This window comes from Ensifer sp. NM-2 (assembly GCF_003024455.1).
Lineage (GTDB): Bacteria > Pseudomonadota > Alphaproteobacteria > Rhizobiales > Rhizobiaceae > Ensifer > Ensifer canadensis.
Window position 1 is genome coordinate 1 of the sequence record NZ_PVZR01000034.1, and the last position, 54,155, is coordinate 54,155.

A 54,155-nucleotide genomic window follows, 5' to 3' on the forward strand; every position below is an offset into this window, starting at 1 on the left:
TCGCCCAGCGGGTGTGGGCGATGCCGATCATGCCGGCCAGCGGCTCCTCGCGCAGCCGGGCCTCCAGATTGACCAGCTTGCCTTCCGCCCGGCGGCGCTCAAGCGTACCGGCATTGATGGTCGCAACGCCGGCCGAATCGTAGCCACGGTACTCCAGGCGCTTCAACGCATCGACAAGTCGCTCCGAGACCGGCTGGTTTCCAACGATGCCAACAATTCCGCACATAGTCGTCTCCAAATTCGTCCCGCGCCGTTTCGACGCCCCAATCGACAGCGCGGAAGTCCCGCCCGGCGCGTTGCCTTGGTAACGCATTTGCCGGACGAGGCAATCCGCCCCCGATTTCACTTTCGGTTTCAGTATTTAACGCGAACCTACTCGGCTGCCTTGGCCGCCTTTTTCGCGGCCTTCTGTGCCTCGTAGCGTTCGCGCAGGATACGCGCCCTGCCCGGCTTGATCTCCTGTCGTGCGCGGCCGAAGGCCACGGCATCGGCCGGCACATCCTCGGTGATGACACTGCCGGAAGCAACCAGCGCTCCGTCACCGATCGTCACCGGTGCAACCAGCGAGGAATTCGAGCCGACGAAGGCATTCTCGCCGATGCGGGTCTCGTGCTTGTTCACGCCATCATAATTGCAGGTGATCGTGCCTGCACCGATGTTGGACCCGGCCCCGACGAAGGCATCGCCGATATAGGTCAGATGGTTGACCTTGGCGCCGGCGCCGATTTCCGCCTTCTTGACCTCGCAGAAATTGCCGACCTTCGACTTTTCGCCGAGATCAGCCCCGGGGCGCAGACGTGCATAGGGTCCGACCGTTGCGCCGGCGCGCACCGTCGCTCCCTCGATATGCGAGAACGCATGGATGATGGCGCCGCTCTCGACGCGAACGCCCGGGCCAAACACGACATTCGGCTCGATCAGCACGTCCTGCTGCAGTTCCGTGTCCCAGGCGAGGAAAACGGTCTCCGGCGCGATCATCGACACACCGGACAGCATCAGCTCATGCCGGCGGCGCTGCTGCCAGAGCCGCTCGATATAGGCGAGTTCCGCCCGGGTGTTGCAGCCGGTCAGCTCTTCCTCTGGCGCCTCGACGGCGATGGCGCGGCCGCCGATCGCCCGCACGATCTCGACGAGGTCGGTCAGGTAGTACTCGCCCTTGACGTTGGCATTGCCAATACGATCGAGCAGATCGAGCGCCTTGTGCCCATCGATCGCCATCAGGCCGCCATTGCAATAGGTGATGCGGCGTTCTTCTTCGGTTGCGTCCTTGTGCTCGCGGATCGCGATCAGCGCGCCGTCCTCGACGATCAGCCGGCCATAGCCCGAAGGATCGGCGGCCTCAAAGCCGATGACCACCACATCGTTGCCGGCGGCCAGGCCGTCGCGCGCCGCCTTGAGAGGCTCAGGCGTGATCAGCGGCGTATCGCCAAAAACCACCAGGATGTCATCAAACCCCTTTGATATCGCCTCGCGCGCCGCCAAAACCGCATGTCCCGTTCCGAGCCGCTCCTTTTGCAGGAACGAAGCGATCGATACGCCGTCGATGCCGGCAGCACCTGAAACAGTTTCGGCGTCGCGCCCGACGACGAGAGCGACGTCGGAGATCGATGCACTCGACAGGGCGGCAACCACATGGGCGATCATCGGCCGGCCGGCCACCGGATGCAGCACCTTCGACATCGACGATTTCATCCGCGTGCTTTCACCCGCAGCCAGAACAATCGCCAGGCAACTCCGTTCCATCCAATGATCTCCTTGGTCTTTTTCTTGAGAACCAGATCCGGTCGCCCGATTCGGCCCCTTCCTATCAGCAACATATTGCGGGAAGCATAATTCACACAATCACGTCACGTTAACCCGCTTAAAACCCGATGATGGCATAAGGAGAAGCGGAGCCTGCCTCGGCAACCCATGCGCGTGCCTCGCTCCCCCGGGGAGAGAAGCAGTAATGCATGCCAGCACCGATCTCGACGCAGCGGCAAAGCCGTTCAACATTGCTCGGGCTGCAATCCGGTCGCCGCTTGCAGCGCTCGTTCTGGCGCTCATCCTCCTGTCGCTGCTTCTCACGGTCACGATCCCGCAGCCGATCGGCCCGATGTTCTGGGATCATTATCTTTATCTCGACGCCGCCAATCGCCTTGCTGACGCGCAGATCCCCTCGGTCGACTTCTTCGCACCGGTCGGGGCGCTCGGCTACTATCTCTTTGCAATCTTGCTGTCGGTTTTCCCGAACGGCCATCCCTTGCTGCTGGCCAGCTGGTGCCTTCTCATCGTCACCGGGCCATTGATCGGCCTGGTGGTGCTCGACATCCAAAAGCGTTCGCGCGCGCTGGCCTACACCATCCTGTTGCCGTTCCTTCTCTTTTCCATTCTCCCGTTCAACACCGGCGACTTCTACCCCTATCCGGGATCCGACGGCTTCGGCATCTACAACCGTCAGGTCTGCCAACTGCTTTACGTGCTCGCAGCGGCGCTGATCTATGTCCGCAATCCACGTACCCTCGCTGTTGTTGCCGCGGGAGCGATGATCGCACTTTTTTTCGTGAAGATCACCGGCGCAATCGCCGGTGTCATCCTGTGCTTGATGGCATTCGCGGCCGGACGGCTCGGCCTGCGCTCGGCGGTCACCGCGGCCCTGATCTTCTTCGGCATTCTTGCCGCTATCGAACTGTCGCTCGGCGCGGTATCGGCCTATGTCGCCGACATTCTGGCTTTGGTCGACGTCAATGACGGGATCCTGTTGGCGCGCCTGCTTCAGGCTGCATCGCTCAACGCCGGACTGCTTCTGCCCGCAGGCATTCTCTGCCTCGCCCTCTTCTTTTCCGCGTTGCCGGCCTATTCCATGTCAATGCGGGACGCTTGCCGACGGCCTTCGATCGCTGCCATTCGCAAAGTCTTCGATCAGAATTTCTTGTGGCTCGGTGCCTTTGTCGTTGCCGGCATCCTGTTTGAGAGCCAGAACACCGGCAGCCAGGCCTTCATCTTCCTCTACCCGCTGCTTCTCAAGATCACACTCGATTGTGTCGCGAATGGCTCATCCAGGCGGCAGACCATTGCGGTTTTTATCCTCGCCATCGCGGCGGCGCTGCCACCTATGACAACTGTCGTCCAGAAGAGCGCGCGCGCGTGGATCGGCGCCGTCAACAATATCCGGATCGAGAGCCGCAATCTGAAAACCATGGGGGCTGTCAATGTCCGCCCGATCCTCTCGCTGCGGGCCGAACGGATGCGAGACACCTATCTTGCCGAGCCAGGCGCCTTTGAGGCACTGGCCGACATGGGCGAATTGCCGTCATTCCTGCTTTACAGCGATTTCGACTTCCAGACCGGCTGGCTGACGAATGTCGATGATGCCATCGATGCATTGCGTACCTATGAGCACGCCAATGGCGTTCGCTTCGACACGATCCTCAATATCGATTTCGCCAATCCGTTTCCGTGGCTGATGGATCGCCACGCGCCGAAACGCGTCGCCATCGGCGCAGATCCGTTCCGCGCAATCCCGCCACCGGACTTGGAGGTGCGCGCGGCAGTCGCTGCCGTGGACATCGCACTCGTGCCGACCTGCCCGAGCACAAACGTCAACAGGACGCTGCTGTCGCTCTACCTGCCGAGCCTCGAGGCTGGCCACACGCGCATCACGCTGACGCCATGCTACGACGCATTCGTCCGCAACGGCCTGCGCCCCGGCGAAACGGCCGCCGGTTCATAACGATCACGCCTGCGGCCTCAGTCTGCTCTCGGTCAGAAGCCCGCTTTCCTCCAGGATGGGATAGGCGACCGAGGCTATATGGGCGTTGATGCGCTTCAAATCACGCAGCATGTCGAGATGCAGCGAGCTGGTCTGAAGACTTTCCAGCAGTCCGTCCCGCAGCCGCTCGATATGCCGTTCGGCCGACCGCTTCTCCATGTGGCGGACATTGACCTTTACCTCGATCAATTGCCGGGCGAGATCGGCGTTGCGGGTGACGAAAATGGTCTGAGCAACCCTGAGATTGTCGATCGTCAGGTTGAAGAGGCTCTTCAGCTCCTGATAGCCGTCCTCGGAGAATTTCAGGCCGTTGTTGACCTTCTTGCCGATTTGCTCACAGAGCCCCTTCTCGATGATATCGCCCATATGCTCGAGGTTGATGGCGTAGTCGATGATAACGATCGAGCGGCGGCCATCTTCCGGGCTCAGGCCATCGCGCCCCAGGCGCGATAGGAAAATCTTCACTTCCTGCTGCAGCAGATCGACCTGCTTTTCGAACTTGCCGACATCGCGGATCTCGGACAGATCGTTGTTGTTGAAGGCGGTCTGGGCGCGGATCAGCATCATCTCGATCAGGTCGCCGACCCGCAGCACTTCACGCGTCGCGCCTGAAAGCGCCATGACCGGCGTATGGAGCACGTTCTCGTCGAGGTAGCGCGGCCCGGTTTCGTCCGTTTCGTTATCGGGGATGAAGCGGATCATCAGCCGCGACAGCAGGCCGGCAAACGGCCAGGCAAGGATCGCCACGGCTAGATTGAATGCCAGGTGGATGTCCACCGGCAGGTTCTGCTTCGGCAAAGGCAGGCTTTGCAAGAGCTCGACGCTGACACCGGTCAGAGGCAGCGCGATCAGACATCCGATGGCGCGGACCACGAGATTGCCGAGCGTGACCCGTCGTGCTGACGGCGCCGAAGACAGCGTCGCCATGACAGGCGGGATCGCCCCGCCAAGATTGGCGCCGAGCACCAGCGCAACCGTCAAGCCGACGGAGAGAATGCCGGCCGTAGAAAGGGAAAGCACCAGCATCACCACGGCAAGGCTGGAGGACGAGGCGAAGGCAAGGCCCGCGGAGATGATCAATGCCACAGGCCAGGCGCTATCGAGCATGCCGAGAAACGCGGCCAGCGCCTCGGATTCGCGCATCGGCTCGGTCGCCAGGCCAAGCAGATGCAGCGACAGCAACATCAGGCCAATCCCGACAAAGGCCGCACCAAGACCCTGCCGGGCGTTCGAGCGGCTGACGCGATGCAGCACGACGCCCACCAGAATGATCATCGGCGACAGCCATTCGATGCCGGTGGCGACGATCCAGGCGGTGATCGCCGTGCCGACATTGGCGCCAAGCAACACGATCTGCGCCATGCGCGAGCGAATGAGCCCCTTTTCCACGAAGGATGAGGTCATCAATGCCGTCGCAGTCGAGCTTTGCAGAGCAATCGTGGCGACGAGACCGGTCAGGAACGATCGGGTCGGGCCGCTCGTTCCCTGTGCGAGGCCAGCCCGCAGCTTCGCCCCGAAGGCGCGCGTGACCCCTTCCTTGACCAGGGAAAGGCCGAACAGCAGCAGTGCTACCGCTCCGAACAGGTTGACCATCACGATTGTCGATTGCATGGCATGTCTTTCCGCAGGGCCGCATGAATCGCCTCGCCCCGATACGCGCAACCATAGTTCCTAAGTGTTTTCGATCTCAATCCAACACCGGCAAATTCGTCGTTTTTTCGGTCAAATTTCTGTTGCCGGCTAATAAATCCGACATCCGTTTTGTCAGCAACGTCTTCCCGTCGATGGCCATCGACGTCGCAGACAGCGATCTCGGCTCTCAAATTCGTCAGCGGCCCGAAGTCCCTGCGAATCACATGATTGCCCGCGATCTTCGGCTGGCGCGCAATTTGCGGCATTGCGCCCTTCATTTCCTGTTTCGTTTGTTTTAAGGAACGAACTCGTTTGGCTCACAGCCACCGCACTGCAACGAGGTTTCTGCCCCATGCTCGAATTCCTGAGAAAAGCCGCCCAGACCTGGGTCGTCAAAGGCCTGCTCGTCATTCTCGTGCTGTCTTTCATGGTGTGGGGCGCATCGACATCGATGATCGCGAACCAGTCGGATGCCGTGGTCGTCGTCGGTGACGTCAAGGTCAAGGCTCCGGACTTCCGGCTCGCCTACGAGCGCCAACTTGCGCTCGTTTCCCGCCAGCTCGGCACGCGCCTGACGCCGCAGCAGGCCAAGGCATTCGGCATCGAGCAGCAGGTTTATTCCCAGCTCGTCGCGGGTGCTGCCCTCGATCAGCTAGCCGGCGATATGAACCTTGGCCTTTCGGAAGACCGGCTGGCCAAGCTCATCGCCGAAGACCCGGCTTTCCACAGCGTCAACGGTCAGTTCGACCGCCTGACGTTCTCGAGCGTGCTGCGCAATGCCGGCCTTCGCGAACAGGATTACATCAACAACCGCAGCCAGGTCGCCGTGCGCTCGCAGATCGTCGATGCCCTGTCTGACGGTTATATCGCGCCAAAGGTGCTGAGCGACGCGATCGGCTCCTATCGCCACGAAAAGCGCTCGATCGACTACGTCCTGCTGTCGAACGCCAACATCGATCCGGTAAAGGCACCGGGCGACGACGTTCTCGCCCCCTGGTACGACAGCCGCAAGGCAAACTACCGCGCGCCGGAATACCGCAAGATCACCTACCTGAAGCTTGCACCCGAGGATCTTGCCGATGCGACGGCGGTGGTCGATGCGGACGTTCGTGCCGACTACGACAAGCGCAAGGACAGCTTCCGCACCGAGGCGACGCGCACGATCGAACAGCTCGCCTTCTCCTCGCGTGAGGCGGCAGACGCCGCGGCAGCCAAGCTCGCAGCCGGCACGTCCTACGACGACATCGTGAAAGCCGAAGGCAAGACGTCTGCCGACGTTCTGCTGGGTGACTTCACCACCGCAAGCGCTCCGGACGCAAAGATCGGCGAAGCCGCGTTTGCGATTGCTGCCGATGGCGGCACGTCGCCCGTTATCGATGGTGCCTTCGGACCGGTGATCCTGCGCGTGACGAACATCCGCCCGGAGACGGTTCGCAGCTTCGACGAGGTCAAGGAAGAACTCCGCAAGGAGATTGCCCTCTCCAACGCGCAGAACGAGATCATCGGCCTTCATGACAAGATCGAGGACGAGCGCGCGACCGGTGCTTCGCTCAAGGACATCGCCGAACTGCTCAAGCTGAAGGTCGCGACCGTCGACGGCATCGATGCGACCGGCAAGGACATGAATGGCGATGAAGTCGCCGGCCTGCCGGAGCCGAAGGCTCTGCTGCCGGACGCCTTCAAGGCTGAAGTAGGCGGAGAAACCCTGCCTGTTAACATCGGCCGCGACGGCTACGTCTGGTTCGACCTCGACGAAGTGGTTCCGGCTCGCGACCGCACGCTCGACGAAGCACGTGACGAAGTCGCCGCAGACTGGACTGCAGAACAGCAGCGCACGGCTCTCGCCACCAAGGCGACCGAACTGAAGCAGCGGATCGAAAAAGGCGCGACGCTCGCCGATATCGCAACCGAGCTTGGCCTTGCCGTCGAAACAAAGACGGGATTGACCCGGTCGACGTCTGATGCGGCGCTGAGCCCGGCCGCCGTCGCTGCTGCCTTCAGCGGCCCGGACGGCCACGTCGCCAATGCCGCCGGTATCGGTGGCGATGGTCAGATCCTGCTGCGGGTCACCTCGATCGAGAACAACGGCCCGACCGATGCCCTGGAAGACGACAGCCGTCAGATCCAGGCCATGGCCCGTGCCAGCGGCGACGACATTCTCGACCAAATGGTATCGACCCTGCAGTCGGCCTACGGTGTTTCGATCAATCAGACGCTTGCCGAAACGGCTTTGGCACAGAGATAAGCGGCAAGGAAAGCAACCGATGAGTGATCTGAAACCGTTCGTCGCCAAAGTCGCCGCCGGCGAGGCTCTCAACCGCGAAGACGCACGAGCGGCTTTCGAGATCATCATGTCGGGTGCGGCCACGCCATCGCAGATCGGCGGCTTCCTGATGGCCCTGCGCGTCCGTGGCGAAACTGTCGACGAGATCGTCGGCGCCGTTGCCGCCATGCGCGGCCGCATGCTCCCCGTCGACGCGCCGGCCGATGCTGTCGACATCGTCGGGACCGGCGGTGATGGCGCCGGTACCTACAATATCTCGACACTCGCCTCGCTGATCGTTGCGGGCGCGGGTGTCCCGGTCGCCAAGCATGGCAACCGTGCGCTGAGCTCCAAGTCCGGCACGGCCGATGCCCTGTCCTGCCTCGGCGTCAAGCTCGATATCGGCCCCGAGGCGATTTCACGCTGCATCAGGGAAGCCGGTGTCGGCTTCATGTTCGCCCAGCAGCACCATTCCGCCATGCGCCACGTCGGCCCGACGCGTGTCGAGCTCGGCACACGCACGATCTTCAACCTGCTCGGCCCGCTATCCAATCCTGCCGGCGTCAAGCGGCAACTTGTCGGCGTCTACGCACCGCAGTGGGTCCAGCCGCTGGCGGAAGTATTGCGCGACCTCGGCTCCGAGAATGTCTGGGTCGTGCATGGCGAAGGCCTCGACGAGATCACGACGACCGGCACGACGCAGGTCGCCGCTCTCGATAACGGCAAGATCACCGCTTTCACCTTGACGCCTGAAGATTTCGGCCTGCCAACGGTCACCCTCGACGCCCTGAAGGGCGGCGATGGCGCACACAATGCCGTTGCGCTCTTGGCCGTCCTCGACGGTGCAGAAAACGCCTACCGGGACATTTCGCTTGCCAATGCGGCTGCATCGCTGATGATTGCCGGCAAGGCCGCAGATCTTGGTCAGGGCATGACGCTCGCCCGCCAGTCGCTTTCCAGCGGTGGCGCCAAGGCGGCACTGCAGCGCCTGATCAGCGTTTCGAACGCTGCCTGAGACAACGCTGCTTGAGACAAGGAACCGCGCCATGACCGATATCCTGCGCAAGATCGAAGCCTACAAGCGCGACGAGATCGCTGCGGCCAAATCGCAAACGTCAATCGATGAGCTGAAGGCTCGCATCGCCGATCAATCCGCTCCGCGCGGTTTCCATGCGGCGTTGGCAGCGCGCCAACAGCAAGGCCGCTTCGGCCTGATCGCCGAGATCAAGAAGGCGAGCCCGTCGAAAGGCCTGATTCGACCCGACTTCGATCCACCGGCGCTGGCCAAGGCCTACGAGGCCGGCGGTGCGGCCTGTCTTTCCGTGCTGACGGATGGACCGAGCTTCCAGGGCGCGCCGGCGTTTCTTGAGGCGGCCCGCGCAGCCTGCGTGCTTCCGGCTTTGCGCAAGGACTTCATGTTCGACACCTACCAGGTGTTCGAGGCCCGCGCCTGGGGTGCAGACTGCATCCTGCTGATCATGGCATCGCTCAGCGACGACGATGCCCGGCGTCTGGAAGATTCTGCCTTTTCTCTCGGAATGGATGTACTGATCGAAGTGCATGACGCTGAAGAGATGGAGCGGGCGCTCAAGCTTGCCTCGCCACTTGTTGGCATCAACAATCGCAACCTGAGAACATTCGACGTCGATCTCGCCGTATCCGAGCAACTGGCGTCGATGGTTCCGTCTGATCGGCTGCTCGTCGGCGAGAGCGGTATCTTTACCCATGACGATTGCCAGCGTCTGGAAAGGAGCGGCATCACCACTTTCCTGGTCGGCGAGAGCCTGATGCGCAAGAGCGATGTCGAGACGGCAACACGTGTGCTCCTCACCGGCTCCGAAAGCGTGCTGGCGGCCGAGTGATGGGCAAGACCACACTCACGCATCTCGACAACAGCGGCGAAGCGAACATGGTCGACGTCGGCGCCAAGACCGAAACCGTCCGCATCGCCACTGCGGAGGGTCATGTCCGCATGCGTCCGGAGACACTTGCGCTGATCCTGGAGGGCGATGCCAAGAAGGGCGACGTTATCGGTACGGCGCGGCTGGCCGGCATCATGGCCGCCAAGCAGACGTCGAATCTGATCCCCCTTTGTCATCCGTTGATGCTGACCAAGGTGTCGGTCGACATCACACCCGATCCAGCATTGCCGGGCTTGCGGGTCGAAGCGCTTGCCAAACTGACCGGCAAGACCGGCGTCGAGATGGAAGCGCTGACGGCCGTCAGCATCGCCTGCCTGACGATCTACGACATGGCGAAGGCTGCGGATCGAGAAATGGAAATCGGCGGCATCCAGCTCGTCAGCAAATCCGGTGGACGCTCCGGCGATTATCGGCGCCAGGGAGACTGACCGACGATGTCGTTGCTTTCCGTTGAAGACGCGCTCAACAGGATCCTCGGCAGCGCCAGACCCCGCCACGCAATCGAACATGTGAGCCTGCATGAAGGCCTCGACCGTGTGCTGGCGCAAGATGTAACTGCACGCGTCACCCATCCCGCCTTCGACAATTCAGCGATGGATGGCTATGCGGTTCGCCATGAGGATGTCCACGCCATCGGTGCCGAACTTACGGTCATCGGCCAGTCCGCGGCCGGGCATGGCTTCGATGGCGAGGTAAAGTCCGGGCAGGCTGTCCGCATCTTTACCGGAGCCCCGCTTCCCGCGGGCGCCGATACCGTCATCATCCAAGAAGACACCGAACGGCTTGCCGACAACAAGATCCGCACCTCGTTCGCGCCGGGCAAAGGGCGGCATATCAGACTTTCCGGCCAGGATTTTGCAGCCGGCGAAACGGTGCTGCGCGCGGGAGACGTTCTGGATGCCGGTCGCCTGACGGTCGCCGCCGGCATGAACCATGCGGTGCTGCCAGTGTTCAAGAAACCGACGGTCGCGATCCTTGCAACCGGCGATGAACTGCTGACACCCGGAAGCATACCCGGTGCTGACCAGATCATTGCCTCCAACACATTCGGTGTTGCTGCCATTGCGCGTGACAACGGTGCCGACATCCTCGACCTCGGCATCGTCCCGGACAACCGCCAGGCGATCTCGGCGGCCGTCGAGCGTGCAAGGGCAGCGAGAGCCGATGTGCTCGTGACGCTCGGTGGCGCCTCGGTCGGCGATCATGACCTTGTGCAGTCGACATTGCTTGCGAGCGGGATGACGCTCGATTTCTGGCGGATCGCCATGCGGCCCGGAAAACCACTCATGGTCGGACAGCTCGGCGACATGGCGGTGCTCGGCCTGCCTGGCAATCCTGTATCGAGCCTCGTCTGTGCACTCTTGTTCCTTGAGCCGCTGGTCCGCAAACTGGCGAGACTACCTGATAGAGATCGGCTGACGACGGCCTGCCTCGCCTCGCCGCTGCCTGCCAACGACAAGCGCCAGGATTATGTGCGTGCACGGCTTTCGAGCGATGCGGACGGTTCGCTCGTCGCCCACCCCTTCCCGCGGCAGGACTCGTCGATGATGAAGGTGTTCGCGCAGTCCGATTGTCTGATCGTTCGCGCGCCGAACGCTGAAGAGGCGCCCGCCGGTACACCCTGCGAAATCGTCCGGCTCAGATAGCTTCCGGCGAAATCATCGGGATAAAACAGGCACCCCTTTTGGTCGACCGGACCCGGCGTCAGCAGAAACAAAGAATATTTGCTGTTCCATTGTCATATGCCCGACATGGAGACCCATTAATAACAGGATCATTCAATCATCGCTCAAGGCGGATGACTACGGATGTACTAGCAGGCGCCGTGATGATTTGAGGGAAAGGTCGGGTATTGCCCGACCTTTTGCTTTTCTACGGTTATTTGCTTTCCGGAACGATCATCGTTGCTGCTGCGACGGTGGCAGAGGGGGCGATCAGCGACGCCTACTGCATGTTTCCTAAATCGTATTCGATTTAAGGATAAAACATGACGCAATTCAAAGTGCTACAGCGACCTTTGCGCGCCTAGTAAGACGCGCGGCCCTGTAGGCAGCGTCGCGTCCCCAGCAAGGTTTCAGGCGGCAGTGTTCTCGCAACGGCTGACGAGGATCTTGTCGATGCGGCGGGAATCCATATCGATGACCTCGAAACGGTAACCGTGGGCGATCGCGATGTCGCCCTCTTCCGGCGTCTTGCGCAACTGCTGAACGAGAAAGCCCGCGATCGTTTCAAAATTTCCGTCGGCATCGATGCCTTCGATACCGATGGTCAGGTGGATCTCATCGATCGGCGTGCGTCCGTCGACCAGGTAGGTTCCATCCTCGCGCTGGCGGATCAGTGCGTGCTCGAGATCGTCATAGTTCGACGGCAGCACGCCGACGATCGCCTCTAGAATATCGGCGATGGTGATGATGCCTTCGGTGCTGCCGTATTCGTCGACGATCATCGCCATGTTGATACTCGACGACTTGAAAGCATCGAGCGCCTTCAGGCAGGACGCGGTTTCCGGCAAGGTATGGATCTCGCGCACATACTTGCGAACGTCGAGCGGAACGGACGTCGGGGCATTGAGGATTTCCTTCGCCAGAACCGCGCCAAGCACATCGCCGCTCGGCCCGTCGACCACGGGATAACGGGAGTGGCCGTATTGGCGGATCTTCTCGCCGATGGTCTCCAGGCTGTCGTTGATATCGATGAAGCTCATTTCGGTACGATGCGTCATGATCGATTTCACGTTGCGGTCACCGAGGCGGATGATGCGACGAAGCATCTCGTGCTCCGACTTTTCGATCGCGCCGCTCTCGACGCCTTCCGCCATGATCGCGTGCACTTCCTCTTCGGTAACATGGTCCGGATCATCCGGACGTATGCCCAGCAGCCGCATCATCAACGCGGCCGAGGTCTCGAAGAGATAGACGACCGGCGCCACGATGCGCGAAAGAAGCGTCATCGGCCGCGCCACGAACATCGCGAAGCCCTCGGAGTTCTTCAACGCCAGCTGCTTGGGGATCAACTCGCCGATAACGACGGAGAGGAAGGTGATGAACGTTACCACGATCGCCACCGCCACCGGATGACCGTAGGGGCTGATCCAGGCGATGCTGTCGAAGAAGGGGGCGAACTTGGCCGCGATCGTCGCGCCACCATAGGCGCCGGCGAGCGTGCCGACCAGCGTGATGCCAACCTGAACGGTGGAAAGAAACTTGCCGGGGTCTTCCGCCAGCTTCAGTGCCGCTTCGGCGCGGAGATTTCCCTGTCTTGCCATCTGGCGAAGCAATGGCTTGCTTGCCGAGACGATTGCCATTTCCGAAAGAGCAAAAAATGCGTTGATCAAAAGCAGGACGAAAATGACAAAAAATTCGGACATGGTCTCCAAGTCACCGTTGACGAAAAGTCGCCCAATCGAGAGCGACCGTTCACCAGATAAGGCCAGCAGGCGATCCGAGCAAGCGCAGTTCTCGAAATCCGTGTCACCAAATGCGCTTCGCCCGTATTTCGCGAGGCGAGAGCGGACCGAAACTCGGACACGTCCGACGAAGGTGGCTCAGTTTTCGCCCGACCTGAGGGCGCCGCGCACGCGCTCGCGCCCGATCTTGATGACATTTTCCATCGCTGCGCGCGCGCCCGCTTCGTCGCGCCTGCCGATTTCCTCGACGATGCGGATGTGATTGCGGGCGACCTCGTCGACGCCGCCCTTTTCTTCGACGGGTGAACTCAGTTTGAAAATGCCGACCAGCGCCGCCTCGATCAGCCCACCGACCGTCCGCATGAACGGGTTGCCCGAAGCTTCCGCAATCGACAGATGGAATTTCAGATCGGCAAAGGCGAGGCTCTCGGCAGTATGGCCGGCCTCACCCATGGCGACCGCGAGGCGCATCATGCGGCTGATCTCGGCCTCAGAAGCGTTGCGCGCAGCAAGAGCCGCAGCGTGCGGCTCGAAGGCGAGACGCACTTCGGAGAGGTGGTAGAGGAACTCCTCGTCCACACCACATTCAAAATGCCAGGTCAGGATGTCGTTGTCGAAGAGGTTCCAATCATTTCTGGGCGTGACGCGCGTGCCAATGCGAGCCCGTGGCACGACCAGACCCTTTGCGGCAAGCGTCTTCATCGCTTCGCGAAGAACCGTGCGCGACACCTTAAAGCGCGCTGCAAGCTCCGGATCGCCGGGCAGGATCGACCCGATCGGGAACTCGCCTGAAACGATCGCCTTGCCAAGCTGGTCGACCACATGCGCATGACTGGTGCGCTTCCGCGTCCCGGAAAGGACAGTCTCCAGCAAGCTCCTGTTCAACCCACCTCCTCCAGGCACTCCCTTGCCTGACAGCGCCAAATGCAGCGCCTCAAAATGCCATATCTCGCCGGTCCACCCATCCCCACGAACAGGATGAGCAGGCCCAGGAATGGCCAACCGATTCCTCAAGCATTACACGAAATGCAGCCAAGCTGCACTATGGCTGAAACCGGCCCGCACGACCGTTGATTGCATCAATCTCGGCTGATTGGGTCATGCCGCAATAATGCGCCACCAAGCCTCGGCCCAATATATCGATAACGACAAACCCCGCCGTAACGGCGGGGTTTGAACATTTTCTGCGTTCTTCCGTTGTGCTTACTTCGGCAGCTGGTCGTCGACGCCTTCGACGTAGAAGTTCATGCCGAGCAGTGTGCCGTCATCCGACGATGCGCCTGCGGCCAGCCACTCGCTGCCATCCTGCTTCTTCAGCGGACCGGTGAACGGCTTCAGCTCGCCCGACTTGATCTTGGCTTCCGCTTCTTCGGCCAGCTTCTTCACGTCGTCAGGCATGTTGGTGTAGGGCGCCATAGTCAGGATGCCGTCCTTCAGGCCGTCCCAGCTCGACGTTGTTTCCCATTTGCCGTCGAGGAAAGCCTCGGTGCGCTTGATGTAGTAGGCGCCCCAGGTGTCGACGATCGCGGTCAGCTGGGTCTTCGGGCCGGCAGCGATCATGTCGGATGCCTGGCCAAAGGCCTTGATGCCGCGTTCTGCGGCCACCTGCATCGGCGCCGTCGTATCGGTGTGCTGGGTCAGGATATCGACGCCCTGGTCGACGAGCGCCTTGGCGGCATCGGCTTCCTTGCCCGGGTCAAACCAGGTGTTGGCCCATACGACCTTGATCTTGAAGTCCGGGTTGACCGAGCGCGCGCCGACGACGAAAGCGTTGATGCCCATCACCACTTCGGGGATCGGGAACGAGGCGATGTAACCGGCAACCCCCTTCTCGGACATCTTGGCAGCGATCACGCCCTGGATGTAGCGGCCCTCGTAGAAGCGGCTGTTATAGGTCGCCACATTCGGGGCGGTCTTGTAGCCGGTGGCGTGCTCGAACTTCACGTCCGGGAACTTCTGGGCGATCTTGATCGTCGCATCCATAAAGCCGAAGGACGTCGTGAAAATCAGGCCGCAGCCGGAACGTGCCATGCGCTCGATCGCGCGCTCGGCATCCGGGCCTTCCGGCACACTTTCGAGGAATTGCGTCTCGATCTTGTCACCGAGCTTCTTTTCCAGTTCCAGGCGACCGATATCGTGTGCCTGGGTCCAGCCGCCGTCGGTCTTGGAACCGACATAGACGAAGCAGACCTTCGCCTTGTCCTGAGCGGCAGCGGCGCTGGCAAAGCCGATGACGGCAGCGGTACTTGCGAGAGCGAGCAGTAGTTTTTTCATTTTCTTGACCTCTGTCGGTTTGAGAAACGTCCGTCTGGGTTGTTATTGTCACCGATCTGGCACAAACGGCTTACCGAGCGATGCCGGCGTATTGATCAGGGTCGTGCGCCGGTTATGTGAAATGAGGATGAGCACGACGATCGTCGCGAGATAGGGAAGCGACGACAGGAATTGCGACGGAATGCCGATGCCGAAGGCCTGCGCATGAAGCTGGCTGATGGAAACGGCACCGAACAGATAGCCGCCGGCAACGAGACGCCACGGACGCCAGGACGAAAACACCACCAGCGCAAGCGCGATCCAGCCACGGCCGGCAGACATGTTTTCCACCCATTGCGGAGTGTAGACCAGCGACAACTGCGCGCCGGCAAGGCCCGCGCAGGCACCGCCGAACATCACCGCGAGATAGCGCGTCCTGATGACGTTGACGCCAAGGGCATGGGCGGAGGCATGGCTGTCGCCGACCGCGCGCAGCTTCAAACCCGCGCGGCTCCTGAACAGGAACCAGTGAACGCCCGCGACCAGGGCAATCGACAGATAGAAGATGATGTCCTGCCGGAACAACAGCGGCCCGAGGACCGGAATATCAGCCAGCACCGGGATGACGATGGGTTGCAGCTTGATGCCCTGCATGCCGAGAAAGCTCTCTCCGAGCATACCGGAAACGCCAAGACCAAGCAGCGTCAACGCCAGGCCGGTCGCCACCTGGTTGGCAACCAGCGTCAACGTCAGGAATGCGAAGAGCTGTGAGAACACAGCGCCGCAGACGACCCCGGCCAGAATCCCGAGGTAGGGCGACCCGGTGATCCGGGTTGCGGCAAAGGCGCAGACGGCGCCCATGACCAGCATGCCCTCAACACCGAGATTGAGCACGCCAGAGCGCTCCGTCACCAGTTCGCCGAGGGCGGCAATGACAAGCGGTGTTGCGGCGGTGATGACGCTCAACAGTATGGCTTCGACGATCCCCATCAACGGCTCCCGTCCGTGTTTGTCTCGGCAAACCGATACCAGACCAGCCGGATGCGATAATGAATGAGCGTGTCGCAGGAGAGCACGAAGAACAGCAGCAGGCCCTGGAAGACGCGCGTGACCTTGTCCGACACGCCAATCGAGAGCTGCGCCGCTTCGCCGCCGAGATAGGTCAGCGCCAGAACGAGGCCGGCGGCGATGATGCCGAGCGGATTGAGCCGCCCGAGAAACGCGACGATGATCGCGGTGAAGCCATAGCCGGGCGAAATCACCGGGCGCAGCTGCTGGATCGCGCCGCTGACCTCGGAGATCCCGGCCAGACCGGCAAGCGCACCCGAGAGCAGCATCGAAAACCAGATCATCCGCCGCGACGAGAAACCGGCAAAGCGTCCTGCCCGCTCCGACTGACCGAGAACCGCGATCTCGAAGCCCTTCAGCGTATAACGCATCATGAACCAGACGAGGATCGCCGCGATGATGGCGAAGGCAAAACCCCAGTGGGTGCGCCCCGACGCGATCAGTTCCGGCAGGATGGCGTCAGCCGCAAAGCTGCGCGTCTCCGGGAAGTTCATGCCCTGCGGATTGCGCCAGGGGCCGCGCACGATCCAGTCGAGAAAGAGCTGGGCGACGTAGACCAGCATCAAGCTCGTCAGGATCTCGTTGGTGTTCATGTGCGCCTTGAGGAAGGCGGGAATGGCGGCAAACAGCGCGCCACCGAGCATGCCCATCAGCATCATCAGCGGCAGCACGAGCGGCGACTGCCACTCGTAAAACACCACCGGCAGGATCGAGCCGGCGATCGCTCCCATGATGAACTGCCCCTCGGCGCCGATGTTCCAGTTGTTCGAGCGGAAACAGACCGAAAGGCCGACGGCGATCAGGATCAGCGGCGCGGCCTTGATCGCCAGTTCGTGCAGCGACCAGACCTCGCTCAGCGGCTCGACGAAGAAGCTGTAGAGCGCCATGACCGGGTTCTTGCCCAGTAGTGCAAACATGATGCCGCCGAAGATGATCGTCAGTAGAAAGGCGATGAATGGGGACAGGATCGAGAACAGCGCCGATATCTTGGCGCGCTTTTCCAGTTCAATGCGCATGCACAGCCCCCGTGTCTTCCGTCTTGCCGTACATGCCACCCATCAGCAGGCCGATCTTCTCGCGCGAAAGCTCGCGCGCCGGATATGGATCGGAAAGCCGTCCTTCACTGATCACCGCGATCTCGGTCGCCACCTCGAAGATCTCGTCAAGGTCCTGGCTGATCACCAGCACCGCGGAGCCCGCCTTGGCGAGATCGACAAGCGCTTGACGGATCCGGCTCGCAGCGCCCGCGTCGACGCCCCAGGTCGGCTGGTTGACGACCAGGACGGCGGGCTGGCGGTCGAGCTCGCGACCGACGATGAATTTCTGCAAATTTCCGCCGGAAAGCGATCCGGCCGGAGGATCTTCCCCGCTCTTGCGCACGTCCATCGCTTCGGAGATGCGCTTGGTCGCCGTGGTCACCGCGTCCCGGCGGATGATCTTGAGAAAGCCGCCGCCGAGGAAGGCCCTGGCGTCGGACCGGCTTCTGGCCAGCACGAGATTGTCCGAGAGCGGCATCGCCGAAACCGCAGCGTGGCCATGGCGCTCTTCCGGAACGAAGCCGGCGCCCATCAGCCGTCGCGCGTTGATGTTCCTGTTGCCGACCGGCCTTTGCCTGATCTGCACCGCAGCATCGTCTGCAACCGGATACTCGCCGGACAGCGCGTCGAAGAGTTCGCCCTGGCCGTTGCCGGCCACACCGGCGATCGCCAGCACTTCGCCGGCACGCACCTTGAGACAGATGTTCTTCAGCGAAACGGCAAACGGCGTGCGTGCGGAAACGGAAAGGTGGCGCGCTTCCAGCTGCACCTCGCCCTTGGTGCTGGTGCCCTCGGCGGTCACCGCCGCAACGTCGCTTCCGACCATCATACGCGCCAGCGACGCCGGCGTTTCCACCTTGGGGTCACAGGCGCCCGTGACCTTGCCGTGGCGCAGCACGGTGGCGCGGTCGCAGATGCGCTGCACTTCCTCCAGCCGGTGGCTGATATAGAGAACCGAACGTCCCTCCGCCTTGAGCTTGTTGAGCGTCTCGAACAGTCGATCGGCCTCCTGCGGCGTCAGCACCGATGTCGGTTCGTCAAGAATGATCAGACGCGGGTTCTGCAAGAGGGCGCGGACGATCTCGATGCGCTGGCGTTCGCCGACGGAAAGGTCGGCCACATGCGCCTTCGGATCGAGCGGCAGGCCATAGGCGTGCGACAGGCGTGAAGCTTCCTCCGCGACCTCGGCCAGCGAAATGTTGCCGTCCATCGACAGCGCTATGTTTTCCGCTACCGTCAGCGCCTCGAACAGCGAAAAGTGCTGGAAAACCATGCCGATGCCGAGCTTGCGGGCCGCGGCCGGGCTGGCGATGCGCACGCTGCGCCCTTGCCACACGATCTCGCCTACCGTCGGCGCGAGAACGCCGAACAGCATTTTCACCAGCGTCGATTTTCCGGCACCGTTTTCGCCGAGAAGGGCGTGGATTTCGCCCTGGTCTATCTGCAGGTTGATTTCATTGCAGGCCGCAAACGAGCCAAACAATTTCGTCAGGTTGCTCACAGTCAACAACGGACCGTTCGCAGTTGCTCCCTCAACAGGCACGCTGCCCTCTTTTCCCCTCTGTCGATCCCCGTCCGCCTTAAGGCTTCGATCAAGGAATCAGCAGTGTTGTTCCACTCGTTTTTCTTGTCTCAAGATCCGTATGCGCGCGACCGGCGTCGGCAAGCGGATAAGTCTGATTGATATTGATACGCACTTTGTTGCTTTGCACAATATCAAAGAGGGAATTTGCACACGCTTCAAGCGCAGGCCGCGTCTGCACATACCCGAAGAGTGTCGGACGCGTCGCAAACAGCGAACCCTTCTGTGCCAGAATGCCGATGCTGAAGGCATCGACAGGACCGGACGAATTGCCGAAGCTCACCCAGAGGCCGCGCGATTTCAGGCAATCGAGCGAGGCCGGATAGGTGTCCTTGCCGACCGAATCATAAACGACATCAACACCCTTGCCGTCGGTCAGTTCCTTGACCCGGGCAACGAAATCGTCCGTGCGGTAGTTGATGACGTGGTCATAGCCATGGGCAAGCGCCAGATCGATCTTGTCCTGCGATCCGGCCGTACCAATGACGGTTGCACCCAGAGCCTTTGCCCATTGGCCGGCAATCAAGCCGACGCCGCCGGCAGCAGCATGGAAGAGCAGCGTCGTTTCAGGCCCAACCTGGAATGTCTGATTGAGCAGATATTGCGCGGTCATACCTTTCAGCATCATCGCCGCCGCCGTCTCAAGCGAGATGCCGTCCGGCACCTTGACCAGTTGCGAGGCTTCGACGTTTCGCTCGCTGGCATAGGCGCCATCCGACGAGGCGTAGGCCACCCGGTCGCCAACACCGAAGAGGCTGACGCCATCACCGACAGCCGTCACGATCCCCGCACCTTCCTTGCCCGGGACAAAGGGCAGGCCCGAGGCGGACTTGTAGAGCCCGGTGCGGAAATAGACGTCGATGAAATTCAACCCGACAGCCACCTGGCGGATCTGCACCTCACCCGGCCCCGGCGGCGAGAGCGTAACGCCCTCCAGCTTCAGGACTTCAGGTCCACCGAGTTCGCGTACGACAATTGCCTGTGCCATCGAAGAGCTCCTAGGTCCGGCCGAGCTTGGGGAGGATCTGCAGGACGAAACCAATCACGTAGAGATAGATGCCTGTTGCAAGAACACCGGTCACCACCCAGGCCGGTGTCACGAAATGCAGAAGCAGGGCGTACATGCTGAGCGCCGACCAGAGGAAAAAGACACCGAGGTTGAGCGGTCTTAACCGCTGGACGCGCACCGGATGCAGGAAGTTGATCGGCAGGAAGGTCAACACTACCGATACGAAGACGACGATCGAGGCGGTCAGCTCGCTCGCCTGGATGACGAACAGCGTAAAGACGACCATGTTCCAGACGACGGGAAAGCCCGAGAAAAAGTATTCGTCGGTCTTCATGCCCATGTCGGCATAGTAGATCGCGCTTGAGACAACGATGGCGCCGGCCGCAACGAAGGACCATGGCTCGCCGATCATGCCGCTCTGGTAGAGCGCAAACGCCGGCAGGAGCACGTAAGTCACATAGTCGATGACGTTGTCGAGCGTGTCGCCCGACCAATTGGGAAGCACTTCCTTGACCCGCACCTTGCGGGCGATCGGACCATCGATGCCATCCACCAGCAAGGCCAGGCCGAGCCACCAGAACATATCGACGAAGCGGTGTTCGGCCGCGGCGACGACGCCAAGAAAAGCGAGGAATGACCCGGAGGCGGTCAATATGTGCACGGAGAAGGCGCGGATCTCGGCGTAGGGGACTCGTTTGTAGTTGAAAAACTTCATCTGCGGACGCCGCCTATCCCCTTCTGCATTTCCCCAGACAGAGTTTTACTCTCTGCCTCAACCGCTGTGGCGGCGCATTGCGCGTAATATGCACCCTTTGCAACGCATCGCCAGCAAAATTCAAGCACGCCTTTGTCCGGCGAAGATTGTTCTGTGGACACTTTCAAATTGCTTCTGCGCTGATTCAACCCATTTATTTCGCCTCTGCCCAAGACTAGAAGTAAGATGAGATGAAAGCAGCAGGCGCTTGATGGCGCGAGCGAAAGGGTTCTTTCCATCATGGATCATTACGACATCGCCGTCGTCGGCGCTGGCCTCGCGGGTTCTCTGGCAGCGATCGCTCTCGCGGAGAGCGGCTACCGCGTCGCGCTGATCGGACCGGAACCGGCATCATCAGACGGACGGACGACCGCGTTGATGGACCAGTCGATCGACTATCTGAAGAAATTGAACCTCTGGGAGAAGGTGCAGCCGCTGACGGCGCCGCTATCAACGATGCGCATTCTGGATGGGACAAACCGCCTGCTGCGCGCGCCGACAGTGAACTTCCGCGCGTCGGAAGTCGGCCTTGCGGCCTTCGGCTACAACATTCCGAACGCCCCCTTCCTCGACATTCTGCGGGAGCGGGCATCCGAGACGGAGACGCTCGATCGCATGACGATGTCAGCGTCCGATTTCGACCTCTCCGGCGACAAGGTGCGGATCTCGCTCGATGACGGGCGCGACATCACCGCCGATCTGGTCGTCGGTGCCGACGGCCGTCGGTCGCCGGTGCGGGAAGCCGCCAAGATTTCGGTCAGCACCTGGTCCTATCCGCAGACGGCCGTCGTCCTCAACTTTTCGCACGAGCTTTCCCACCAGGACACCTCGACGGAGTTTCACACCGAGAGCGGGCCCTTCACCCAGGTGCCCCTGCCCGGCAACCGCTCGAGCCTCGTCTGGGTGCGCAAGCCCGACGATGCCGCAGCCACGCTGGCGCTCGATCTCGCCGCACTCTCGCGCGCCGTCGAAGACCGGATGCAGTCGATCCTCGGCAAGGTCACGGTCGAAGGCAGCCCACAGTCCTTCCCGCTGTCGGGCATGAGCGCTCATCGCTTCGGCAAGGGCCGGGTCGCGCTCGTCGGCGAAGCGGCGCACGCCTTTCCGCCAATCGGCGCCCAGGGTCTCAACTTGAGCCTTCGCGACGCGATGACGCTGGTCGATCTGATCGGCGCAAAGACGGACGACAATCTCGCGGGCGACATCGGCGACCGGTTCGACAGTCGGCGCCGCCTCGATATCGTTAGCCGCACGGCGAGCGTCGATCTGTTGAACCGATCGCTGCTGTCGAGTTTCCTGCCGGTTCAGGCGCTGCGCGCCGTCGGCCTGCACATCCTCTCGGCTGCCGGACCGCTGCGCAGCCTGCTGATGCGCGAAGGCGTGCACCCCGGCAGCGCGTTTCACGCGTTGAAGGACAGCTTACGGGAAAAGATCGGCCGGAAGAGCGCCTGAGCGGATCAGATAGAGCAGCCCGGTCACGGTTGCGACCGAAAGCAGCGTCGTGATCAGGATCGTCGCAGAGGCCCGCTCCTGCCAGACGCCATATTGGTGGCCGATGACAAAGACATTGGTCGCTGTCGGCAGCGCCGCCAGCAGCACGGCCGTCTGCACCCACACCGGATCATAGTTGCCCGTCAGGCCGAGCGCCGTGAACACCAGCACCGGATGCAGGATAAGCTTGGCCGGCACGATATAGCCGATCTCGACCGGGATGCGTTTGATCGGCCGGAGCGCCAGCGTCACACCCATCGCAAACAACGCGCAAGGAGCGGCGGCCTGCGCCAGATAGTCGATCAACCGCTGCGCCGGCAGCGGAGGCTGGACCGCGAAAAACGCCGCGATGACGCCGGCAAGGGTCGACAGAATGAACGGATGCAGGATGATCTTGCGGGCGATGCCAAGGGCCAGAACCGCAGGCTTTTCCTTTCGCCCACCGGAAAGCGCCATCATCGCCGGCGCCACGGTAAAGTGCGCCGCATTCTCGAAGCAGAAAATCAGTGCGACCGGCACCGCCGCCGCGTCACCCAGCGCCAGCAAGGCGAGGCCCGGCCCCATATAGCCGATATTGCCATAGGCCGCGGCAAAACCCTGGATCGTCGCTTCGCCAACGGTATTGCGCCGGACGTAGAGCCCGATGATGAAGATCAGCGAAAAGACCACATAGGTCGCACCGACGCTCGTCAGGATAAAATCTGCTCGTGTCAGTTGCTCGATCGGCGTTCGCGACACCAGCTTGAAGAACAGCGCCGGCAAGGCGAGATAGATGATGAAGGTGTTCAGCCACCCCATCGCTTCGCCTGGATGCTCGACGAAGCGGGCGGTGAGATAGCCGAGAAAGATCAACCCGAAGAACGGCAATACCAGGCCAGCAATTTCCGTCATGCCTCTCCCCGACCATGCTCATGCGACACATTGAGCGGGCACGTAATCCCCGCTCATAACCCGGTCGCTGTCGCGGTACCCACGCGTTGGGCACGATGCACACGCCCCTCACGCAATCGGGCCTGTTCAACCCAATATCATCAACCCGATCGATTCCAATAGGTTGAGGCGCACTTGGCTAGGGCCAACCCCGTCCATTGACCCGCTGATGACCTAGCCGATTTTCATCAGAATCGGGAAGGTCTGCTGGAACCAGATGGCGACGGAGCTGATGAAGCCGAAGAGGAAGGCAAGGCCGGCCAGCACCAGAAGCGCGCCCATCAGCTTTTCGACGAGACCGAGATGGCGACGGAACCGCAGGAGAAAGCGCATGAACGCACCGGAAAAACCGGCGGCGATCCAGAACGGGATCGCAAGCCCGAGCGAATAGACGGCCAGAAGCATGGCGCCGTCCGTGACCGTATCGCGCGCAGCTGCAACGCCGAGAATCGTGCCGAGCACCGGACCAATACACGGCGTCCAGCCAAAGGCGAAGGCAAGGCCCATGATATAGGCGCCCGACAGCGTCGCCGGCTTGCCGCCGCCTTGAAACCGCGCCTCGCGGGCAAGCAGGCCGATCTTGAACACGCCAAGGAAATGCAGGCCCATGATGATGATCACCACGCCGCCGATACGCGACAGGAGATCCATGTGCTGGCGCAACAGCAGGCCGATCGAGGATGCGCCGGCACCGAGCGACACGAACACGGTCGCAAAGCCGAGCGTAAACAGAAGCGCCGCCGGCAGAACGGCGCGCCGGGTGCTGCGGGCAGAAACCACCTCGCCGCTGCGGAACTGGTCGACCGACACCCCGGCCATATAGCAGAGATAGGGCGGGACAAGCGGCAGAACACAGGGCGAAAGAAAGGACAGAGCGCCAGCGAGAATGGCGGTCCAGATCGAAATATCGGCAATCGACAACGGCAAGAACTCCGGCATGCGGTATTTGGGCCATTCCTTAGCCGCATGACCGTGACGATACCAATCACCTTTTGGCGATCATTGCGCCATGCACCATTTCTTCACGAAAGCCGTAATTTTTGGGTTGACCGGCGGGAAGCTCAAGTGCATATGTCCGCCCACTTCCGCCGGGCTTCACCGCCGCGGCCAGGGAGCGCGTAGCTCAGCCGGTAGAGCAACTGACTTTTAATCAGTAGGTCCAGGGTTCGAATCCCTGCGCGCTCACCACTTAAATTCAAGCGCTTAGCTAAAAATCACTTGATCGCTGCTCCTTAGTGAGTCGCCACCGTACATCGAAATCCCTCAAAATCGCCGTGCCCTAACTGGAACGCCCTTGCCTTCCGCGTTGCTAAGATATGGGAATGCTTCGCCAGAAACACAGGTCACCGTACCGGCCGGCGCTGCTTGTACAGACGCAGGTGGTGACCGTGCCAGCCATTGGCATTCGGTAGCGGGCAGGAAAGTCGACAACCTCGTGGATCTTCTGAACTGGCTGTACGTCCGCCGACAGGCGGGATCGGTGCATTGGTCAGAAATGCAACTTTCTTGCCGGCGTAGTTGGAGCTTTCCCAGCGGCCGCGCGGATGAGAGGCCAAGCAGCGCGCCGGCCGCCTTTGAGAATCGGCACTATCGACAATTGCAAGCATTGCGTAGATGCTGAACCTCACGCCGTGGATGCAAAGACGTGCACCAGGCCCCGGGTTGATATCGAGCAAAGGGATGAAAGCATGAGAAAGCTTGTCATTGCGGTTGGAATGATTGGTACCCTCGCGTCCTGCACTCAGACAGAGCGAGGGACTGCAATCGGTGCAGGAACCGGCGCAATCATCGGAGGCGTGGTGAGCGACAGCTGGGGCGGCGCGGCTATCGGCGCTGTGGCCGGCGGCATTATGGGCAACCTGATTGGTCGTTCCCGGGAGCGTGACGGCTATTGTATCTATCGGGATCGCTATGGCCGCCGCTTCGAAGCACGCTGCCAATAGCAGCAGCCCAGGCGTCCGATAGCGCGACCGCCAAACATAATAATGGCTGGCAAAGGTTCGGTGCGCTCACAACCTTCAGATCCCCTCGCCACCTTCCGACGTCGCACCCGCGCCGCGGTGCCTGCTACGCATCTTCAGCGGGCTCGTCCCATATTCGCGGCTATAGGCGCGGGAAAAAGCCGACAGGCTGTCGAAGCCACAGCGCAGCGCGATCTCGCGGATCGGGCTGCCCGAATCGCGCACCAGTCGATGCGCCACCTGCAGGCGCAGGCGCAGGTAATAGGCGCCGGGGCTGGTCGATAATCCCTTTGTAAACAGCAGTTCCAGCTTCCGCTGCGAAATGGACAGCCGGCGTGCAAGCGCCGACACCGTCAGCGGCCGTTCGAGCGTTCGCTCCATCAGGCGGATCGCCTCAGCCAAACCGGGATCGCGGGTCTCGATCCGCCCGAGAGACACCACGGGCTGGATGTCCGTCGCGCTGTGGGTCTGGTCGTAGACGAAGATGCTGGCGACATCGAGCGCCAGCGCCGAGCCGAGGCGCTGGGTGATGAGGTGCAGCATCATGTCGAAGGTCGGTGACGCACCACCGGAGGTCCAGAACTTTCCATCGGTGACGAACCGATCCCCCAGCACCGTCAATGCTGGAAATGCCTGGCTGAAATCCTCCAGCTCCTCCCAGTGGGCGGTTGCCTTGCGGCCGTTGAGCAGACCGCTGCGGCCGAGCAGCCAGCAGCCCGATTCGATGCCGGCCACGATGCCAAAATGGCGGGCGCATTCCTGAAGCGTGGCGATGAACCGGCGCCCGACATGCCGATCGAGATTGAAGCCACCGATCGCCAGCAGGACATCGCCTTCAAGCGGCAGCGAGAACGTGCCGTCGACCGCGATCGGTATACCGCATGTCAGGATGACCGGCTCACCGTCGGCCGAAAGCAACCGCCAACGAAAGACCTGGCGGCCCGAGACGCGGTTGGCAGCGCGCATCGGATCCAGCACGGAGGCCAGCGACATGATCGACGATTCCGGCAGCACGACCACCACGACATCGATCATAGATTGTATTTTCTCAGTGCCAGACATGCGAGAAATGTCAAATTTCTGGCGTAAAATGTCAATTGGGCGGACCGCATTCAGGCATTATCAGGTGGCAATCGATCTCCCTTCGCGCGGTGCTGCAGCCCCGCGCAGAGACGTTCCCCTTTCCGCGATATTGCCGGAACGGGCCGGCCGGACCTAGATCCGACCGGCCCGTTTTTTTATCCAAGGTTCTTAAGGAGACAAAAGGCCAGCGATGTGCCGGCTCCCGAAATAGCGACGCGCAAGGGCGGACAGCCGGATCATCGACTGCCTCGCGTCAAACTCAACCTGTCCGTGCGATTGGTATGCCAATTGCGAACGAAGCCGGTGGCGGGGCATAGGCGACTATGCAGTTACGGCCAGCATCCTTGGCCTGATAGAGTGCGGCATCTGCCATACTGAAGAGCTCTTCCCAGCTGCTTTTCGCATCCTGTCCGACGACAAACCCGATGCTGACACTGACGGCAATGCGCTGGCCGTCGCAATGGATGTGCAATTGTTCGGTGGCAAGCCGCAACCGCTCGACGATCGCTCGCGCCTGCACCTCGTTCGTTATCGGAAGGTAGAGCCCGAACTCCTCGCCGCCGAGCCTTGCGAAACAATCGGTCGCGCGCAGGTTTGCCCGCACCAGTTCGGCAAAGGCGATCAGCACCTGGTCGCCCGCCTGATGGCCGTAGCGATCATTGATGCGTTTGAAGAAATCGAGATCCATGACTGCAAGGGCGTCGCCCTTCCAGCCGAAACGCGGCAGTTGCGACAGGAACCACCGACGGTTTCCCACACCGGTCAGCATGTCCGTGTCGGCCGTTCGCCGCAATGCCGCCTCCGCCCGCTCCTTGACCAGCACCAGTGCAAAGAGCGCAATGGCGAAGTGGCTGATGATCAGCAGGAAGAAGGCGTAGGTCGTGGTGATCGGCAGGATATCCGGCTTGAGCAGGCCAACCACGACGGCAAGGCAGAGCGTGGCGCCGATTGCGAGTGAAGCCGCGAAGATGGTCCTGACCGGCAGCGGCTCGCTTTTCCGATCTGCGACGACTGCAAAGGCGGACGCGGCGAGAAACAGGAAGGCACCGGTATTGAATGCACTTGCGCGTATAGAATTGATGACGTGGAAGTGCGTGATCAGGCCGGCAATCGCGCCGGTCAAAGGAATGGCAAGCGCCAACCAATCCGCCCGGTGGCGCCTTTGGCCGCTCAGCCGGCGCAAACCGATCCAGAACAGGGCGTAGCCGCCAAGACCAAGTGTAAAACTGGAAAGCGTCCATAGAATAGCGGGTAGCAGCTTCTGCTCGCCATACCCTGAGAGCGTCGAGGCCAGAGCGAGAAAAAGAAACCCGGCTGCCAGAATGCCGAGCCCCTCGTTCCGGGGTGACTGCCACCGGAGATAAAGAAAACACAACGCACCGACCAGAAACGACGATTTGTGAAGCAGCAGCACAGTTGCGAGGTCAAGTTGGGCGGTCATCGATCCGGCTCGGCGTGTTTGTTTGTCGCTGCGCCTCTATCGCATGGAGTTTAGGGAGTACTAAATGAAAATGAGAAATCGGCACCAGAGCCTGAAATTCCGGCATATTGGCCGCCAAGGCGCCCTCTCATCGCATCACATTTGGCCTCCCGTGTCGGTCAACGTGAAATTTCATGTTGCAGGGCGTGGGTGAAGCGTGTATCTCCGGCGCCGTTGGCACGGAGTGTAGCGCAGCCTGGTAGCGCATCTGGTTTGGGACCAGAGGGTCGGGAGTTCGAATCTCTCCACTCCGACCAACGAAATCCCTTGAAAATCTTATGTTATTAGTTGCCCTCGATGTTGGTTGCCGCCAATATGTGGGCATATCGGGCATTTTGTGCCCCGGATCGCAGGATGCGGTGATGCCATTGCCACCTCATGGTAAATCGACCACTCACCTTGCACTGACAAAATACGGACGAAAAGCCAGATTTATCCGTCTGAAAGTCATTCCGTTTTAAATCATTCTGCGCTATGGGAAGACGCATGTTGGGGCCGCAAAATGCTCCACCAGCGAAATAACGGAGCCGTTCGAGACAATGTCCGCAAAGATCTATCGTCCAGCAAAGACCGCCATGCAGTCTGGTAAAGCCAAGACGAATCTGTGGTTGCTGGAGTTCGATCAGGAAAAGCCGCGCACCATCGATCCGATCATGGGCTACACCAGCTCCGGCGACACGTTGCAGCAACTGCGACTGACTTTCGAAAGTGCGGAACAGGCAATCGCCTACGCTGAACGCAACGGCATCGAATACCGCGTGATCGCGCCGAAAGAGGCGACGCGCAAGACTGTGTCCTACCCGGACAATTTCCGTTTCAGCCGGATGCAGCCCTGGACCCATTGAGGTCCTGCCGTTTTCGACGGGCCCTGCCCGGAACGGCCCCTTAGCTCAGTTGGATAGAGCACCTGCCTTCTAAGCAGGTTGTCGCAGGTTCGAATCCTGCAGGGGTCGCCACCTACCTCCTTGAATTTAAATGATTTTTCGCGAATCGGCGAATTGTGCTAAACACCCGAAACCGGAACATTTTGGCACTAGACTCACGAGAACAGCCCGAATAGTCCCGGAAAAATCCCGTAAAGTGTTCTTGTTCGGTTCTCGGTGCCCTGCGAACTAAGAAGGGGGCATTTTTTTGCCTAGCCTGCGGTCGTAGCCGCAGCGCAATCGTCTATTTATCTGCGCGGAGCCTGTCAGCATAAACGCCCAAGCTGGTACCTCGGCCGCTGACAATAATGTGGCCGCCAGAGACCAGATTGCGCCTAACCTCCTCCGGAACGCCACACAGGCGCTCGAACACGATTGGAAAACTTTGCAGCTCGATCGAAGACGGGCATCGACTGGAAATGTGCCGGTTGGCATCGGCAACGGTGAAAGAAAGCTCGACCTGGCTCCCGGCCAGCAATGCAATGATCATCGGACCAGTGAAGACGACAGCGTGATTCCCGAAAAAATAGCCGAGGAACGGAGCACCCATCACGGCAGCCGCCTTTCTGACCTCGCCGCCGTCCGGAGCCGTGGCCAACCTTCTGCAGACGATCCAAACTGCGCCGCCGGCAGAAATCAGACCAGCACCAATGCCCACAAGGAATGTGCGGTTCAGCCACTCCGTCGACGGCAAGAATTGATAGCCAAACATCTTGGCCAACACAGGCAGTGCACCAGCTAGCGCCCAGATCCCAAATGCGATCTTCGCCTTGCCACGCAATTGACCTGGCGTATTTGCCTTTTCACTCATCCGCCCCCACAGCACCCTCGACAGAGTTCCCCATGCCGCACCTGTGACACAGTGAGGGTTGCACCTTCAAGAGCATCAATCGTGGGGCGAAAACTATTTACTAACGGCGGAGTCCGAACCAACGACCCCTTGCCCCCCCAGGAGAGGGCGCTAATTTCGTGCAGCCCTTGTTGCGCAGGCGGTTACGGCCTCCCCACCTACCCACTTGGGGACTTATTTCGGGACTCTGTAACTCGATTTTGTTCTCGCCCGCCGGATCGCCGACCGCCGTTTGTAGCGAAATCTTACCTGTCACATTTGCATCTAGAACGTTTTTTCGCCTCCGCCTACCGTCTCATCAAGAGGAGATGGCCATGGACGATAGGAAGCAAGTCACCGAGTTCAGCGACGAGGAACTCTTGAACATCTGCATTGTGATGATCGATTCAGCACTCGACAAGGTGCCAATGCCAGACGACGTCGCGGATATCGCAAGAGCGGCACTCCATGAGTTGATCCGGCGCGGGATTATCGCGACGCCATTTCACTAGCAAGACCTTGCGAACAGTAGTTGCCGCCCCAACATCTTCTGCAGGAGGAGACGCCATGCCGAAAATACCTGCGCCGAAGCATCCGAAATGCCATCCCGACCGTAGTCTCCATTGCCAGGAGGCGATCGAGGCTGAATTCCAGTCGCTAGCCGATCGAGCCCACGCTGCCGGCTGGTCACGCGAGGAAGTGGCGACGGCGCTGATGGAACTGGCGGACAACTATTTCCTTGCGATGAATTCGAATGCTGAGATGTTCGAGCTTGGCGCCGGCGTCGTGCTGCTCGCGCGCAAGTCGCATTAGCTTCACTTGCCCACCGAACGACTGCGGGCACAGAACTGACAGCTAGAAGAAATTGCTCAGAAGCGCACCAATGGCAGCACTTACAAACACCAGCCATCTGACAATCCGAGGATCGGTGTACCAAGGTATCGGCTTCTGAAATAGGGCTTCAATCCTAGCCTTCTCTTCTTCCGTAATACTTTCTTCCGCCATAGTGCCCCTACGGAGCGCAGCGCATCAGTTAGTCGCTGCCTCCTGTCCAACTGACCCACAACTCTAACCTACTATCCCGACTTAGGTTCGGATGGAAGTAGGCTCTGAAGCTCCAGTGCCTCTCCCTAAATCTGGTCGTTGACTCTCTGCGCCAATGAGAACATTTGTAGAACAGATAATCTCAGAAGGCATCAGCATGAGCGACGAAACCGGCGCGGCAAAAGCCGCAAGCAGCGGCCCGTATGTCCACCTATGCGAACATCCTGGCTGTAAGAAGTGGGGCGGTTTCGGCTTCGCTGTCGGAAGGGCCACCCCGAACTGGTTCTGCTACGAACATCGACCGGAATGGAAGAAGGGCAATGCCTAAGAACGGTGCCTGGTGGCTTTCCGAGCTTGTCGCCAAGGTTCGCGTTGAATGCTCCTGCGGCGTGAAGAAGCAATATGACGCCAAAGCGCTGCTAGAACGTGTAGGCGACATTCCTATGCCGTCCCTCCTAGAGAAGCTGGCTCAAGCCAAAGGCTGCTCGAAAACCAAGAACAACTTCAATGATCGCTGCCAATTGAAATACAGCGACCCGATGCCTTCGGAGGCCCCGCCCTCCCGATTGTACCGGCTGGCAATGCGGAGCCAGCCGGACGACCGGAAGAAATCACCTTCGCCAACCTGCCGGAATGGTATGAGCTTTTCTGCCATTGCAAACGCTGCGGCCGAGAACATCACCTTGATCGGCACGATTTGGCGCGCCGGTTCGGCACCACGCAGTCTATCGTGGCTCTTGGTCGACGCATGCGCTGCAAAGTGTGCAGCAACAACAACGGGAACGTGATCCGGGTGGGAAAACAGCGGCGGTGATTTGTCGACCGCCGCGATGGAACATTGCCGCCGCAGGGGTGTTATATGTACTCATGTCGAAGTTGCATCTCTCCAAGGCCCCTTCCCCGGGGCCTATTTTTTGAGATCGAAGACGTCGGCATTGTCGGCCAGCTCGCGCAGCCCTTTGAATGAAGGATGGCGAAGCTTTCCGTCGCTGGTGATCTCGGTATAGGTGACCTCGGCGACGAATACCGGCTCGCAGAACACGGCGTTCTTCCGCTTGAGTGCGACCGGCGGCACCTTCGTCGGTATGGCTGCCAGTTGCTTGCGGAGGTCGCGGGCCATCTCGGTAAAGCCTGTGCCGACGCCGCCAACATAGACCAGCTCGTTGCCTCTCCTTGCCGCCAGAAGTAGTCGGGATATCGCTCCGGTCACTTTCGTTGAAGGCTCGAACCCGACGACGATAAAGCTGTCGCTCTGGATGCATTTCAGCTTGAGCCAATCACCGAGCCGGCCGGAACGGTACGGCGCCTTCCGGTTCTTGGCGATGATCCCTTCAAGGCCGAACTTGCAGGCCTGCTCCAGAATCGCCGCGCAATCACCGTCGATCTCCTCCGAGACACGAATGATCGAGGCACCCTCGTCGATCATATCTTCCAGGATCATCCGCCGTTCTCGCTGATGCATGCCGCGCAGGTCATGACCATCGAGATAGAGAAGATCGAAGGCATAGAATCGCGCCTCTTCGGCTTCGCGCTTGCCGCCCCGACCGCCGAGCGCCGCCTGAAGCATCCCGAAGTTCGAACGCCCGGCCTCGTCGAGCACGACCGCCTCGCCGTCAAGGATCATGGTTGTCGGGCCCAAAACCTTCGCTGCCGCCTCGATCGCCGGGAAACGATGCGTCCAGTCATGGCCGCCGCGGGTAATGATGCGCACGCCGCCCGGCTCGATATGGACCGCCAGGCGGTAGCCATCCCATTTGATTTCAAACGCCCAGTCGCCTGCGGCCGGTACTTTCTTGGCAAGCAGCGCAAGGCAAGGTTCGACACGGTCCGGCATGGGATCCGCAATCGGCCCTGGAGGCGGTTTCTTTCTAAGTGTCTTAGCCATTCCGCATTAACGCACGAGATGGCGAAAACGTCTCACCGCTGCCAGGGCTCAGCGACGACGTTGCTAAGGGCCGTCCCGAAGCTCATAAAAAAGCGGCCCCGCTGCGGAGGCCGCAATCGCTGTACGTACCCAGTACCTAACTCTACAACAATTCCAGCTGTGGCGGAATTCCTGTATCTACCGCCGCCTCTCCAGGGGCTTGGAAGCGGATAGAACCGTCGTGCAGGTGGCTGAACTTCTCATGCGCCGGGCGCAGTTTCACGCCTTGCGCTCACAGTTGGCACTCCCGCCGCAGCCGCTGTCCCACCCTTTGGCCCCTCCTCTGCGGCCTTTTTCTTTAACCTTCGCATGGCGATCCCTCAACGCTTGACTCAATCACAACGTGCTTAGATGTTAGTGGGGAATCGCTCGGAGACGGACTTGTCCGCGAGTTCGGAAAACTGTTCCTCGAGGAGCCGGACAACGTGAAATACAATAACTTGTTAACTCGGATGTGTTGACTTATATGTCCATAAGGAAGCTAATAAGTGGACACGTTGGCACTGGTTTGCTGCGCGCACTTTCACCCGCAATCGCTGGGGACAAGCCGCTGGTGCGCGGCGTGTTTGTAAGTAACGAAGTCTGGAGCCTAGTGGGCGATGACGTAGACGTCGATGAAAAGCTTGAACGACCGAGCGGTCAAGCGAGAGCGAGACTCGATAGCTTCTCATTCGGAAAGTCTATCGTTTTCGCGCTCAATCCAAGGAACAAAAGCGTCCATAGTGACATTGCGCGGAATGCACCGATTTCGGATGGGGTCGTAGATCTGCGGGTTACCAACCCCAAGCCGTCACTAAGGATTTTCGGTGCTTTCGCTGATAAGGACCTCCTAGTGCTTTTAAACTGGGAACTCCGGGAGAACATGGATTTCGACGCCGAAATAAAAAAATGCAAGCTGAACTGGCACGGATTATTCCCTCACCATCCGGCATTGATTGGAAACACACATGACGAATATCTCACGAAGCCCTTCGTTGTTGGCTGAACCGACTGGCGAGGAGAAGATTTCGGGTAGAGCGCTAGCGTATGTCTCTCAGACGGCGAAGGACAATCTGTTTGACCTGGTCACTCGCGCGTTCATCGAAGCTGGCATTTCACGCGCCACGCTTGCGAAGCGCCTCGGAAAGGATCCTTCGCAGGTTACTCGACTGATGACTTCTTCTGGTAACTGGACGGTGGAAACGTGCGCGGAGATCCTTTTCGCGATCAATGGTGCATTTCTTCGGTTTGATGAGCATTGGCCGCAAAAACTCGAAACGGAGAATGAGTCCTGGTCACCAACATGCTTCCTCACTAAGCAGGTGACCGTGGTGGTGCACAGCAAATTCAAACTCATCGAATATACCGATGTGCAGTCTGTTCCTCCTTTGACAAACACGGCCACAACGGTAAGCGTAAAATGGCATTAAAGATTGACACGATCTTCTGCGACGACGTCAGGCAAGAGATCTCAGGCAAACATACACTTGTAGGCGTGTACGGTTCAGATATCCGAAGCCAAGGTCATGGTACCATCAAAATATGGATATGGATGCGAGTGTCGGGTCTAAAAGTTGGAGAACACGAATTCGACATCTCTTTGATCGCGCCCAATCAGCGCGCTCCCTTTGCTGGAGCGCGCGGCACCATGGAGGTCCTCTCAGCCGAGTTTCCGGTGCCAATGTCCCTGGGGCCATTCAGCTTCAAGATTAGAGAAGGCGAACAGGGAGACTTAGTAGTCAAGGCAATCGTCAACGGCAAAAGTGTTCAGGCTGGGCGTATTCATGTTGCGAGTGATCGTGGCGATGAAGGTCACTATTCTTTTTGAGGCGCCGTTAACGCCTCAACCGCCCTCCTTCCATCCTCTGCAAAATCTCCCCATCACCTTCAGGTCGCCCGACTATTGGCTGATCAGCGATAGCAGATACCTCGGCGCCGCCGCGGGCGAAATGGATTCCCGCGGGAACGCAGAGCGCGCAGAGCGATTTCGATCGAATGCAGGGCCCGTTGCGCAGAGCCTTTCCTTTGTCGGACTTCCCGCATAAGACGAGCACCACCGTCAAGACACTCACCAACGAGAGCAACGTGATGTTGATCTGGATCCGTCAGAACCTGCTCTGGTACCGTATTCTACTCGTTGCGGCTCTCGCGCTTGTTTGGCTCGCGTTCAAACCAGTGATCGCGGTCTACTGTTGGGTCATATTCCTCATTGGCCTGGGAAAGTTCTACGAGACTTTCTTTTTGCGCGGCGGCCAAAGCTGGGGATCGACGGGGTTCAGCCTGAAACTCATGATGATGTCTAAGCTTGCAGAATACATCTGGAACGGCTTTCAAGAGGAAAAATAGCGCCGAAGCTACCCTTTCCCTATCACGGCAAACAGGATGCGCCGGATAGCCTCGGCGAAGCTCACACCGAGCGCCATCGCAGCAATGCCGGTGACCCCGAGCGCACCGATTCCCATCAGCTTCCAACGTTTCACGTCGTCGGTGACCGGTTTCATTTCGGCCACGTCCGCACCAATTGAGGTTACCGAGGCCTCGACGTCACCAACTCGGTCGACCAGCTGATCCATGCGACTATGGACCCCTTGCCGACTGGCGGCCGCTTTGTCTTCCGATCGGATCGCCCCCTCCTCCAATCGCTTGATGGAGTCCTGCAAGCCCCGCATGCCCGCCACTAACTCGCCGAGCTGCCTATGCACTGATGCATCGATCTCCGCAGGTGCCATCTACTTCCCTTCCCCGTGCCTCACGCATTCCGCATTCGTCCAGACGCCGCCGGCGCAAAGCCCGACGACAGTCCGGTCTATATTTCGCTGATCCGCCGGCGTCGCCCCGCGCGCGCCGACCAGGTCAGTTCCGACGACCCGCCGCAGGCCGTCGACACTTGCCGGCGCCGAAGTCCCACAGCCCGTCAGGGCAAGTGTCATAGTCAGAGCGAGCATTGCCCGCGGAATGTGCCGCCGCATTGTTTTGCCTCTCGAATGCATTGGTGATTGAGCGGGCGCCGTCCGCGCGGATCTCAAGAACGGTCCAGGTGATGGCGGCGAGCACGAGCACGACGCCGAGGATCTTCGGCCAGGGGATCATGCCGGATCGAGCCGCTTGCGGATGAACAGGAAAGCGCCGCCAGCAAACGACGCGACAATGATGCCGGCCAGCGCCCACTGCAGCGGACCGTTACCGGTGAAGGCAAAGCCAAGGGTCGAGACGATGCCGGCCAGCCAGCTGACATTTTCCTTCGTCACGACGTCCGGTGCCTTCGGCGCGGCGGGCTGCGTGTTGGTCGAGACGAACTCTCCCTTGGCCCAAAGCCCGGCTTCGGCCGAGCGGCGATTGACGAGACCCTTCACGCGCTTGCCTCCGGCGTTGACCCACTTCATCAGCTCGGCCGGCACGGCGTCGTAGTCGCCGGCGTTCAGCTTTTTCAGCAGCGTCGACTTGCCGAGCCTGCCGGTGTTGAAATCGAAGGACACAAGCACCGCATGCTGATTATCGGTCAACGGTACTTTGACCAGGCGTGCAACGCGCTCCTCGAACTTGGCGAGATCGGCGCGCAGGATCTCTTCGGCGCGCGCCTCGGTGATCACCATTCCCGGCTTTACCACCGGCGCGCCGGCGGCGCTGGTATGGCCGTAACCGATGGTCCAGACGTCGGCGACGTCCTGATAGGCCTTTGTCTTCAGGCCTTCCCACTGTTTGACGAGCGCAAGGCCCGCCGCATTGATGCGTCGGTTCATAATAACTACCTCTGTTTAGTGGATGGTCGAACAACTCTGGACTTCGCCCCGAGGAGGGACAAATGGTTTACAGCGCGGTGGTAGTGACCAACGGAAACGGCGAGTGGTTCGAAGGAGACATGTTCGAAACAATGGCGTTCGTTTCCAAGATGGCCGGCATGCCCACTGAAGACGCGGGAGGAATGATATTTCGTGCCCACCGGCGTGGACACACAAATTGGAGCTTCTCCGGCTCAGAGATCTACATCGAGATCCGCAGTTGAAGCGCTGTGGGCCTAGATTTGAACTAGTGGCCAGACAAACGCCGGCAGCTCGGCGACGAACACCTCCACGCTCGGACGCTCACGCTCCCCCGCTAGCACCTTCGCGAGCTCGGCAGTGGAATAAGTCCACACCGCCGACCTCCAGATAAAGAGCGCAGCGCCCTCGGCCGCGAACTGCGGGTTTGGGTCATCGCGATAGGTGATGGCTGTCTGGATACCATCATACCGCCGCTCCTGCGCCTTGGTGTCGAGGTGATCCTGAATGGCAGCGGTGTAGGCCGCCTGCATCGCGGCTATCGCTTCCGCTGCCTTCTGCTCGGCAGTGATGACATTTGACAGATCAACCGTCCACATTGGCGAGCTCCTCTTCGATGACGTCCTCGATGGCTGGCGTCGGGTCGTTGGGGAAAGACACTTCCCAGCCAATCGGGGGATCTATGATGGCGTCAGGTAATGTAACAGCCTGCGATGGGTTCGGGCCATGGGGAAGGATCAACATCAGGTGCAGCTGACCGCCGATACGTTCAACCGGCCCAACGATCCACTCACAAGGCACGCTGCCAGCCGGAATCGTCCCGCCATCCGGCAGGTTGGTGAAATCGAACACCTCATCATTTATCAGGAGAACGTCAGTGCCGCTGCGAATGACTTTTAGCCGGTCATCGCGACGCTGGGGAGAAAGAGAGATTTTCATTAGAACCACCTTCCAATATTGACCGCGAAAACAGTCACCGACGTATCGACCCAAGCGCTGGCCTTGAACAAAACGAACCGGTTGCTGGTCCAGGAATAAATAATTGCCCCGCGATCAGCAGCGGCCAGGTCGCCATAATTGATCGAAGCCAAATTGACATTCGTTCCACTTACGGCCGCCGGCAGCGTCCAGGTAACGACACTGTCTACTGTTGGGTTTGCCGTAAGCGAGAACGTCCAGCAGATCTGCGTCCCATCAGCAAAGCGGACATATTCACCGTTGGCATTACTGCCCCGCTCGATGATATCACCGTCAATAACCGTGCCGGTTCGAGAAACAATGCCGACAATTCCGGTGCGAACGAGCTTCCAAGCTCGCCATGTGCCGTTCGCGAATATGCGGCCATACACCAGTGCGCGATCAACACTCGGGACGTGAAGCTCGTGGAAGAGTTGACCATTGTTGCGAAGCCCGACCCGCAAGATTCCACCGTAAGAAGCTGAGGCAGCGCCCAGATATCCGTTGCTCCGGTTTCCGTTGATCGAAAACTCGCCCGGTATCGCCATTTGGTCGAAGTCACCATCAGCCAGACCGACATCAGCCCCAGAAGGCGCCGGGGCCGCTCTTCCCCCGCTTACTGGACCAAGTTTCGACAGGAGAGCTAGCGTTGTGGTGGCGGCGAGAATGTCCCGTCCCTTGGCCTTGATGTCAGACAAGGCAGCAGTTCCAGCGCCGCTAAAATAGGCCATCTTGTCGGCCGCAGGCGCCAAAGTCGCGAGCGCTGCCAGCGCTGCGTTGTCGAGCCTCTGGATGTAGGTCGCGAGCGCCTGGGCGTTGGCAGTCATCTGCTGCGCATAGGTGGTTTCGCGAACGATCCAGTAAGCCTGGTTGGCGGCAGTAGTGCCGCGCCAGGGCTTGGCGAGCGTCAGCTGCGTGTCGCTGTCGATCGACAGGATCGGAACCGGATTGCCGTTGGCGCTGTCGAGACCAAACAGGCCGCCGATCACCAGGCCGGTTTGCCAGCCGGTGCCATTGCCTGTCACCACGGCGTTGCCGGCGGTCACCGAAACGGTGCCCGATACATAAGGGATGGTCATGTCAAGGGATCCTAGGTGGGAATGCCGAAGATGTAGTAGCGGATGCCGATGGGCGCGTAGGCGCCCGAGGTGCGCCAGTTTCCAGGGCTGTCGCTGCGATTGTAGTAATCGCCGGCGTTCCCTGCGAAAGTGTGGAACCGGGCATTGTTCGCCGTCAATTCGCAATAGGTGCTTTCGCCGGCGTGAGATTGGTTGAAGTTGTAGATGTATTTCAGACGCTTCACGAACGGGAGGCGCCACAACGCACTCCATGACATCGGGAGGTTATTTTGCCCGAGGCTCGCGCCGTTACCGGCGCCATGATGTGTGAGGTATTTCACCATCGGGAACATGCCCGTCCCGTCGAATGGGATATCCGTGATCACGTCGTTGCCGGCCGAAACGTTGAAGTAGCCTTGGGCGAGGATCTGGACCTGCGGCCAGCGGGTATCGATGATGATATCGCGCCAGCCCGGCGGATTTGCGGAACCGGGGCGAAGGAACTGCACAACACGCCCGCCATCGTCGAACTGCCGAAGCACCTTGTTGGATCCTCCGGTCGGGCCGCTCGTGTCTTCCATGTAGAGCATGAAACGCGCCCGCATCGCTTTCGAGGCATCGAAGCCGATCCGGCTGCCGTCGAACCAATACTCCGCGCCGAAATCGAGTGTTTGCGGGTTTGACGGATACATGATCGTTGGGCTGTCGTAGAAATGAACGTCGAGCGCGACGGTGTCGGGCAAAGGCATGCCGGTCTCGTAGTAGCTCACCCCCGCAGGAAGCGCGATGTCAGCGGCAGCAATGACCTTCACCGGTAACTTGGAACCATCAAAGGCCATCTGCTGAACAGTGGCAGTATCGACGTTGTAGCCCGGCTTGGCGATCTTCAACTCGGTTGATGAGATCTTGATCGTCTTAGTCCCGTTCGGCGCCAACACCGGAGCGTCATCCGGCGCGACATTGTTCCCCGGCAAATTCCAGACGTTCAAGCGTTTGTCGCGTGATCGGAATTTGTTGAAGGCATCAATGGTGTCGTTCGGAGTGACGACGATCGGGGTGCCGTATGCGAAGGTCCCCAGATTATTGTTCAGAACCATGTTTTCCGCCCATCCGATTTGAGCGTAATTTCCCACGGCGTAGAAACCGCCCTGGCCGTTGTAATATTCACCGCTGTCGGTCCAGGCGACCATCTGTTGATTGTAGCGGTTGCTGCCGCCGCCCTTTTTCGCCTTCACGTCAAACAGCGGGACGTTGTACCGGAGCGTAGGGAACGCAGTGTTGCGAAAGCCCCAGAGCGTTCCCTGCGCAACAGTGACTGACATGTAAGTAAACGTCGCGGAATTGCTTCCCGGCGGATAGTAGGTGACACCGCTACCGGCCTGGAACGTGTTGACCACCCCTATGTCACACAAGTTCGCTTGGATGCCGAGTTTGCTGTTGTAGAGGAACTTCCAGCGCTGGCTGTCCGGCGTGGTGCGCGGATCGTCGGCATCGTTCTTCATGATCTTGATGCAGGCGGCGCCCGTCGAGTCGATGCCTATCATCGTGCGAACCATCAGCTGTAGAACTCCAAGGTGCCGGCATTGAGATTGAAATCGACTTTGTTGTTCAGTGCCAGGAGCCGACCCGACCGGATCAATCCCACATTGGCGATATTGAGCTTCAACTCACCATTCTCGATGACGATCGGCAGGAAGGCATTCGAGCCACCGTTCCAGACGACGAACTGATCGGCCTTCACCGCGAAGCGCGACTTGAGCACGCTGCTTTCCGTGTAAAGCTCGATGTAGAAGCCGCTATCCTTGAACACTGCCCCGAGGTTCGCGCGCAGCATCACCGAGAACCGGGCATTCACGCCCGTCTGGTCGGCCGCCGCCTCGAACTTGACGAGCCCTTGCGCGAAGCGGCCATTCAGGTCCGCACTTACACCATTGATGCTGGTGGCGAGAGCACTGTCGGCGTTCGCCCTGGTCGTCTGCTCGCTATTCAACAGTGCCAGGTTGCCATCAACCTCAGCCTCAAGAGAGGTGACTGTCCCGGCCAATGCACTGTCCGCATTCGCCCGTGCGGTCGCTTCAGTCTGGATAGCGGCAGCGTTTCCGGCACTGTCGGCAAAGAGCTGCGTGATCTGGCTACTGAGAGCCCCATCGGCGCTGGCGCGCGTCGTTTCCTCGCTGAACAGGCGCGCATTGGTCTGACCAAGGCTGGCCTGCAGAACGGTCTGGATCTGCGCGAGCGCTTCGGTCTCCGAGACGCGAACCCGGCGTTCCTCCGAAATCTCGGCGAGAGCGTCTCCAACGGCTGCGCGGATCTGCTCGCGCTGGATCTGTCCGACAGCACCTTGCAACGAAAAAGCCGTCACCAGCTCTTCAATGCGCGGCCGGAAGAAATCATCCATCTCGGCCTGAAGATCCTTGAAGCGATCCCTGACATCGTCGCGCACCTGACCGAGACCGACTTGAATATTGAGGGCCCCGGTCGCCGTCGACGTGGTGCGCCAGGGCGTGAAGTTCCGCAACCGGTCCGGCATGGTCGTGATCGTCGCCCTGGCGACGTAGACCTTTTCCGACAGGATGTTTTTCGTCGTCCGGTACCGCCCGAGTTCCGGCTCGGCACTCTGATCGGTAAAATCTTCGAGCGTACCCTCGACCCGGTAGTTGAAGATCACCGAGGTGATCGTCGGATCATCCGGAGGGGTCCAGACGAATTCGAGCGCCGGCACGTCATAGCCGTTCCCGCCCGCGATCATGCCGGCGTAAACGTCAAAGCCCTGCACCGTGAACAGTTGCGACGGGTTGATCGGCGGCACAGGCGGGATGACGATCGGGCCCGGCGCGATATCGCCATCGTCGTAAATGTCGGCGCCCACTTCCCCGAGCACGAACGTGACCTCGAACGCTTCCGAGAGCTGCCATTCCATCACCATCCAGGTCTTACCCTCGAAGGTGACCCACTCGCCTTCCTGCACGGCGAAACCGACACGACGGCTAACTGGAATGGTGGCCGAGCCACCCTTTCGGTTCTGCCGATAACGGATGTTCAACAGGTACTGCGCAATGTCCGGATCATGCACCTGCAGGAAGTCGTTCGACGTCTGCCGCGCCCGCTTGTCGGCGGCGACGTCGGCATTGACGACGATTGTCTTCAGGCTCTCCGGATTCCACATTGCTTCCGGCGAGGTGAACTGGCCGGAGAGATGGTTGAACAAGGCGAATGCCGACTTGCGCAGCTGTTTCTGCTTGGCCCGCTTTACCGGGATATCGGTCGGCGTGATGTCCAGCACCGGGATCTGCGGTGCGCCGACAATGACGCCCGAGAGACCGCGCCGGTTGATCGCATAGCCAGCCATGGCGTCGTCAAATGCGGACAGCGCTTCCGTATGATCGGTATCGCTGTCGACCCAGAGCGAGCACTGATAGGTCGGCTTCCCCTTGCGCAGCGTGCGGCAATAATTGATCGCCGCGAAGTACGACGGCAGATCGAGCTGGCCGAGCGACTTACCCTCACCAACGATCGTGCGGCCAGAGCGCAGACCACGTAGACCGAGCTGATAGTTCAGTCGGTGGATCGCAGGTACGAGCGTGTGCACCCACGTCGACGGATCATCGATGCGTTGCGGACCGACGCCGCCAGCGACCGTCGAATCCTTCGTCGGGTCGTATTCGCGCAGACCGCGCAGAACCCACTCGATCGACGGGCTACCCCTCCCCGCGTCGCGGAAAAACTGCAGGTGAAAGTAACGATAGACGACGACGTAGCAGAGACCGCTCAAGCGGCTGGTCGATTTCCACGTGTTGCCGAGGCCGGCCGTCGACGCCACGAGTTGCGCGTCGGCGACCTGGCCTGGTCGGCCGTCATAGAACCGTATATCGATCGAGCTATTGCCATCGCCATCGATGAAGCCTTCGACGCTATAGCGCGCGACTTCGCCGCCGGCGACAGCCTTCGGCACCAGATTGTATTTCTGGCCGTACATGTAGATGTAGGGCTCCAAGCCATCGCACCAGCCGCTCGCCAGCACGAAGACATCGGCATTCATCTTGTTGCCTTTGTCCCATTTGGCATAAAAGACGCGGTGCCCCTTCGTCTTGCCGGTGCCATAGAGCGTGCCTGCCGGCACATCTCCCCCCATCTGCACCTGACCCTGAACGGCGGTGAACTTCTGCTTACCCTGCTGGCTCTGCTTGACCTTGGCGAAGGCGAACTTCGTGCCGAAAGCCAGAGCCCCGCCGATAATCTTGCCAACCAGGGCGGAGCCGAACAGCGTCCCGATGGCCGCGCCGATGCTAGTGAAAATAGCCATGGAAAGACTTATCCGAGATGGAACGTTGCGATGACGTCGGAAAGGCCGTGATCAGAGCGGCCCCTCTCGGTTTTGGTGATGAAGCGCAGGCCGAGGCAGATGCCGACATGCTCGGCGCCGTCAGCCAGCCGCAGGATGACGAGATCCCCGAAGCGCGCCGAGGCGCCGCCGGCCGGCTCCTGCCCCAGCTCGGCCGCAAAGAAATCGACGAGGCTCGAAAACCCGCGACGCCGCAGTGCACGTTGCGCGCCCGACAGCGTTCGGTATGCCCCGTGAAACTTCTCAACGAGGGAGGTGCCGTGCAGGGCGTCCGCCATGGCGCAACCAAGGTGGAAACAATCGGCCGGGCCATAGGCATAGGGCGTCGATAGCTCACGCGTCAGCGTGGCCTCGACGATGCGAAAGCGGTTCATGGCTACCTCGAAACCTGTCCCCACTCTTCGGGGATGGTGCCGACCGTCGCCACATATTCGAGGCCCGTGTCGGTTTCGTCGTTGTCGAATTGCTGCTCGGCAAGACTCCGCTTGACGAGTGTTTGCCCGCGTGCCGAGCGGCCGGGCGGCTGCAGCTCAATCGTCAGCGACAGCGTGCGCGTGCCGTTCTCGTCGGCGGCGCCGGTGTCGTAGGTCACATTGTCGATTTCGTAGATGCTCGACGCCAGCACGCCGATGACCTGGTCGGAGTTCGGAGCACCGACCAGGTGCGTGACGATCACGGGAGCGTTCGGATAATCATACTGCTCGACGACGGCCATCGCGTCGGCCGGGTCTGTAGCCGGGATGTTCGAAAACCGGATTGTCCGACTGGTCACGGATGCGCCAAGGGCGCTGCGCATCTCCCCCTGCTGCAGATAGCGGTTCGGCAGGTAGGTGATGCCGTTATAGGTGAAGGGGCGCCCACCGCGATGATAGCCGACCGGATCGCGGCCCGGCAGATCGAAGCGGATCAGATCGATGCGAGAGATATCGCCGCTTTCAAGCGCGGCGATGACCGCGGGATCAAGGATACTCATGAGAAGAATACCTCCGTCGCGGTGAACGACGGCGAGCGGTTGGCCCAAGATTTTTTGCCGTCGTAGCTACCGGGATCAATTTGCATGGTGCAGGACGGCTTCTCGAAATGGACAGTGCAGGACGTGTTGAAATTACCGGTATCCAGAGCGTATCGGATCGATAGCGTTGCGACGCCGCCGGCGTTTGCAATTGCAGGTGCGATGATCCGGTGCAGTGAACGGGCAAGCGGGCTTTTCCTGATTTCGACATAGTCCCCGCGGGATAGCTGGAAGCCAGCCGGAAGACCTGAAATCACGATCGTGATTGGGTTTGTGATAGATTGTAGGACCGCACCACCATTGAACGCACCGCCCCCAGCTTTGCTGCCTGAAAGCGGAAAACCGTTGTCGTGGGCGATGGGTCGAGGGCGGAAAACATCATGCGCCAGAAACGTCTGCCCGTTATCGTCGAGCTGCATCACGAAAGCGTCCATGACGCCGAACTCAGGACGCAGCAGCGGGCGCGTCACATAGCTGGCTACCCAATACGGCGTCCCGAACGTTTGGTTCTCCGTTCGGCGCCCTTCCATCTGATCGCTGTTGCGGGGTTGAATTGGGTCGAACGTGCATTCGACCCACTCCTTCCTCCCGTCGCCGAATATGGGAAGCAAAATCGGATCAGGCATCAGTAAGCCTCGCCGCCGTTTTCATACTGATTCCGCTTGCCCTGCTCGTACGCCCGGATGTTCTCGATGGTCACATTCTCGCTCTCTGAGCGGATCGTGGGGCGGAACATCGGCCCTTCCTCCCCAATGACGCGAAGCACGACCTGTGTTGGCTGCGACTGAGTGGTAGGGGTGCTCGATGGAGAAACGTTCGTGTTTGCGGCACTATGCACGCGATGGTTTGGGATAACCTGTTCGCCGCCCTTGAACCGGACGAGCTCGGGCCCCTTCTCACCGACCCAAGCAACACCCGGTCGAGCCGAAGACGTGCCGCTCGCGTAACCGCGAAGACCGGCCCACGGATCAACGGCAGTGTTGCCGCCACCGAACAAACCGCCAAGCAGACCGAGTAGACCGCCGCCGCCAGCACCCTTGCCGGCGTTGCCAACTTCAAACACGGCGTCGATGACGTCTGTCAGAAGCTTGTCGGCGATCCTGTCGAGCACGCCCAGAGCCGCTTCGCCAAACGATTCCCAAACCGACTTGCCTCGCTCAAGACCCGCGAAGAAGTCGTCGAAGAAGCTATGGGTGAGCATCTTCGAGAACTCGATCGCCTCGCCCATGCGAATGGTCTCGGCCTCAACCGAGGCCATGACCTGGGCAAGGGCAGACAGTTCGCTCTTCTGGGCGTCAGTGAGCGAGATGCCGCGCTGCTGCGCTTCGTTCAGGAACTGGGTTTCGTAGCGCAACGCCGCCGCGGCTTCCGCCGTCAGGCCAAGGGCGTCCCGCTCCGCCTCGAGCGAAGCAATCTGCCGTTCGGCGCCGGCGACGATGTCATCGTATTTTTCCAGGTCGCTCTTGCCGCCGGCGCGCTTCTTTGACTTCTCGTCGACGTCGGTCAGGCCCTTGGCGAGCTCTTTCAGTTTCCCCGTCGCGGCCGAAGCGCCCCGCGCAATGGCACCGCCGAAATCGCCGAGATAATCGGCGCTTAGATCTGAGGCGATCTGGCCGTTTCGCTTCTCAGCCGTCTTGGCTAGTTCCTCGGCGTATTTGTTTGGGAACTGGAAGTCGCCCTGCCCCAAATCGCCGATGGTGCCAAGTTGCATCCCGTCTGGCAGCCACTCGTTTGCCTTCGACGCGAACGTGTCGATAAGGCTGGCGCCGCGCTGAACCATGTCGGTCATCGCTTTGATAACCGCATTTGCTGCACCAATTGCCGCACCACCAATCACATTGGGGAACTGCTCCCATAGAAACTGGATATCGTGGTAGGCGGCCACAAAGGAACCGATGACGAAGTTTGCTCCTGTTTTGGCGTCAGCAGCGAGGTCCCGACCGAAAATCTGCTGCATCTCATCACGGAAGATAATTGCAGCTGCGAGCACTGCGCTGAAACCCGCAATAACCCAGCCGACCGGACCCATCGCTGCTAGCCAGGCAACCGTGAAGCTCCCCGCCACTGTGCCTGCTGCGACGGCCAGCCTGGCAAGGAGTGCGATCACACCGACAATCCCGACGACTATCGACGGTGCGTAAATCAGCGCCAGAGCGGCGGCTGCAGCCACAGCGTACGGGGCGACCACTTCGAGCATGTCGGCCAGGGCGATCAACGTCGATTGCGCAAGCTTGGTCCAGTTGACAATCTGAAGGCCAGCGGCCACCAAAGCGATAATTCCGATCGTCAGCAAGCTCACCGGAGAGATCACCGACAAGAATGCCTGACCGAGACCCTTTACCGGGCTCTCCATAGTTGCCAGCACCGCCGCTAGCTGCGTTCCCTGCTGAAGGGCAATTTGCAGCGGCCCCATTCCCATTTGAGCGCTGACTGCAATGTCCTGGAATTGTGCAGCAATGTTCGCGAGATTACCGCGGCCGCCCACCCCCTTCACGTTCTGGTTTGCGGCCAGGTTCATCATCTCAATTTGCTTCGAGGCTGATGCTGCAGCTGCGCCCTGCGAAGCATAGGCCTTCGCAGCGGCCGAAGCGGCCCCGGTCGCACCACGGTTAGCGCCCGACAACCCGTTAGCTGCGGCCTCGGCACGCGATGCAGCTCCAGAAAGCTGATTGAGCGACTGTGTCCCCTCTTTCACGGACCTTGTTTCCACCTGAAGACCGAGCGTAGCTATGTCCGCCATGGCTTTTCCTTTCAGTACGACGTGAGTTATCGTCCCGCCGATTCAACCGGAGGACGATGATGCGCAAAATTTTGATTTCACTGAGCGTGGTGCTTTGTGCCGCACCTGCCAATGCAAATGATGACACCCGCGCCGCGGCTCAAAAGGCGGCCCGCCAAATGATGGAGGATGCGTTCGTTTACCTTGGTGCAGCCTATCTCTGCCAGGACGCCCTGGGCACCTCTCACTATTACGCGGCGCGATCCGCAGTGGAGCAGTCAGCGATCTTGGGAGGTAAATCGCAAACAGACGCCGTGATCATTGCAGATGATTTCGACAAGAAAATACGGCGAGATAATCAAAAAAAGGCGCCGGCGGCGAATGACCAAAAGTGTCTGGACAGCATTCTCGCGACACAAACATCGCTTCGTGTATCTCAAGCGCGTTTTAAACAGGCTCGCGACGCCGACAACTGAATATAGCTCGACTTTTAGTTGTTCTTCTGGTCGATTGCCGCTTGATTTCAACGGGGTCAATCATGTCAGAAGCAGTAACTCATTCAACTCGTATCGGCCGCCTCAAGTGCTCGTTCAGCACCACGGAAGCGATAGGAAGCGTGATCATTTGGATCATTCTCACCGTCATTACCGTTGGCTTGGCGTTGGTCGTGTTCCCATACTACCTGAATCGTGCCGTTCTGAATAAAACCGAACTTCTGGATGGCACTGGTCGTGCGATCGGACGACTCAACTGCACCTTTAACATAGGCCATTCAGTTGGGCATGTAATACTATGGGTATTGCTAATCATTATAACACTCGGTCTTGCCGGCTTTCTTTACGTCTACCGTGTGCTACGTGTCGTTCTGAACGAAACACGGGTTGAATACTACTAATCGACTGGAACTGCGGTAGGAGACGGCAGCGGCAGTTCACTGGCGTCGTCGTCTACGAAGACGGCACCAAGGAAGAATTCAAGTAGAGGGCCCACCGTGGCGGGCCGATCTGTACTCACAATTGCGAGATGTAGCGTTTAAGTCGCATCAAACCGTCGACTGAGTTCTACGAGAACTGATCAAACGATCTGGCGCATAGGGGCGAACCCCAGCCAAAGAACAAACCTGATAATGTGCCCGTAGAGACGCTGCCACGCTTCCTTCTTCGTGTGAGCGAGGAATTCCCGAAGGACCGCCGGCGTGCCAAGCAGTTGCCTGATGATGTTACTACCAAAGCCAGTCAAACGGACGTCGTCTCCTGCAATCAGTAGCTTTGCGCGAACCCAATCCGAAATGTGCTCTGGCCAAACGCCGTTGAGTCTTCTCTCATCAATTCCCTCCTTCAGATCGTAATACATCCCGAAGAATTCATCTGCTGCCAAACCGGCGGCATCCTCGGCCCTGTGAATCGTCGTCAACGCATCCAGATCCGCTGCCTTAGCTCCAGCACAGGCTAACTTACCCAAAATGTGCGTTGGGATCAGGTTTTCGATTTCCCTGCAAGGCAACGCGAATGCCCAGGCAAATGGCCACGCCGACTCTTCTATAATGCGCTTGGTGCGCAACAACTTTGCAGGCTCACCCTTTTGTGGATGAAGTTTATCAGAGTCACCCACGACGCACACGATGCAGCGTTGCTCAATCTGCCTCTGAAATATCGAGTCGGATGCCTGCCCTCCGCCATGCCTCAGATCGAAACTTACGTTCCCCCCCCCGTATTCGGGCAGATGCGCCATAACCATCTGCAGATACAGTTCACCATCTGATGCAGTATCCTCAACGACTAAATTGACCCGATCGAATAGATAGGGGCTATCAGCATCCTCTAGACCGATGATGATTGCCCCATCCGAGATCTCTGGTCCCGACCGATGCAAGGGATCGATGCAAATCCTTATGATTGCATCATCTCTTAAGCCAGCCGACTGGGTAAACTCGTTTCCCAGCTTAACTATCAACGCTCGATCCCGGTCGTCAAACAAACCGGTAGCGATTAGCGCGGTAGCGACGGCTCGAGGAATTATGGCGAGATGGTGCCCGTGCCTGTGTGCTCGTAACAACTCACAGCATACGTTCCTACCTTTATTTTGATTTGCTAAAGTATATGTTTCTGGCGTGCCAACTAAATCAAAAATCATGTCAAACCGTCGGCTGAAAGAATCCATAGGGCCAGTTTGTCAGCGTCCCGCCACTGGTGAAGCGCGAGACCCGGACAGATGTGATCTTTTCGTCCTCATCATCCTGTTCAAACACAAGTATCTGGACGTCGTCTGCGCGCACTTTGCCCTCGGCGATCAATGCTCCCAGGCGATTTACAAATGCTTCACTGTGCGTCTCGATGATGAAGCTAACGTCAGGGTCACGAGGGGTCGAACTCACGCGTTCTCCGACGACGGCGTCAGCTAGAAGAGCTTGATGCGCGGGATGCAGGTGAAGTTCTGGCTGCTCTATCAAGAGCATGGAACTGTTTGCAGCGCCTATCACGCGACGGCGGCCGATCGCACCCCGTGATGCCCACCAGATCTGACCAAGAACGGGCAGAACCTGCGAAATGCCATAACCATTGTCGACAATATTGGTCGTCTTGTCGCCATTCGCCAATTTAATGCTAATGTGCCCAGAGTTTTGCACAACCTCAACGCCGTATCCAAAGCGTTCTTTAACCCACTTTGAGAAATTCGTCCTTTGGCTCGAAGTAAGAGAGGTTAGGAACATCGGGAAATTCTTCCCGTCCGGATCAATCTCCGACACTGCAAGATCTTGATAGCGATAATATCTTTCGCTTCGTGCTCGGACTGGACCGATATAGAGAGTAGACGATATCTTCGTTTTTAATGAACTGAACGTTGCGCCCACGATGGAAAAGAATTGATTAACCTCGTACATCTGCTGCACCTTCTCGCGCAGGCCCCGAGTGTTCTTCCCTGCCATATCCGTCAGGATCTTAAGGAATGAGCGGGTTCCTGTTCTATTCTTCACTCCCTCTAATTCGCTGATCGAAAACTCGTCCATCATGAGAAGGTTGATCGCAAATCGTCCGATTTGATCATCTCTGAGGCGCCGGTCAACGTGTGGGCGCAGCAATGATGCAAGGTGATCATGTACGGGATTTTGAAAAGGTTGGTAAAAATACCTACCCTCTTCCTGCTCTTTCGACCTCAGCAAAATATTAGGGAATATACTGCCAAGCTGAAAACTCACGATAGCGCCGTCAAACAAATGCATTACTGATTCACCATTTCGAGATATACCCGAGAGTGAACCAGAATCGTCAATTGAGACGTCGAAGACGTTCGATGGATTGCCCAACCGAAAAGAAAATCCGTCTAGCTTGGTTTTTCGATCGCGCCCTGAGACAAACAGCTCAACATCGACTGGGCCGGCGCGCTTTTGGGTAGCACCGTATCCTCCACCATCGAGCGTGACAAAGCTGGGCTCTGTCGTGACGTTGTCTAACCCAAACGAAAAAGAAATCCTGGATTCAGAGCGATTGTCGTGCACAACATCTTCGAACTCGCCGAAATCAACGAGGTCACCGTACCAAAGAATTGGCGAGCTAGTTCGTGTCATCAGTGATTGGCGCAAAAGTGGAAATGTGCGCAAGAAAGTGCTTTTCCCGCTGCTATTTCGCCCTACCAATATTGTGATCGGACGTAGATCGACCAGAGACGTATTCTTGAGCCGACGCACGTTGTTGAGGCCAAATCTAAGCATGCCGAGCGAGTACCCCTTGATTACAAGCAATCAATAGACGCGATTCTATTTCTGCGCGAGTTAAAATTTGCCGCTATCGGCCGTCTCGCGCTCGCGAATTTCGTAACTTTCTCGGTCAATCTCGCTGCAGTAATGTGCATCCATACGCTTCAAGGCTGCGAACTCCTCCCGCGTAACGATATTGCCTGTAACCTGACACCACGCCACAAGCTCGAAGTTGGATATCGGCACCGGCCCGGAGAACCCCGGCGGCTGTGACTGCCGGAGTTCCCAAAACCAATCCCAGATGAAGGCACCGTGGTCTGGCACCTCCGCTTCCGGGCTTTCCGTCTCGAAAGCCTCGTTGCGCTGGCGTCTGGTCTCCCCTTCGTTGTCGCGGACGCTGTCATACCGAGCGACGACAGCGACTGCCTCGGCTAGGGCTTCGCCGAGCTCTTCGTAAAATTTGCCCGATCCTCCGAGGCGGCCGCGATCTGGTCATAGATCCAGCCGGCTTCTTCGAGAACTTCGCGCACCTGCTCAAAGGTGCATTCCGGCTTCGCCCCTTTCCAATCATGGTCGCCCCAATCCCAGGAAGCGACGGAGGCGGCAGCCTTGTCGAGATATTCGGCCTCGACCTTGCTCGACGTGAGCTTCTTCTTGCGGCTGGCGAGGAACTTGTCACTGTGCTGGCGCGCGACACGCTTTACCGCGTCGCTCTCGGCCGAGCGGATCATGAAACGGATGCCGATGAGCTCGTCCGTATCCGGGCCGGTGAGCTTCAGTTCGAATAGGTCTTCGGAATTGACGAGCTTGGAAATGTCCATGTTTTCACCTCAGGTTACGGGATGGCGGTGGGATTGACGCGGATCGGCAGTTGGTTGAGGCCGATCGTGAAGCGTTCGAGTTCGAAGTCGTCGGAACCGCCGCCCGGATAAAGCGGACCGGAGACAACGCCGCGGCTGTAGAAGATGGTATTCGTCTTACCGGCGCCGCCGTCGTTGCGCTCGATCTTGATGGCCATATTGTCAAGATTGAGCGGGTCGCCGAACGTGCGCAGGATCATCTGACCGGCATCGTCGAAGACGGAAGCGACTTCGATCTGCGGATCACCTGCATTCGCCGTGCCCTTCTGCTTCTGGGTCACCGGCTCGTCGAGCGTGTTGTAGCTGTTCATCGTGCTGTCGGCGCCGAAATCACCGACGTTGCCGACCTTGCCAACCTGCACCCAGGTCAGCGCCACAAAGGCGGACTGGATGAGATCGGTATTCTGAGCGAGCGCGCAAACATAGACCTTGCTGCCCTTCTTCGTTGCCTTGTTTGCCATGTCAGTTCTCCGGTTCGAAGGCGTGGTAGGGAATGGTGATCGGGATCTGCACCCGTTCACTCTCTTGGAGCGGGCCAGCCGCCCATGGCTCGCTGCTGATCGTGATCCTCACGCCAGAGGCGAATAGGGTTTGGTTCTTGAAGTGGTCTATGACCTGGTCGACGACCTCGAGCGCATCGATGATGCCCTGCCCGACGGGCCAGACGACCGACACCTGAAGCAACCCGCGCTTCTGTTGCGGATCGTCGCCCATGGTCACCTGCCGCGCCTGATTGGGCATGAAGGCAAGGCGTAAGTACTTCGGCGGCAGCGTCTGCCCGGCGCCCGGAAACACGACGTTCGGCCCGGCGATCGGCAGCACCTGAGGCATGGAGCGCAGCCGATCGGTAAGCGCTTTGAAGATGATTGCGTCGGTACCAACGGCCATGTATCGATTGCCTATGTCTGAAAAGCCGCCTCTCAGCGACGATGAAGTGTATGAGCGCATCCATGCGGCACTGCTGGCATTGGGCCGCGATGGCGGCGCAACGGTGCGTGGCAACACCTCTCTCAAGGCCGCCCGAAAAGCGTTGACGATGCTTCAGCTTGGTTTGCTGGCAGCGATGGAAAAGAACATCGACACCAATGCAGCAATCAAAGGCCCAGACGGGCCTTCAGCTCGGCCGCCTTTCGATCCACGGTGACAGGCCAGTTCTGAGCGGCCAGGCGGACGAAACCGTCGGCTGGCTGACCGTTCGAGCCGTATTCTCGATGTCCGGCATAGGCCGCCGTGTAGCCGAAATAGAGGGTGTCCCCGATGTCGGCTCCGGCGATTACAGCCTCGACTTGGTCAAAGCTGGTCGCGTAGCTGTTTGCTCCTGATCCTGGCGCAGGGTTCTTGCCCACGACGATCGAAGGCATCGCCGCGGTAGAAGCGAGGAGCGACGCCCGGAGAAACCCGGTGTCAACTCGCATGCGTCCGCCCTGCCCGGTCGGCTTCTGCATCTCCTCGACGATCTCTTGCGTTGCCTCTTTGAACACAGCCTCCACCGCGCCCTCGACCTTATCCGCCCACTGCGCGACCGCAGCGCTGAACGAAAGCTTCGCCATCAGGCCGCCTCGGCTCGGTAGCGACGAGCGACGGCGCCGATATAGTCGATCTTGTATTCCAGCCTGCAACGGCAGCCAGACGTTTCCATGATCGGCGCGCGCGGGTCACCGGGATAGCGAAGCAGTGCACCCGATGGGCTCTGAAACACCTCATCGATGCCGACGCCCTTGCCATTCAGAACACGATGAGTGTGCCGAACTCGATTGTCGCCGGCCGATCGCCAGATCTTCGTCACGTCCTGCGCCTGCACCTTGCCGGCTTCGATCTGCTGCCGCATCGCTTCATCGCGAGTGGAGCCGAGGGCCATCATAGTTTCGGTGCGCGCCAGCATCTCTCCGCGGAGCAACAAGTTCTTGTCGTTGAGCCTGCCGATGATGCGGGTCAGCGCTTCGCCGGTGACCGGCTTGCCACCGCGAATGGCGGCCGACACGGTGCGGTCGAAGCGCTTGTCCCGGGTCTTGAGCTCGAAATACTTCTTCATCAGCTCCGGATCGCCCGATGCGAGGTTGACCCGGGCCCGCTCGATGAACTCGATCTGGTAGCGGGTCAGACCAATGACGCCGCCCTCACGGCGACCGGTGACACGATTCTGTCGGCCGACGACATCAAGTGCGGTCGCGCGCGGGTTCGCACCTCGGGCAAGCCCCTGCTCCAATGCCTGGCGGACACCCTGCCGCTGATCCTCGGTGATGTGCGTCACCATCGTAGACGACAGGTCGCGCAAGATCGCCTCGGCGACAGGGTTGCGAACGCCAAAGCGCCAGATGACACGATTGCCTTGCGGGTCCATCACCTTCGGCAGTTCGCCAACGGCATTCGTGCCGCCCGCGTTGAACGCCTCCTGCAGGGCGATTTCGAGCGCCGAGAATGCCTCGGGCTCAAGCTGCATCGCCTCAATCGCGCCATTCACGTCACCGCGCTCGAGCCGTTCGACGACGCGTGCGAGAATGATGCCCGACTTGATCTCGTCCACCGCCTCCCGAAATGCCGCGGCAAGGCGTGGCTCGTATGTGGCGAGCAATTCGTCGAATGTCATACGATTCTCGTTTTTTGGCTGGTAGGAAGGAATATGATGGTCGCTAACCACAGACCGTCAGCTGGCAATCTCAGGGCGCGTATGATCCTCTTGTTGCTCGTCTTCATCCCATTGGCCTTCTACGCGCAAGGCTTGCCTCGCGCGGGCTTGGTTTTGCTGATCGTCGCCATCATGCTTCAAGCGTTTATCGGCCCACCGGATCCAGTCACCCAATCGATCGCAAATGCCCTCGATGTAGTTGCCGACCCGATCCGCGCCTTGCTTGACCGAGGCTAGGAAGCCGTTCGCCCCTGGACGATAAAAACAACGTTGGTCACGCCATCGTATTTGTTCGGGTCGCCCGTGATGATGGCGTAGTCGGTACCGTTGGCAGTGACGATGTCGCCGACAGTGGGCTCGATCGAGAGGCCGACAGCGGAAATGTAGATCTGCATGTCGCCCGTGCGGATAACCGTTCCATCCACGTAGCGGGCCTCGTAGGTCAAAGGGACGAGCGTTGCCGGGTAAGGCGTCGGGACCGGTTCGCCGCCCAAGATCGGATCCGGTGGCGTGAGGCGGGTGACGACGCCGGCCTGGCCGAACTTGGCAATGAGGCGCTGCGCCGTGGCTTGCAGGTGGACATAAAGTGGGTTCGCCATACTTAGCTCTTCCTTTTTGAGGGCTCGGGCATATTTACGCCTTCATTGCCGCGAGGCTCTTTTCTCAAGGATCTGGGCTCATGACCGCCGCTATCAGCATCCTCGTCACAGTCCTTTTCGTCGGCGTTGTGCTCTATCTCGTACAGAATCTTCCGATTGATTCGACGATGAAGCAGATGGCTCAGATCGTCATTCTGATCGTCGGCGTG

The 54,155-nt window shown here is 59.7% G+C and carries 60 protein-coding genes, 3 tRNA genes and 1 pseudogene (1 of these 64 running past the window's edge); 26 read left to right on the plus strand and 38 right to left on the minus strand.

The genetic code is table 11. The features are described 5' to 3' along the window. Nucleotides 1-226 (minus strand): annotated as a pseudogene (locus tag C6558_RS35905) (glutamine--fructose-6-phosphate aminotransferase); the annotation flags it as partial. Between the two features lie 146 nt (nt 227-372). Then, entirely contained in the window at nt 373-1,743 is a 1,371-nt protein-coding gene (glmU, locus tag C6558_RS35910) for a bifunctional UDP-N-acetylglucosamine diphosphorylase/glucosamine-1-phosphate N-acetyltransferase GlmU (RefSeq protein WP_025427004.1), read from the minus strand. 205 nt (nt 1,744-1,948) lie between these two features. Here glmU and C6558_RS35915 point away from each other — a divergent pair, with 205 nt between their 5' ends. Continuing rightward, a complete protein-coding gene (locus tag C6558_RS35915) occupies nt 1,949-3,712 on the plus strand; it encodes a hypothetical protein (RefSeq protein ID WP_025427003.1) in 1,764 nt (587 codons plus the stop codon). A gap of 3 nt (nt 3,713-3,715) precedes the next feature. On the opposite strand, the gene C6558_RS35920 is transcribed toward C6558_RS35915, so the two are convergent. Beyond that, nucleotides 3,716-5,362, minus strand: coding sequence for a Na/Pi cotransporter family protein (locus C6558_RS35920; protein ID WP_025427002.1), 1,647 nt, complete (start codon nt 5,360-5,362; stop codon nt 3,716-3,718). Nucleotides 5,363-5,385: 23 nt separating this feature from the next. On the opposite strand from C6558_RS35920, the gene C6558_RS35925 reads away from it, so the two are divergent. Genes C6558_RS35925 through glp form a run of 6 tightly spaced genes read left to right on the plus strand, consistent with a single transcriptional unit; the run spans nt 5,386 to nt 11,214 of the window. Continuing rightward, nucleotides 5,386-5,682, plus strand: coding sequence for a hypothetical protein (locus C6558_RS35925; protein WP_057209401.1), 297 nt, complete (start codon nt 5,386-5,388; stop codon nt 5,680-5,682). 53 nt (nt 5,683-5,735) lie between these two features. Beyond that, nucleotides 5,736-7,628: a peptidylprolyl isomerase gene (locus tag C6558_RS35930; RefSeq protein ID WP_025427000.1), complete on the plus strand. Its 1,893-nt coding sequence runs from the start codon at nt 5,736-5,738 to the stop codon at nt 7,626-7,628. A gap of 19 nt (nt 7,629-7,647) precedes the next feature. Continuing rightward, nucleotides 7,648-8,661: an anthranilate phosphoribosyltransferase gene (trpD, locus tag C6558_RS35935; RefSeq protein ID WP_025426999.1), complete on the plus strand. Its 1,014-nt coding sequence runs from the start codon at nt 7,648-7,650 to the stop codon at nt 8,659-8,661. A 31-nt stretch (nt 8,662-8,692) separates the two neighbouring features. Then, the gene (gene trpC, locus C6558_RS35940) at nt 8,693-9,508 is read left to right on the plus strand and encodes an indole-3-glycerol phosphate synthase TrpC (RefSeq protein ID WP_025426998.1); all 816 of its coding nucleotides are present in this window, start codon (nt 8,693-8,695) and stop codon (nt 9,506-9,508) included. Continuing rightward, a complete protein-coding gene (gene moaC, locus C6558_RS35945; protein ID WP_025426997.1) occupies nt 9,508-9,996 on the plus strand; it encodes a cyclic pyranopterin monophosphate synthase MoaC in 489 nt (162 codons plus the stop codon). Before trpC ends, moaC begins: the two co-directional genes overlap by 1 nt. Before the next feature lie 6 nt (nt 9,997-10,002). Next, nucleotides 10,003-11,214 carry a gephyrin-like molybdotransferase Glp gene (gene glp, locus C6558_RS35950; protein WP_057209404.1) on the plus strand — a complete coding sequence of 404 codons (1,212 nt, stop codon included), beginning with the start codon at nt 10,003-10,005 and terminating at the stop codon, nt 11,212-11,214. A 428-nt stretch (nt 11,215-11,642) separates the two neighbouring features. Here glp and C6558_RS35955 read toward each other — a convergent pair whose 3' ends face one another. From C6558_RS35955 to pcsA, 8 genes are all read right to left on the minus strand, one after another. Next, entirely contained in the window at nt 11,643-12,935 is a 1,293-nt protein-coding gene (locus C6558_RS35955) for a hemolysin family protein (protein ID WP_107028560.1), read from the minus strand. A gap of 177 nt (nt 12,936-13,112) precedes the next feature. Then, nucleotides 13,113-13,859, minus strand: coding sequence for a FadR/GntR family transcriptional regulator (locus tag C6558_RS35960; RefSeq protein ID WP_025426995.1), 747 nt, complete (start codon nt 13,857-13,859; stop codon nt 13,113-13,115). 318 nt (nt 13,860-14,177) lie between these two features. After that, on the minus strand, nt 14,178-15,248 hold the full coding sequence (locus tag C6558_RS35965; protein WP_025426994.1) for a BMP family ABC transporter substrate-binding protein: 1,071 nt from the start codon (nt 15,246-15,248) through the stop codon (nt 14,178-14,180). Nucleotides 15,249-15,296: 48 nt separating this feature from the next. Further along, nucleotides 15,297-16,217 (minus strand): ABC transporter permease, encoded by a 921-nt coding sequence (locus tag C6558_RS35970; protein WP_025426993.1) that lies wholly within the window; start codon nt 16,215-16,217, stop codon nt 15,297-15,299. Beyond that, entirely contained in the window at nt 16,217-17,311 is a 1,095-nt protein-coding gene (locus tag C6558_RS35975) for an ABC transporter permease (RefSeq protein ID WP_057209407.1), read from the minus strand. Before C6558_RS35975 ends, C6558_RS35970 begins: the two co-directional genes overlap by 1 nt. Beyond that, nucleotides 17,301-18,875, minus strand: coding sequence for an ABC transporter ATP-binding protein (locus tag C6558_RS35980; RefSeq protein WP_057209410.1), 1,575 nt, complete (start codon nt 18,873-18,875; stop codon nt 17,301-17,303). The genes C6558_RS35975 and C6558_RS35980 overlap by 11 nt, the downstream gene beginning before the upstream one ends. Before the next feature lie 49 nt (nt 18,876-18,924). After that, the gene (locus C6558_RS35985; protein ID WP_025426990.1) at nt 18,925-19,902 is read right to left on the minus strand and encodes a quinone oxidoreductase; all 978 of its coding nucleotides are present in this window, start codon (nt 19,900-19,902) and stop codon (nt 18,925-18,927) included. A gap of 10 nt (nt 19,903-19,912) precedes the next feature. Further along, complete coding sequence (gene pcsA, locus C6558_RS35990) at nt 19,913-20,638, minus strand: phosphatidylcholine synthase (protein ID WP_025426989.1); 726 nt, start codon at nt 20,636-20,638, stop codon at nt 19,913-19,915. Nucleotides 20,639-20,917: 279 nt separating this feature from the next. On the opposite strand from pcsA, the gene C6558_RS35995 reads away from it, so the two are divergent. Beyond that, complete coding sequence (locus C6558_RS35995; RefSeq protein ID WP_025426988.1) at nt 20,918-22,129, plus strand: UbiH/UbiF family hydroxylase; 1,212 nt, start codon at nt 20,918-20,920, stop codon at nt 22,127-22,129. On the opposite strand, the gene C6558_RS36000 is transcribed toward C6558_RS35995, so the two are convergent. Both C6558_RS36000 and C6558_RS36005 read right to left on the minus strand, forming a co-directional pair. Beyond that, entirely contained in the window at nt 22,097-23,059 is a 963-nt protein-coding gene (locus C6558_RS36000) for an AEC family transporter (RefSeq protein WP_025426987.1), read from the minus strand. The genes C6558_RS35995 and C6558_RS36000 overlap by 33 nt on opposite strands. A gap of 213 nt (nt 23,060-23,272) precedes the next feature. Beyond that, entirely contained in the window at nt 23,273-24,019 is a 747-nt protein-coding gene (locus C6558_RS36005; protein WP_025426986.1) for a cytochrome c biogenesis CcdA family protein, read from the minus strand. Nucleotides 24,020-24,210: 191 nt separating this feature from the next. Here C6558_RS36005 and C6558_RS36010 point away from each other — a divergent pair. Together C6558_RS36010 and C6558_RS36015 are read left to right on the plus strand one after the other, a co-directional pair. Then, a tRNA-Lys gene (locus C6558_RS36010) sits at nt 24,211-24,286 on the plus strand. A gap of 500 nt (nt 24,287-24,786) precedes the next feature. Continuing rightward, on the plus strand, nt 24,787-25,041 hold the full coding sequence (locus C6558_RS36015; RefSeq protein ID WP_025426985.1) for a YMGG-like glycine zipper-containing protein: 255 nt from the start codon (nt 24,787-24,789) through the stop codon (nt 25,039-25,041). Nucleotides 25,042-25,116: 75 nt separating this feature from the next. Here the strand turns inward: C6558_RS36015 and C6558_RS36020 are convergent, their stop codons facing one another. Together C6558_RS36020 and C6558_RS36025 are read right to left on the minus strand one after the other, a co-directional pair. Next, a complete protein-coding gene (locus tag C6558_RS36020) occupies nt 25,117-26,121 on the minus strand; it encodes a GlxA family transcriptional regulator (RefSeq protein ID WP_025426984.1) in 1,005 nt (334 codons plus the stop codon). A gap of 280 nt (nt 26,122-26,401) precedes the next feature. Further along, nucleotides 26,402-27,583, minus strand: coding sequence for a GGDEF domain-containing protein (locus C6558_RS36025; RefSeq protein WP_084815145.1), 1,182 nt, complete (start codon nt 27,581-27,583; stop codon nt 26,402-26,404). Nucleotides 27,584-27,802: 219 nt separating this feature from the next. Between C6558_RS36025 and C6558_RS36030 the strand changes: the two genes are divergently transcribed. From C6558_RS36030 to C6558_RS36040, 3 genes are all read left to right on the plus strand, one after another. Then, nucleotides 27,803-27,879, plus strand: a tRNA-Pro gene (locus tag C6558_RS36030). Nucleotides 27,880-28,161: 282 nt separating this feature from the next. Next, nucleotides 28,162-28,467, plus strand: coding sequence for an ETC complex I subunit (locus C6558_RS36035; protein ID WP_025426983.1), 306 nt, complete (start codon nt 28,162-28,164; stop codon nt 28,465-28,467). A gap of 34 nt (nt 28,468-28,501) precedes the next feature. Further along, nucleotides 28,502-28,578 (plus strand) — tRNA-Arg (locus C6558_RS36040). Nucleotides 28,579-28,789: 211 nt separating this feature from the next. Here C6558_RS36040 and C6558_RS36045 read toward each other — a convergent pair. Beyond that, complete coding sequence (locus C6558_RS36045) at nt 28,790-29,356, minus strand: hypothetical protein (protein WP_146160954.1); 567 nt, start codon at nt 29,354-29,356, stop codon at nt 28,790-28,792. Between the two features lie 353 nt (nt 29,357-29,709). Between C6558_RS36045 and C6558_RS40140 the strand changes: the two genes are divergently transcribed. The 4 genes from C6558_RS40140 to C6558_RS36055 all read left to right on the plus strand — a co-directional run bounded on the left by C6558_RS40140 (nt 29,710) and on the right by C6558_RS36055 (nt 31,206). After that, entirely contained in the window at nt 29,710-29,886 is a 177-nt protein-coding gene (locus C6558_RS40140; RefSeq protein ID WP_158269000.1) for a hypothetical protein, read from the plus strand. A 55-nt stretch (nt 29,887-29,941) separates the two neighbouring features. Then, the gene (locus C6558_RS36050) at nt 29,942-30,187 is read left to right on the plus strand and encodes a hypothetical protein (RefSeq protein ID WP_107028562.1); all 246 of its coding nucleotides are present in this window, start codon (nt 29,942-29,944) and stop codon (nt 30,185-30,187) included. A 388-nt stretch (nt 30,188-30,575) separates the two neighbouring features. Beyond that, entirely contained in the window at nt 30,576-30,746 is a 171-nt protein-coding gene (locus C6558_RS40460; protein WP_199197113.1) for a hypothetical protein, read from the plus strand. After that, a complete protein-coding gene (locus tag C6558_RS36055; protein ID WP_245449307.1) occupies nt 30,739-31,206 on the plus strand; it encodes a hypothetical protein in 468 nt (155 codons plus the stop codon). Before C6558_RS40460 ends, C6558_RS36055 begins: the two co-directional genes overlap by 8 nt. A 119-nt stretch (nt 31,207-31,325) precedes the next feature. Here C6558_RS36055 and ligD read toward each other — a convergent pair whose 3' ends face one another. Beyond that, nucleotides 31,326-32,252 (minus strand): non-homologous end-joining DNA ligase, encoded by a 927-nt coding sequence (gene ligD, locus C6558_RS36060; protein ID WP_371412334.1) that lies wholly within the window; start codon nt 32,250-32,252, stop codon nt 31,326-31,328. A 1,037-nt stretch (nt 32,253-33,289) separates the two neighbouring features. Between ligD and C6558_RS36070 the strand changes: the two genes are divergently transcribed. The 3 genes from C6558_RS36070 to C6558_RS36080 all read left to right on the plus strand — a co-directional run bounded on the left by C6558_RS36070 (nt 33,290) and on the right by C6558_RS36080 (nt 34,667). Then, the gene (locus C6558_RS36070) at nt 33,290-33,751 is read left to right on the plus strand and encodes a hypothetical protein (protein WP_146160955.1); all 462 of its coding nucleotides are present in this window, start codon (nt 33,290-33,292) and stop codon (nt 33,749-33,751) included. After that, nucleotides 33,742-34,149 (plus strand): hypothetical protein, encoded by a 408-nt coding sequence (locus tag C6558_RS36075; RefSeq protein ID WP_107028566.1) that lies wholly within the window; start codon nt 33,742-33,744, stop codon nt 34,147-34,149. The genes C6558_RS36070 and C6558_RS36075 overlap by 10 nt, the downstream gene beginning before the upstream one ends. Nucleotides 34,150-34,328: 179 nt before the next feature. Continuing rightward, nucleotides 34,329-34,667 carry a hypothetical protein gene (locus tag C6558_RS36080; protein ID WP_146160956.1) on the plus strand — a complete coding sequence of 113 codons (339 nt, stop codon included), beginning with the start codon at nt 34,329-34,331 and terminating at the stop codon, nt 34,665-34,667. A gap of 8 nt (nt 34,668-34,675) precedes the next feature. Here C6558_RS36080 and C6558_RS36085 read toward each other — a convergent pair whose 3' ends face one another. From C6558_RS36085 to C6558_RS36100, 4 genes are read right to left on the minus strand one after another with little or no spacing between them, the layout of a single operon-like run. Beyond that, nucleotides 34,676-35,050 (minus strand): DUF1515 family protein, encoded by a 375-nt coding sequence (locus tag C6558_RS36085; protein WP_107028568.1) that lies wholly within the window; start codon nt 35,048-35,050, stop codon nt 34,676-34,678. Beyond that, nucleotides 35,051-35,290 carry a hypothetical protein gene (locus tag C6558_RS41225; protein WP_107028569.1) on the minus strand — a complete coding sequence of 80 codons (240 nt, stop codon included), beginning with the start codon at nt 35,288-35,290 and terminating at the stop codon, nt 35,051-35,053. After that, nucleotides 35,175-35,411: a hypothetical protein gene (locus tag C6558_RS36095; RefSeq protein WP_146160960.1), complete on the minus strand. Its 237-nt coding sequence runs from the start codon at nt 35,409-35,411 to the stop codon at nt 35,175-35,177. The genes C6558_RS41225 and C6558_RS36095 overlap by 116 nt, the downstream gene beginning before the upstream one ends. After that, nucleotides 35,408-36,061, minus strand: coding sequence for a lysozyme (locus tag C6558_RS36100; protein ID WP_107028570.1), 654 nt, complete (start codon nt 36,059-36,061; stop codon nt 35,408-35,410). The genes C6558_RS36095 and C6558_RS36100 overlap by 4 nt, the downstream gene beginning before the upstream one ends. A gap of 62 nt (nt 36,062-36,123) precedes the next feature. Between C6558_RS36100 and C6558_RS36105 the strand changes: the two genes are divergently transcribed. Further along, nucleotides 36,124-36,324, plus strand: a complete 201-nt coding sequence (locus C6558_RS36105) for a hypothetical protein (protein ID WP_107028571.1) — start codon at nt 36,124-36,126, stop codon at nt 36,322-36,324. A 12-nt stretch (nt 36,325-36,336) separates the two neighbouring features. On the opposite strand, the gene C6558_RS36110 is transcribed toward C6558_RS36105, so the two are convergent. Genes C6558_RS36110 through C6558_RS36150 form a run of 9 tightly spaced genes read right to left on the minus strand, consistent with a single transcriptional unit; the run spans nt 36,337 to nt 46,188 of the window. After that, on the minus strand, nt 36,337-36,678 hold the full coding sequence (locus C6558_RS36110) for a hypothetical protein (RefSeq protein WP_107028572.1): 342 nt from the start codon (nt 36,676-36,678) through the stop codon (nt 36,337-36,339). Further along, nucleotides 36,665-37,018, minus strand: a complete 354-nt coding sequence (locus C6558_RS36115; protein ID WP_107028573.1) for a hypothetical protein — start codon at nt 37,016-37,018, stop codon at nt 36,665-36,667. Before C6558_RS36115 ends, C6558_RS36110 begins: the two co-directional genes overlap by 14 nt. Further along, nucleotides 37,018-38,115, minus strand: a complete 1,098-nt coding sequence (locus C6558_RS41230; RefSeq protein WP_245449309.1) for a phage tail protein — start codon at nt 38,113-38,115, stop codon at nt 37,018-37,020. The genes C6558_RS36115 and C6558_RS41230 overlap by 1 nt, the downstream gene beginning before the upstream one ends. A gap of 11 nt (nt 38,116-38,126) precedes the next feature. Further along, complete coding sequence (locus C6558_RS36125) at nt 38,127-39,650, minus strand: hypothetical protein (protein ID WP_107028574.1); 1,524 nt, start codon at nt 39,648-39,650, stop codon at nt 38,127-38,129. Beyond that, on the minus strand, nt 39,650-42,397 hold the full coding sequence (locus tag C6558_RS36130) for a DUF1983 domain-containing protein (protein ID WP_107028575.1): 2,748 nt from the start codon (nt 42,395-42,397) through the stop codon (nt 39,650-39,652). The genes C6558_RS36125 and C6558_RS36130 overlap by 1 nt, the downstream gene beginning before the upstream one ends. 8 nt (nt 42,398-42,405) lie before the next feature. Continuing rightward, nucleotides 42,406-42,810 (minus strand): hypothetical protein, encoded by a 405-nt coding sequence (locus tag C6558_RS36135; RefSeq protein WP_107028576.1) that lies wholly within the window; start codon nt 42,808-42,810, stop codon nt 42,406-42,408. Between the two features lie 2 nt (nt 42,811-42,812). Next, entirely contained in the window at nt 42,813-43,409 is a 597-nt protein-coding gene (locus C6558_RS36140; RefSeq protein ID WP_107028577.1) for a DUF2163 domain-containing protein, read from the minus strand. Beyond that, nucleotides 43,406-44,074 (minus strand): hypothetical protein, encoded by a 669-nt coding sequence (locus C6558_RS36145; protein ID WP_107028578.1) that lies wholly within the window; start codon nt 44,072-44,074, stop codon nt 43,406-43,408. Before C6558_RS36145 ends, C6558_RS36140 begins: the two co-directional genes overlap by 4 nt. Continuing rightward, the gene (locus C6558_RS36150; protein ID WP_107028579.1) at nt 44,074-46,188 is read right to left on the minus strand and encodes a phage tail length tape measure family protein; all 2,115 of its coding nucleotides are present in this window, start codon (nt 46,186-46,188) and stop codon (nt 44,074-44,076) included. Before C6558_RS36150 ends, C6558_RS36145 begins: the two co-directional genes overlap by 1 nt. Nucleotides 46,189-46,247: 59 nt before the next feature. Between C6558_RS36150 and C6558_RS36155 the strand changes: the two genes are divergently transcribed. Further along, on the plus strand, nt 46,248-46,643 hold the full coding sequence (locus C6558_RS36155) for a hypothetical protein (protein ID WP_107028580.1): 396 nt from the start codon (nt 46,248-46,250) through the stop codon (nt 46,641-46,643). Between the two features lie 62 nt (nt 46,644-46,705). After that, complete coding sequence (locus tag C6558_RS36160; protein ID WP_199197114.1) at nt 46,706-47,062, plus strand: DUF6693 family protein; 357 nt, start codon at nt 46,706-46,708, stop codon at nt 47,060-47,062. Nucleotides 47,063-47,241: 179 nt separating this feature from the next. Here the strand turns inward: C6558_RS36160 and C6558_RS36165 are convergent, their stop codons facing one another. The 5 genes from C6558_RS36165 to C6558_RS36190 form a co-directional block, all read right to left on the minus strand. Further along, nucleotides 47,242-48,120 carry a hypothetical protein gene (locus tag C6558_RS36165; protein WP_146160957.1) on the minus strand — a complete coding sequence of 293 codons (879 nt, stop codon included), beginning with the start codon at nt 48,118-48,120 and terminating at the stop codon, nt 47,242-47,244. A gap of 181 nt (nt 48,121-48,301) precedes the next feature. Then, the gene (locus C6558_RS36170) at nt 48,302-49,876 is read right to left on the minus strand and encodes a DUF3696 domain-containing protein (RefSeq protein WP_146160958.1); all 1,575 of its coding nucleotides are present in this window, start codon (nt 49,874-49,876) and stop codon (nt 48,302-48,304) included. Nucleotides 49,877-50,292: 416 nt separating this feature from the next. Then, nucleotides 50,293-50,682, minus strand: coding sequence for a hypothetical protein (locus C6558_RS36180; RefSeq protein WP_107028585.1), 390 nt, complete (start codon nt 50,680-50,682; stop codon nt 50,293-50,295). Nucleotides 50,683-50,696: 14 nt separating this feature from the next. After that, nucleotides 50,697-51,182, minus strand: coding sequence for a hypothetical protein (locus C6558_RS36185; RefSeq protein ID WP_107028586.1), 486 nt, complete (start codon nt 51,180-51,182; stop codon nt 50,697-50,699). 1 nt (nt 51,183) lies between these two features. After that, a complete protein-coding gene (locus C6558_RS36190; RefSeq protein ID WP_107028587.1) occupies nt 51,184-51,609 on the minus strand; it encodes a phage tail terminator-like protein in 426 nt (141 codons plus the stop codon). A gap of 13 nt (nt 51,610-51,622) precedes the next feature. On the opposite strand from C6558_RS36190, the gene C6558_RS36195 reads away from it, so the two are divergent. After that, entirely contained in the window at nt 51,623-51,865 is a 243-nt protein-coding gene (locus C6558_RS36195; protein ID WP_146160959.1) for a hypothetical protein, read from the plus strand. Here the strand turns inward: C6558_RS36195 and C6558_RS36200 are convergent. Together C6558_RS36200 and C6558_RS36205 are read right to left on the minus strand one after the other, a co-directional pair. Beyond that, complete coding sequence (locus C6558_RS36200) at nt 51,816-52,271, minus strand: hypothetical protein (RefSeq protein WP_107028589.1); 456 nt, start codon at nt 52,269-52,271, stop codon at nt 51,816-51,818. The genes C6558_RS36195 and C6558_RS36200 overlap by 50 nt on opposite strands. Further along, nucleotides 52,271-53,308 carry a phage minor head protein gene (locus tag C6558_RS36205; RefSeq protein ID WP_107028590.1) on the minus strand — a complete coding sequence of 346 codons (1,038 nt, stop codon included), beginning with the start codon at nt 53,306-53,308 and terminating at the stop codon, nt 52,271-52,273. The genes C6558_RS36200 and C6558_RS36205 overlap by 1 nt, the downstream gene beginning before the upstream one ends. A gap of 33 nt (nt 53,309-53,341) precedes the next feature. Here C6558_RS36205 and C6558_RS36210 point away from each other — a divergent pair, with 33 nt between their 5' ends. Further along, on the plus strand, nt 53,342-53,584 hold the full coding sequence (locus tag C6558_RS36210; protein ID WP_107028591.1) for a hypothetical protein: 243 nt from the start codon (nt 53,342-53,344) through the stop codon (nt 53,582-53,584). Here the strand turns inward: C6558_RS36210 and C6558_RS36215 are convergent. Next, the gene (locus tag C6558_RS36215; RefSeq protein ID WP_107028592.1) at nt 53,581-53,946 is read right to left on the minus strand and encodes a hypothetical protein; all 366 of its coding nucleotides are present in this window, start codon (nt 53,944-53,946) and stop codon (nt 53,581-53,583) included. The genes C6558_RS36210 and C6558_RS36215 overlap by 4 nt on opposite strands. 80 nt (nt 53,947-54,026) lie before the next feature. Here C6558_RS36215 and C6558_RS36220 point away from each other — a divergent pair, with 80 nt between their 5' ends. Continuing rightward, nucleotides 54,027-54,155: the 5' portion of a Thivi_2564 family membrane protein gene (locus C6558_RS36220; RefSeq protein WP_107028593.1), read on the plus strand. Its footprint extends 33 nt past the window's final position; 129 of the gene's 162 nt are visible here — the first part of the coding sequence; the start codon lies at nt 54,027-54,029; its stop codon lies beyond the right edge, outside the window.

What these genes read in the sequence shown, in the direction of transcription:
- glmU (WP_025427004.1), bottom strand. Translation starts at nt 1,743, where the DNA reads ATGGAACGGAGTTGCCTGGCGATTGTTCTGGCTGCGGGTGAAAGCACG.
- C6558_RS35915 (WP_025427003.1), top strand. Translation starts at nt 1,949, where the DNA reads ATGCATGCCAGCACCGATCTCGACGCAGCGGCAAAGCCGTTCAACATT.
- C6558_RS35920 (WP_025427002.1), bottom strand. Translation starts at nt 5,362, where the DNA reads ATGCAATCGACAATCGTGATGGTCAACCTGTTCGGAGCGGTAGCACTG.
- C6558_RS35925 (WP_057209401.1), top strand. Translation starts at nt 5,386, where the DNA reads ATGAATCGCCTCGCCCCGATACGCGCAACCATAGTTCCTAAGTGTTTT.
- C6558_RS35930 (WP_025427000.1), top strand. Translation starts at nt 5,736, where the DNA reads ATGCTCGAATTCCTGAGAAAAGCCGCCCAGACCTGGGTCGTCAAAGGC.
- trpD (WP_025426999.1), top strand. Translation starts at nt 7,648, where the DNA reads ATGAGTGATCTGAAACCGTTCGTCGCCAAAGTCGCCGCCGGCGAGGCT.
- trpC (WP_025426998.1), top strand. Translation starts at nt 8,693, where the DNA reads ATGACCGATATCCTGCGCAAGATCGAAGCCTACAAGCGCGACGAGATC.
- moaC (WP_025426997.1), top strand. Translation starts at nt 9,508, where the DNA reads ATGGGCAAGACCACACTCACGCATCTCGACAACAGCGGCGAAGCGAAC.
- glp (WP_057209404.1), top strand. Translation starts at nt 10,003, where the DNA reads ATGTCGTTGCTTTCCGTTGAAGACGCGCTCAACAGGATCCTCGGCAGC.
- C6558_RS35955 (WP_107028560.1), bottom strand. Translation starts at nt 12,935, where the DNA reads ATGTCCGAATTTTTTGTCATTTTCGTCCTGCTTTTGATCAACGCATTT.
- C6558_RS35965 (WP_025426994.1), bottom strand. Translation starts at nt 15,248, where the DNA reads ATGAAAAAACTACTGCTCGCTCTCGCAAGTACCGCTGCCGTCATCGGC.
- C6558_RS35970 (WP_025426993.1), bottom strand. Translation starts at nt 16,217, where the DNA reads ATGGGGATCGTCGAAGCCATACTGTTGAGCGTCATCACCGCCGCAACA.
- C6558_RS35975 (WP_057209407.1), bottom strand. Translation starts at nt 17,311, where the DNA reads ATGCGCATTGAACTGGAAAAGCGCGCCAAGATATCGGCGCTGTTCTCG.
- C6558_RS35985 (WP_025426990.1), bottom strand. Translation starts at nt 19,902, where the DNA reads ATGGCACAGGCAATTGTCGTACGCGAACTCGGTGGACCTGAAGTCCTG.
- pcsA (WP_025426989.1), bottom strand. Translation starts at nt 20,638, where the DNA reads ATGAAGTTTTTCAACTACAAACGAGTCCCCTACGCCGAGATCCGCGCC.
- C6558_RS35995 (WP_025426988.1), top strand. Translation starts at nt 20,918, where the DNA reads ATGGATCATTACGACATCGCCGTCGTCGGCGCTGGCCTCGCGGGTTCT.
- C6558_RS36000 (WP_025426987.1), bottom strand. Translation starts at nt 23,059, where the DNA reads ATGACGGAAATTGCTGGCCTGGTATTGCCGTTCTTCGGGTTGATCTTT.
- C6558_RS36015 (WP_025426985.1), top strand. Translation starts at nt 24,787, where the DNA reads ATGAGAAAGCTTGTCATTGCGGTTGGAATGATTGGTACCCTCGCGTCC.
- C6558_RS36020 (WP_025426984.1), bottom strand. Translation starts at nt 26,121, where the DNA reads ATGTCTGGCACTGAGAAAATACAATCTATGATCGATGTCGTGGTGGTC.
- C6558_RS36025 (WP_084815145.1), bottom strand. Translation starts at nt 27,583, where the DNA reads ATGACCGCCCAACTTGACCTCGCAACTGTGCTGCTGCTTCACAAATCG.
- C6558_RS36035 (WP_025426983.1), top strand. Translation starts at nt 28,162, where the DNA reads ATGTCCGCAAAGATCTATCGTCCAGCAAAGACCGCCATGCAGTCTGGT.
- C6558_RS36045 (WP_146160954.1), bottom strand. Translation starts at nt 29,356, where the DNA reads ATGAGTGAAAAGGCAAATACGCCAGGTCAATTGCGTGGCAAGGCGAAG.
- C6558_RS40140 (WP_158269000.1), top strand. Translation starts at nt 29,710, where the DNA reads ATGGACGATAGGAAGCAAGTCACCGAGTTCAGCGACGAGGAACTCTTG.
- C6558_RS36050 (WP_107028562.1), top strand. Translation starts at nt 29,942, where the DNA reads ATGCCGAAAATACCTGCGCCGAAGCATCCGAAATGCCATCCCGACCGT.
- C6558_RS40460 (WP_199197113.1), top strand. Translation starts at nt 30,576, where the DNA reads ATGAGCGACGAAACCGGCGCGGCAAAAGCCGCAAGCAGCGGCCCGTAT.
- C6558_RS36055 (WP_245449307.1), top strand. Translation starts at nt 30,739, where the DNA reads ATGCCTAAGAACGGTGCCTGGTGGCTTTCCGAGCTTGTCGCCAAGGTT.
- ligD (WP_371412334.1), bottom strand. Translation starts at nt 32,252, where the DNA reads ATGCCGGACCGTGTCGAACCTTGCCTTGCGCTGCTTGCCAAGAAAGTA.
- C6558_RS36070 (WP_146160955.1), top strand. Translation starts at nt 33,290, where the DNA reads ATGACGAATATCTCACGAAGCCCTTCGTTGTTGGCTGAACCGACTGGC.
- C6558_RS36075 (WP_107028566.1), top strand. Translation starts at nt 33,742, where the DNA reads ATGGCATTAAAGATTGACACGATCTTCTGCGACGACGTCAGGCAAGAG.
- C6558_RS36085 (WP_107028568.1), bottom strand. Translation starts at nt 35,050, where the DNA reads ATGGCACCTGCGGAGATCGATGCATCAGTGCATAGGCAGCTCGGCGAG.
- C6558_RS41225 (WP_107028569.1), bottom strand. Translation starts at nt 35,290, where the DNA reads ATGCGGCGGCACATTCCGCGGGCAATGCTCGCTCTGACTATGACACTT.
- C6558_RS36095 (WP_146160960.1), bottom strand. Translation starts at nt 35,411, where the DNA reads ATGATCCCCTGGCCGAAGATCCTCGGCGTCGTGCTCGTGCTCGCCGCC.
- C6558_RS36100 (WP_107028570.1), bottom strand. Translation starts at nt 36,061, where the DNA reads ATGAACCGACGCATCAATGCGGCGGGCCTTGCGCTCGTCAAACAGTGG.
- C6558_RS36105 (WP_107028571.1), top strand. Translation starts at nt 36,124, where the DNA reads ATGGTTTACAGCGCGGTGGTAGTGACCAACGGAAACGGCGAGTGGTTC.
- C6558_RS36110 (WP_107028572.1), bottom strand. Translation starts at nt 36,678, where the DNA reads ATGTGGACGGTTGATCTGTCAAATGTCATCACTGCCGAGCAGAAGGCA.
- C6558_RS36115 (WP_107028573.1), bottom strand. Translation starts at nt 37,018, where the DNA reads ATGAAAATCTCTCTTTCTCCCCAGCGTCGCGATGACCGGCTAAAAGTC.
- C6558_RS41230 (WP_245449309.1), bottom strand. Translation starts at nt 38,115, where the DNA reads ATGACCATCCCTTATGTATCGGGCACCGTTTCGGTGACCGCCGGCAAC.
- C6558_RS36125 (WP_107028574.1), bottom strand. Translation starts at nt 39,650, where the DNA reads ATGGTTCGCACGATGATAGGCATCGACTCGACGGGCGCCGCCTGCATC.
- C6558_RS36130 (WP_107028575.1), bottom strand. Translation starts at nt 42,397, where the DNA reads ATGGCTATTTTCACTAGCATCGGCGCGGCCATCGGGACGCTGTTCGGC.
- C6558_RS36135 (WP_107028576.1), bottom strand. Translation starts at nt 42,810, where the DNA reads ATGAACCGCTTTCGCATCGTCGAGGCCACGCTGACGCGTGAGCTATCG.
- C6558_RS36140 (WP_107028577.1), bottom strand. Translation starts at nt 43,409, where the DNA reads ATGAGTATCCTTGATCCCGCGGTCATCGCCGCGCTTGAAAGCGGCGAT.
- C6558_RS36145 (WP_107028578.1), bottom strand. Translation starts at nt 44,074, where the DNA reads ATGCCTGATCCGATTTTGCTTCCCATATTCGGCGACGGGAGGAAGGAG.
- C6558_RS36150 (WP_107028579.1), bottom strand. Translation starts at nt 46,188, where the DNA reads ATGGCGGACATAGCTACGCTCGGTCTTCAGGTGGAAACAAGGTCCGTG.
- C6558_RS36155 (WP_107028580.1), top strand. Translation starts at nt 46,248, where the DNA reads ATGCGCAAAATTTTGATTTCACTGAGCGTGGTGCTTTGTGCCGCACCT.
- C6558_RS36160 (WP_199197114.1), top strand. Translation starts at nt 46,706, where the DNA reads ATGTCAGAAGCAGTAACTCATTCAACTCGTATCGGCCGCCTCAAGTGC.
- C6558_RS36170 (WP_146160958.1), bottom strand. Translation starts at nt 49,876, where the DNA reads ATGCTTAGATTTGGCCTCAACAACGTGCGTCGGCTCAAGAATACGTCT.
- C6558_RS36180 (WP_107028585.1), bottom strand. Translation starts at nt 50,682, where the DNA reads ATGGACATTTCCAAGCTCGTCAATTCCGAAGACCTATTCGAACTGAAG.
- C6558_RS36185 (WP_107028586.1), bottom strand. Translation starts at nt 51,182, where the DNA reads ATGGCAAACAAGGCAACGAAGAAGGGCAGCAAGGTCTATGTTTGCGCG.
- C6558_RS36190 (WP_107028587.1), bottom strand. Translation starts at nt 51,609, where the DNA reads ATGGCCGTTGGTACCGACGCAATCATCTTCAAAGCGCTTACCGATCGG.
- C6558_RS36195 (WP_146160959.1), top strand. Translation starts at nt 51,623, where the DNA reads ATGTCTGAAAAGCCGCCTCTCAGCGACGATGAAGTGTATGAGCGCATC.
- C6558_RS36200 (WP_107028589.1), bottom strand. Translation starts at nt 52,271, where the DNA reads ATGGCGAAGCTTTCGTTCAGCGCTGCGGTCGCGCAGTGGGCGGATAAG.
- C6558_RS36205 (WP_107028590.1), bottom strand. Translation starts at nt 53,308, where the DNA reads ATGACATTCGACGAATTGCTCGCCACATACGAGCCACGCCTTGCCGCG.
- C6558_RS36210 (WP_107028591.1), top strand. Translation starts at nt 53,342, where the DNA reads ATGATGGTCGCTAACCACAGACCGTCAGCTGGCAATCTCAGGGCGCGT.
- C6558_RS36215 (WP_107028592.1), bottom strand. Translation starts at nt 53,946, where the DNA reads ATGGCGAACCCACTTTATGTCCACCTGCAAGCCACGGCGCAGCGCCTC.